Origin of the sequence: Bartonella sp. AP9QHHD, from assembly GCF_042195625.1 — a bacterium.
Taxonomy (GTDB): domain Bacteria; phylum Pseudomonadota; class Alphaproteobacteria; order Rhizobiales; family Rhizobiaceae; genus Bartonella.
In genome coordinates this window covers 57,672-115,223 of sequence record NZ_JBHIOP010000121.1, presented here as the reverse complement: position 1 = coordinate 115,223, position 57,552 = coordinate 57,672, and the positions used below count along the sequence as shown (strand labels likewise).

51 protein-coding genes, 2 tRNA genes and 3 pseudogenes (1 of these 56 cut by a window edge) are annotated in these 57,552 nt (G+C 35.7%); 27 read left to right on the top strand and 29 right to left on the bottom strand.

Going from position 1 to position 57,552, the window contains the following annotated elements; genetic code table 11:
* Nucleotides 1-193 precede the first annotated feature (193 nt).
* The 4 genes from ACFIK4_RS10145 to ACFIK4_RS10130 all read right to left on the bottom strand — a co-directional run bounded on the left by ACFIK4_RS10145 (nt 194) and on the right by ACFIK4_RS10130 (nt 3,450).
* Nucleotides 194-269: transfer RNA gene (locus ACFIK4_RS10145), tRNA-Thr, on the bottom strand.
* Between the two features lie 195 nt (nt 270-464).
* Nucleotides 465-1,823 carry an acetyl-CoA carboxylase biotin carboxylase subunit gene (gene accC / locus ACFIK4_RS10140; protein WP_375613402.1) on the bottom strand — a complete coding sequence of 453 codons (1,359 nt, stop codon included), beginning with the start codon at nt 1,821-1,823 and terminating at the stop codon, nt 465-467.
* Nucleotides 1,824-1,837: 14 nt separating this feature from the next.
* Nucleotides 1,838-2,335 carry an acetyl-CoA carboxylase biotin carboxyl carrier protein gene (gene accB / locus ACFIK4_RS10135; protein ID WP_375613403.1) on the bottom strand — a complete coding sequence of 166 codons (498 nt, stop codon included), beginning with the start codon at nt 2,333-2,335 and terminating at the stop codon, nt 1,838-1,840.
* Between the two features lie 242 nt (nt 2,336-2,577).
* Nucleotides 2,578-3,450 (bottom strand): DsbA family protein, encoded by an 873-nt coding sequence (locus ACFIK4_RS10130; RefSeq protein ID WP_375621287.1) that lies wholly within the window; start codon nt 3,448-3,450, stop codon nt 2,578-2,580.
* 345 nt (nt 3,451-3,795) lie between these two features.
* On the opposite strand from ACFIK4_RS10130, the gene glpD reads away from it, so the two are divergent.
* The 3 genes from glpD to cobT all read left to right on the top strand — a co-directional run bounded on the left by glpD (nt 3,796) and on the right by cobT (nt 8,406).
* Nucleotides 3,796-5,325: a glycerol-3-phosphate dehydrogenase gene (gene glpD, locus ACFIK4_RS10125; protein ID WP_375628154.1), complete on the top strand. Its 1,530-nt coding sequence runs from the start codon at nt 3,796-3,798 to the stop codon at nt 5,323-5,325.
* A gap of 699 nt (nt 5,326-6,024) precedes the next feature.
* Nucleotides 6,025-7,005, top strand: a complete 981-nt coding sequence (dusA, locus tag ACFIK4_RS10120; RefSeq protein WP_375613406.1) for a tRNA dihydrouridine(20/20a) synthase DusA — start codon at nt 6,025-6,027, stop codon at nt 7,003-7,005.
* 393 nt (nt 7,006-7,398) lie between these two features.
* Nucleotides 7,399-8,406, top strand: coding sequence for a nicotinate-nucleotide--dimethylbenzimidazole phosphoribosyltransferase (gene cobT, locus ACFIK4_RS10115; protein WP_375628152.1), 1,008 nt, complete (start codon nt 7,399-7,401; stop codon nt 8,404-8,406).
* A 26-nt stretch (nt 8,407-8,432) separates the two neighbouring features.
* On the opposite strand, the gene ACFIK4_RS10110 is transcribed toward cobT, so the two are convergent.
* The 7 genes from ACFIK4_RS10110 to topA all read right to left on the bottom strand — a co-directional run bounded on the left by ACFIK4_RS10110 (nt 8,433) and on the right by topA (nt 17,059).
* The gene (locus tag ACFIK4_RS10110; RefSeq protein ID WP_015856433.1) at nt 8,433-8,924 is read right to left on the bottom strand and encodes an Lrp/AsnC family transcriptional regulator; all 492 of its coding nucleotides are present in this window, start codon (nt 8,922-8,924) and stop codon (nt 8,433-8,435) included.
* Between the two features lie 21 nt (nt 8,925-8,945).
* Complete coding sequence (locus ACFIK4_RS10105; RefSeq protein WP_375613408.1) at nt 8,946-9,575, bottom strand: uracil-DNA glycosylase family protein; 630 nt, start codon at nt 9,573-9,575, stop codon at nt 8,946-8,948.
* Nucleotides 9,576-9,602: 27 nt separating this feature from the next.
* Nucleotides 9,603-10,166, bottom strand: coding sequence for a thermonuclease family protein (locus ACFIK4_RS10100; protein WP_375628149.1), 564 nt, complete (start codon nt 10,164-10,166; stop codon nt 9,603-9,605).
* Nucleotides 10,167-10,497: 331 nt separating this feature from the next.
* Nucleotides 10,498-10,665, bottom strand: coding sequence for a 50S ribosomal protein L33 (rpmG, locus tag ACFIK4_RS10095; RefSeq protein ID WP_004864083.1), 168 nt, complete (start codon nt 10,663-10,665; stop codon nt 10,498-10,500).
* A 102-nt stretch (nt 10,666-10,767) separates the two neighbouring features.
* Nucleotides 10,768-11,940 (bottom strand): MFS transporter, encoded by a 1,173-nt coding sequence (locus ACFIK4_RS10090; protein ID WP_375628148.1) that lies wholly within the window; start codon nt 11,938-11,940, stop codon nt 10,768-10,770.
* A 265-nt stretch (nt 11,941-12,205) separates the two neighbouring features.
* Nucleotides 12,206-14,482, bottom strand: a complete 2,277-nt coding sequence (gene rnr / locus ACFIK4_RS10085) for a ribonuclease R (protein ID WP_375638418.1) — start codon at nt 14,480-14,482, stop codon at nt 12,206-12,208.
* 3 nt (nt 14,483-14,485) lie between these two features.
* Nucleotides 14,486-17,059 (bottom strand): type I DNA topoisomerase, encoded by a 2,574-nt coding sequence (topA, locus tag ACFIK4_RS10080; protein ID WP_375611939.1) that lies wholly within the window; start codon nt 17,057-17,059, stop codon nt 14,486-14,488.
* Between the two features lie 264 nt (nt 17,060-17,323).
* Here topA and ACFIK4_RS10075 point away from each other — a divergent pair, with 264 nt between their 5' ends.
* Nucleotides 17,324-17,530, top strand: a complete 207-nt coding sequence (locus ACFIK4_RS10075; RefSeq protein ID WP_005773510.1) for a hypothetical protein — start codon at nt 17,324-17,326, stop codon at nt 17,528-17,530.
* Here ACFIK4_RS10075 and dprA read toward each other — a convergent pair.
* From dprA to ACFIK4_RS10055, 4 genes are read right to left on the bottom strand one after another with little or no spacing between them, the layout of a single operon-like run.
* Nucleotides 17,460-18,692: a DNA-processing protein DprA gene (dprA, locus tag ACFIK4_RS10070; protein ID WP_375613411.1), complete on the bottom strand. Its 1,233-nt coding sequence runs from the start codon at nt 18,690-18,692 to the stop codon at nt 17,460-17,462. The two genes, ACFIK4_RS10075 and dprA, sit on opposite strands and share 71 nt — an antisense overlap.
* Complete coding sequence (gene plsY / locus ACFIK4_RS10065; RefSeq protein WP_375613412.1) at nt 18,649-19,281, bottom strand: glycerol-3-phosphate 1-O-acyltransferase PlsY; 633 nt, start codon at nt 19,279-19,281, stop codon at nt 18,649-18,651. Before plsY ends, dprA begins: the two co-directional genes overlap by 44 nt.
* Before the next feature lie 11 nt (nt 19,282-19,292).
* On the bottom strand, nt 19,293-20,594 hold the full coding sequence (locus tag ACFIK4_RS10060; RefSeq protein ID WP_375675855.1) for a dihydroorotase: 1,302 nt from the start codon (nt 20,592-20,594) through the stop codon (nt 19,293-19,295).
* Entirely contained in the window at nt 20,591-21,556 is a 966-nt protein-coding gene (locus ACFIK4_RS10055) for an aspartate carbamoyltransferase catalytic subunit (protein ID WP_375638414.1), read from the bottom strand. The genes ACFIK4_RS10060 and ACFIK4_RS10055 overlap by 4 nt, the downstream gene beginning before the upstream one ends.
* 125 nt (nt 21,557-21,681) lie before the next feature.
* Between ACFIK4_RS10055 and ACFIK4_RS10050 the strand changes: the two genes are divergently transcribed.
* Entirely contained in the window at nt 21,682-23,301 is a 1,620-nt protein-coding gene (locus ACFIK4_RS10050) for an acyl-CoA dehydrogenase family protein (protein ID WP_375613414.1), read from the top strand.
* Here the strand turns inward: ACFIK4_RS10050 and ruvX are convergent.
* Nucleotides 23,286-23,765: a Holliday junction resolvase RuvX gene (gene ruvX, locus ACFIK4_RS10045; protein ID WP_375611932.1), complete on the bottom strand. Its 480-nt coding sequence runs from the start codon at nt 23,763-23,765 to the stop codon at nt 23,286-23,288. The genes ACFIK4_RS10050 and ruvX overlap by 16 nt on opposite strands.
* Nucleotides 23,766-23,913: 148 nt before the next feature.
* Here ruvX and gatC point away from each other — a divergent pair, with 148 nt between their 5' ends.
* Nucleotides 23,914-24,201 (top strand): Asp-tRNA(Asn)/Glu-tRNA(Gln) amidotransferase subunit GatC, encoded by a 288-nt coding sequence (gene gatC / locus ACFIK4_RS10040; RefSeq protein ID WP_375606898.1) that lies wholly within the window; start codon nt 23,914-23,916, stop codon nt 24,199-24,201.
* A 31-nt stretch (nt 24,202-24,232) separates the two neighbouring features.
* Complete coding sequence (gene gatA, locus ACFIK4_RS10035) at nt 24,233-25,717, top strand: Asp-tRNA(Asn)/Glu-tRNA(Gln) amidotransferase subunit GatA (protein ID WP_375675854.1); 1,485 nt, start codon at nt 24,233-24,235, stop codon at nt 25,715-25,717.
* Nucleotides 25,718-25,812: 95 nt separating this feature from the next.
* Here gatA and ACFIK4_RS10030 read toward each other — a convergent pair whose 3' ends face one another.
* The 5 genes from ACFIK4_RS10030 to ACFIK4_RS10010 all read right to left on the bottom strand — a co-directional run bounded on the left by ACFIK4_RS10030 (nt 25,813) and on the right by ACFIK4_RS10010 (nt 30,671).
* The gene (locus ACFIK4_RS10030; protein WP_375675853.1) at nt 25,813-26,523 is read right to left on the bottom strand and encodes an ABC transporter ATP-binding protein; all 711 of its coding nucleotides are present in this window, start codon (nt 26,521-26,523) and stop codon (nt 25,813-25,815) included.
* Nucleotides 26,510-27,292, bottom strand: coding sequence for an ABC transporter ATP-binding protein (locus tag ACFIK4_RS10025; RefSeq protein ID WP_375611930.1), 783 nt, complete (start codon nt 27,290-27,292; stop codon nt 26,510-26,512). Before ACFIK4_RS10025 ends, ACFIK4_RS10030 begins: the two co-directional genes overlap by 14 nt.
* A complete protein-coding gene (locus ACFIK4_RS10020; RefSeq protein WP_375611929.1) occupies nt 27,289-28,347 on the bottom strand; it encodes a branched-chain amino acid ABC transporter permease in 1,059 nt (352 codons plus the stop codon). The genes ACFIK4_RS10025 and ACFIK4_RS10020 overlap by 4 nt, the downstream gene beginning before the upstream one ends.
* Nucleotides 28,347-29,423, bottom strand: coding sequence for a branched-chain amino acid ABC transporter permease (locus ACFIK4_RS10015; RefSeq protein WP_375611928.1), 1,077 nt, complete (start codon nt 29,421-29,423; stop codon nt 28,347-28,349). The genes ACFIK4_RS10020 and ACFIK4_RS10015 overlap by 1 nt, the downstream gene beginning before the upstream one ends.
* Before the next feature lie 114 nt (nt 29,424-29,537).
* Nucleotides 29,538-30,671 carry an ABC transporter substrate-binding protein gene (locus ACFIK4_RS10010; RefSeq protein ID WP_273791030.1) on the bottom strand — a complete coding sequence of 378 codons (1,134 nt, stop codon included), beginning with the start codon at nt 30,669-30,671 and terminating at the stop codon, nt 29,538-29,540.
* A 323-nt stretch (nt 30,672-30,994) separates the two neighbouring features.
* Here ACFIK4_RS10010 and ACFIK4_RS10005 point away from each other — a divergent pair, with 323 nt between their 5' ends.
* The 4 genes from ACFIK4_RS10005 to ACFIK4_RS09990 all read left to right on the top strand — a co-directional run bounded on the left by ACFIK4_RS10005 (nt 30,995) and on the right by ACFIK4_RS09990 (nt 33,937).
* Nucleotides 30,995-31,570 (top strand): cold-shock protein, encoded by a 576-nt coding sequence (locus tag ACFIK4_RS10005; RefSeq protein ID WP_273791031.1) that lies wholly within the window; start codon nt 30,995-30,997, stop codon nt 31,568-31,570.
* A 251-nt stretch (nt 31,571-31,821) separates the two neighbouring features.
* Entirely contained in the window at nt 31,822-32,334 is a 513-nt protein-coding gene (locus tag ACFIK4_RS10000; protein ID WP_375628133.1) for a DUF192 domain-containing protein, read from the top strand.
* The gene (locus tag ACFIK4_RS09995) at nt 32,331-33,104 is read left to right on the top strand and encodes an alpha/beta fold hydrolase (protein WP_375613418.1); all 774 of its coding nucleotides are present in this window, start codon (nt 32,331-32,333) and stop codon (nt 33,102-33,104) included. Before ACFIK4_RS10000 ends, ACFIK4_RS09995 begins: the two co-directional genes overlap by 4 nt.
* A gap of 620 nt (nt 33,105-33,724) precedes the next feature.
* Entirely contained in the window at nt 33,725-33,937 is a 213-nt protein-coding gene (locus ACFIK4_RS09990) for a DUF3126 family protein (RefSeq protein WP_375611925.1), read from the top strand.
* Between the two features lie 44 nt (nt 33,938-33,981).
* Here the strand turns inward: ACFIK4_RS09990 and radC are convergent, their stop codons facing one another.
* Genes radC through sfsA form a run of 3 tightly spaced genes read right to left on the bottom strand, consistent with a single transcriptional unit; the run spans nt 33,982 to nt 36,333 of the window.
* Nucleotides 33,982-34,776, bottom strand: a complete 795-nt coding sequence (radC, locus tag ACFIK4_RS09985; protein ID WP_375611924.1) for a DNA repair protein RadC — start codon at nt 34,774-34,776, stop codon at nt 33,982-33,984.
* 17 nt (nt 34,777-34,793) lie between these two features.
* The gene (map, locus tag ACFIK4_RS09980) at nt 34,794-35,624 is read right to left on the bottom strand and encodes a type I methionyl aminopeptidase (RefSeq protein WP_375611923.1); all 831 of its coding nucleotides are present in this window, start codon (nt 35,622-35,624) and stop codon (nt 34,794-34,796) included.
* The gene (sfsA, locus tag ACFIK4_RS09975) at nt 35,617-36,333 is read right to left on the bottom strand and encodes a DNA/RNA nuclease SfsA (protein WP_375611922.1); all 717 of its coding nucleotides are present in this window, start codon (nt 36,331-36,333) and stop codon (nt 35,617-35,619) included. The genes map and sfsA overlap by 8 nt, the downstream gene beginning before the upstream one ends.
* 302 nt (nt 36,334-36,635) lie before the next feature.
* Between sfsA and ACFIK4_RS09970 the strand changes: the two are divergent.
* The 4 genes and pseudogenes from ACFIK4_RS09970 (at nt 36,636) to ttcA (ending at nt 40,224) form a co-directional block, all read left to right on the top strand.
* Nucleotides 36,636-37,473: pseudogene (locus tag ACFIK4_RS09970) on the top strand (RNA methyltransferase).
* On the top strand, nt 37,466-38,293 hold the full coding sequence (gene murI / locus ACFIK4_RS09965; protein ID WP_375628129.1) for a glutamate racemase: 828 nt from the start codon (nt 37,466-37,468) through the stop codon (nt 38,291-38,293). The pseudogene ACFIK4_RS09970 and the gene murI overlap by 8 nt, the downstream one beginning before the upstream one ends.
* 170 nt (nt 38,294-38,463) lie before the next feature.
* A complete protein-coding gene (gene rpsD, locus ACFIK4_RS09960; protein WP_273722651.1) occupies nt 38,464-39,081 on the top strand; it encodes a 30S ribosomal protein S4 in 618 nt (205 codons plus the stop codon).
* Nucleotides 39,082-39,348: 267 nt separating this feature from the next.
* A complete protein-coding gene (gene ttcA, locus ACFIK4_RS09955) occupies nt 39,349-40,224 on the top strand; it encodes a tRNA 2-thiocytidine(32) synthetase TtcA (RefSeq protein ID WP_375628128.1) in 876 nt (291 codons plus the stop codon).
* Between the two features lie 525 nt (nt 40,225-40,749).
* On the opposite strand, the gene rimO is transcribed toward ttcA, so the two are convergent.
* Entirely contained in the window at nt 40,750-42,063 is a 1,314-nt protein-coding gene (gene rimO, locus ACFIK4_RS09950; RefSeq protein WP_375611919.1) for a 30S ribosomal protein S12 methylthiotransferase RimO, read from the bottom strand.
* A 461-nt stretch (nt 42,064-42,524) separates the two neighbouring features.
* Nucleotides 42,525-43,231, bottom strand: a pseudogene (gene lexA, locus ACFIK4_RS09945) (transcriptional repressor LexA).
* A gap of 1,204 nt (nt 43,232-44,435) precedes the next feature.
* On the opposite strand from lexA, the gene ACFIK4_RS09940 reads away from it, so the two are divergent.
* The 11 genes and pseudogenes from ACFIK4_RS09940 (at nt 44,436) to ACFIK4_RS09890 (ending at nt 54,276) form a co-directional block, all read left to right on the top strand.
* Nucleotides 44,436-44,511: transfer RNA gene (locus ACFIK4_RS09940), tRNA-Lys, on the top strand.
* 539 nt (nt 44,512-45,050) lie between these two features.
* Nucleotides 45,051-45,950, top strand: coding sequence for a septal ring lytic transglycosylase RlpA family protein (locus ACFIK4_RS09935; RefSeq protein WP_375610370.1), 900 nt, complete (start codon nt 45,051-45,053; stop codon nt 45,948-45,950).
* Nucleotides 45,951-47,039: 1,089 nt separating this feature from the next.
* Entirely contained in the window at nt 47,040-48,203 is a 1,164-nt protein-coding gene (locus ACFIK4_RS09930; protein ID WP_375628125.1) for a D-alanyl-D-alanine carboxypeptidase family protein, read from the top strand.
* 28 nt (nt 48,204-48,231) lie between these two features.
* Nucleotides 48,232-48,876: a dTMP kinase gene (gene tmk, locus ACFIK4_RS09925; protein WP_375613423.1), complete on the top strand. Its 645-nt coding sequence runs from the start codon at nt 48,232-48,234 to the stop codon at nt 48,874-48,876.
* Complete coding sequence (locus ACFIK4_RS09920; RefSeq protein WP_375632226.1) at nt 48,873-49,916, top strand: DNA polymerase III subunit delta'; 1,044 nt, start codon at nt 48,873-48,875, stop codon at nt 49,914-49,916. The genes tmk and ACFIK4_RS09920 overlap by 4 nt, the downstream gene beginning before the upstream one ends.
* A gap of 76 nt (nt 49,917-49,992) precedes the next feature.
* Nucleotides 49,993-51,552 carry a methionine--tRNA ligase gene (gene metG / locus ACFIK4_RS09915; RefSeq protein WP_375638404.1) on the top strand — a complete coding sequence of 520 codons (1,560 nt, stop codon included), beginning with the start codon at nt 49,993-49,995 and terminating at the stop codon, nt 51,550-51,552.
* Nucleotides 51,542-52,315, top strand: a complete 774-nt coding sequence (locus ACFIK4_RS09910) for a TatD family hydrolase (protein ID WP_375638403.1) — start codon at nt 51,542-51,544, stop codon at nt 52,313-52,315. The genes metG and ACFIK4_RS09910 overlap by 11 nt, the downstream gene beginning before the upstream one ends.
* A gap of 10 nt (nt 52,316-52,325) precedes the next feature.
* Nucleotides 52,326-53,135, top strand: coding sequence for an MBL fold metallo-hydrolase (locus tag ACFIK4_RS09905; protein ID WP_375675852.1), 810 nt, complete (start codon nt 52,326-52,328; stop codon nt 53,133-53,135).
* A 109-nt stretch (nt 53,136-53,244) separates the two neighbouring features.
* The gene (locus ACFIK4_RS09900) at nt 53,245-53,604 is read left to right on the top strand and encodes a hypothetical protein (protein ID WP_375606871.1); all 360 of its coding nucleotides are present in this window, start codon (nt 53,245-53,247) and stop codon (nt 53,602-53,604) included.
* Between the two features lie 44 nt (nt 53,605-53,648).
* Nucleotides 53,649-53,790 (top strand): annotated as a pseudogene (locus ACFIK4_RS09895) (MBL fold metallo-hydrolase); the annotation flags it as partial.
* 123 nt (nt 53,791-53,913) lie between these two features.
* Nucleotides 53,914-54,276: a hypothetical protein gene (locus ACFIK4_RS09890; protein WP_375618144.1), complete on the top strand. Its 363-nt coding sequence runs from the start codon at nt 53,914-53,916 to the stop codon at nt 54,274-54,276.
* Between the two features lie 323 nt (nt 54,277-54,599).
* Here the strand turns inward: ACFIK4_RS09890 and ACFIK4_RS09885 are convergent, their stop codons facing one another.
* From ACFIK4_RS09885 to pcsA, 3 genes are read right to left on the bottom strand one after another with little or no spacing between them, the layout of a single operon-like run.
* Nucleotides 54,600-55,013 carry a DUF6163 family protein gene (locus tag ACFIK4_RS09885; protein ID WP_375613429.1) on the bottom strand — a complete coding sequence of 138 codons (414 nt, stop codon included), beginning with the start codon at nt 55,011-55,013 and terminating at the stop codon, nt 54,600-54,602.
* Complete coding sequence (locus ACFIK4_RS09880) at nt 55,010-56,062, bottom strand: enoyl-CoA hydratase/isomerase family protein (protein WP_375675851.1); 1,053 nt, start codon at nt 56,060-56,062, stop codon at nt 55,010-55,012. The genes ACFIK4_RS09885 and ACFIK4_RS09880 overlap by 4 nt, the downstream gene beginning before the upstream one ends.
* A gap of 21 nt (nt 56,063-56,083) precedes the next feature.
* Nucleotides 56,084-56,902: a phosphatidylcholine synthase gene (gene pcsA / locus ACFIK4_RS09875; protein WP_375611909.1), complete on the bottom strand. Its 819-nt coding sequence runs from the start codon at nt 56,900-56,902 to the stop codon at nt 56,084-56,086.
* Nucleotides 56,903-57,087: 185 nt separating this feature from the next.
* Here pcsA and ACFIK4_RS09870 point away from each other — a divergent pair, with 185 nt between their 5' ends.
* Nucleotides 57,088-57,552, top strand: partial view of a UbiH/UbiF family hydroxylase gene (locus tag ACFIK4_RS09870; protein ID WP_375675850.1) — the beginning only. The gene runs 762 nt beyond the window's last position; the window shows 465 of its 1,227 coding nt (coding positions 1-465); the start codon lies at nt 57,088-57,090; the stop codon falls past the right edge of the window.

Below are 57,552 nucleotides of genomic sequence, written 5' to 3'. Positions count from 1 at the left end.
GGATTTTGACTTTTTAGAATTAGAGACCCTTTGGACCTCTGGTTTTGCTAAAAAACCACCCCGAAAAGAACTCTTGATTCGCAATAATTAGAGAGACGTGTTGAAAAATCCTATTCCCTAACTTTTATTTACGCGTCCCTCACTGTAAAAAATATATGGAAAATCAATAAATTATTTTGGATAAAAAAGAGCATGGTGCCCCCAGAGAGACTCGAACTCCCGACCCCCTGATTACAAATCAGGTGCTCTACCAACTGAGCTATAAGGGCGTAACCATGTAGGAGTTAGCACAAACTAACAAAAAGGAAAACAGAAAATTATTAAATTTTATGTATATTAAAAGAAAACTATATAAAAAATAACCAATTTATTTCCTTTTTCCACTTTTTACAGCAAGGTTGGAACTATCCTTATGTTGATATCTTATAGAATCTTTTATAAGAATGCACCGTTTTGCTATCGAATTACGAATCTGAAGACTTTGATTGATGAGCAAGGTAATTTTCTAGCCAGTGAATATTATAATTACCATCAGCAACATCTTGATTATTAATAAGATCGCGAAAAAGAGGCAGTGTAGTTTTTATCCCATCGACGACAAATTCATCTAAAGCACGCCGTAAACGCATCATACATTCTAAACGGGTACGTCCATGAACAATCAGCTTTCCAATCATGCTATCATAGTAAGGAGGAATGCGATAACCTGAATAAGCGCCTGAATCAACACGAATCCCTAAACCTCCAGGTGTATGAAAATGTGTAATGGTTCCAGGTGATGGCGTAAAGTTAATAGGATCTTCTGCATTAATACGGCATTCAATGGCATGACCAGAAAAACAGACTTCATCTTGTGTCACTGAAAGTTTACAGCCTGATGCAATATGGATTTGTTCGTGGACTAAATCTATACCTGTAATTGCTTCAGTTACAGGATGCTCGACTTGTAAACGTGTATTCATTTCAATAAAATAAAATTCGCCATTTTCATAAAGAAATTCAATAGTACCAGCTCCACGATATCCAAGTTGGGCACAAGCATTTGCAACAATATTTCCAATTTTTTTCCGTTCAGTTTCATTAAGTGCAGGTGACGTAGCTTCTTCCCATACTTTTTGATGCCGTCGTTGAAGTGAACAATCGCGTTCTCCTAAATGAATAGCATTTCCCGCACCATCACCTATGACTTGAATTTCAATATGACGGGGTTTTTCTAAATATTTTTCTATGTAAACAGCGTCATCACCAAAAGCAGCTTTCGCTTCTGAACGCGTTGTTTTGAGAGCTATAGAAAATTCTTGTTCAGAATGAACGACTTTCATACCACGTCCGCCACCACCGGCAGAAGCTTTTATAATAACTGGATAACCAATTTCACGAGCAGTGCGTAAAGCATCTGATTCTTCAGTGACTGCTCCATCTGAACCTGGAACTACAGGAATACCAAGTTTTTTGGCGGTTTTCTTTGCTTCGATTTTATCGCCCATGATGCGGATATGAGTAGCTGTTGGACCGATGAATGTAATATCATGGGCTTCTAGAACATCTGCAAATTTTGCATTTTCAGAAAGAAAGCCATAACCTGGATGAACAGCATCCGCTCCTGTAATTTCACAAGCAGCAATAATTTGCTGAATACTCAAATAAGAATCACGAGCGGGAGGAGGGCCAATACAAACACTTTCGTCAGCAAGACGAACATGCATTGCATCTGCATCAGCGGTAGAGTGAACAGCCACGGTTTTTATGCCAAGTTCTTTACATGCACGTAAAACGCGAAGAGCAATTTCTCCTCGATTAGCAATGAGGATTTTTCGAATCATGGTTGCCCCTCGCTTTATTCAACAATAATAAGTGGTTCACCAAATTCAACAGGTTGACCATCTTTGACAAGAACAGTGGTTACCGTACCGGAGCGCGGTGATGAAATTTGATTCATTGTTTTCATGGCTTCAATAATAAGTAATGTCTCCCCTTCAGAAACATTTTGTCCTACTTCTACAAAAGGTTGTGCGCCTGGTGAGGGTGCAAGATAAGCTGTTCCAACCATTGGAGAGGTTATTGTGTTTTTTGATTTATCTTCTTGGATAGATTGTATAGGAGATTCAGCTGTTGGAACTGGAGAAGATGTTACAGAAAAAGTAGGAGTAGAAACAGGGGCATAGATTGCTTGCTCAGAAGAAGTTAAGGTATTTTGGCGTGAGACACAAATACGAAGCTCCCCTTGTTCAACTTCAATGTTCGTTAAATTTGTATCATTCAAAATTTCAGCAAGATCACGAATAATTTTCGTATCAATTGCGGTTTTTGCCGAATCCATTTTTTTTGTTGCCATTTTATTTCTAACTCCTTGATCAATGAAGATCGTCATTATCTCATTTTATGACCGAATATCTCTAGATTAGGGATGACATCTTTTGAGGCTTTAAAGATTTTTATTTCCTTTAAATCATTATACTTTGCAATTTAAAACTTGTATCTGCTTTACGTAAAATTGCACTTATAAGCCTGTTATCAAAAAAGAGAAAGCATAAAATTACCTCATTTACAGTATTCTTCCTAAAACGGATCAGGTATTCACTGTGTATTATCTATCGCTTGTTTTAGAATATCTTGTCTGGCTGCGCCGATGAATATTTTATCACCAATGATGTAAGAAGGTGTTCCCGTAATATGAAGTGCAGAGGCAATTTGAATGTTTTCTTTAAAAGCGTTTTGCAGAGTGGGATCTTTTATTGCATTATGTAGTTTTTTTTCATCTGCTCCTAATGAAACAGCTACTTTAATAGCTTTAGCTTCATTTGCACGACCCTGATACATTAAAAGCGTTTTGTGAAACTGAGGATATTTCTCTGGAAATTGTTTTCGAAATGCGTAGGCAACAGTATGGGCTGCCATAGAATCAGAGCTTAAAATTGGTAAGTCCTTGATAATAACCTTTAAATCTGGATATTCTTTTATCAAGTCTTCTATATTTGAATAGGAAATTTTACAATAACCACAGTTGTAATCAAAAAAATTGACAAGCACTCTTTTACCATTTGGGTTTCCCAAAACAGCGTCATGAGGAGAATGAAAAATCTCTTTTTCTAATGAATGAATGACAGAAGTTTGTTTTTGGTTTTCGTATTCATTCTGTTTTTCCAGCTTATCTTGAAGAATAAGCTGCATTTCAATCATAATTTCTGGATGAGTAAGAAGATACTCTCTGACGATTTGTTGAATATGATGAGAATCAGTATGTGGTATCATTTTTTCTTTAAGCTTAGATAAAAAGCTAGAATCTTCCAAAAGTTGTGATTTAAGCTTTTCTAAGCTTAAATCATTTGCTGTTTTTGAGTGTGATGTTGCGTTTGATAAAGAAGGTAAAAAGATTAAAATACTCGACATAACTATGACTAAAATTTTTGAAAAAAGTGTTATTTTCGAGTTTTGAGAGTGATAATTCATTTGTATACCTTCACATTTTTTAGGGTGTCATTGAGTGAACTATATGAAAAGCGCTATCTATGTGCAATGAAGCATTTAGTTATAGTGTATCTTTAAGAATGAGAAAAAACATCAATTTTTCTCTAAAAAGATTTCATATGATAAACCTTGGCTTGGTAAGGATTATGTTTTGTAAAAGATAAAAAAAATCTCTTTAATTTGTCAAATGTTGTTTTGATGTATAAGGGTATCAAAAGCTTTTTGTGCGTGTTTATTTTAGGAAAAAGTACGTTGATAATACAATGAAGAACATTTGTATTATTTTTTCCTGTTGCTTTATTGAGTACTGAGAAACAAAATTAAATAATGAAAAGTGAAATTATGAAAACCACAACACATTATGATCTGTTTATCATTGGAGGAGGGATAAACGGCTGTGGATTGGCAAGAGATGCAGCAGGACGCGGATTTAAAGTGGGATTGGCTGAAATGAACGATCTTGCATCTGGGACCTCAAGTGCGTCAACAAAGCTTATTCATGGTGGGCTTCGTTATCTTGAACACTATGAGTTCAAACTTGTTCGTGAAGCATTGAAAGAACGCGAGATTATTTTACGTATGGCTCCACATATTGTGCGTCCTTTGCGTTTTCTCCTTCCTTATCATAAAGAATTGCGCCCTGCTTGGATGTTGCGTTTTGGACTTTTTATTTATGATTATTTAGGGAATTGGAATCAGAAATTGTGGCGCAGTAAAACGATTAATTTTTCACAAAAATTTTGCTCTACACTGAAGAAAGAATATCAGAGAGGTTTTGAATATTCTGATGCAAGAGTAGATGATGCGCGTTTAGTTATTGGCAATGCTCGTGATGCAGAAAAGTGGGGAGCTGATATAAAAGTACGAACAGAAGTTCTCTCTTTAAAAAAAGAAGACAATAAATGGCGTATCTTTCTTCAAGACAAGTTAAGTAGCAAAGAATATAGTGTCACAGCTTCTTATGTCGCGAATATGACAGGTCCTTGGATTGATCATGTTTTAGCAAGCATATTAGATTGTAAAGAACATTCACCAGTACGGCTTGTTAGAGGTTCTCATATTTTGGTTCCCAAGCTTTATACTCATGATCGTGCTTATATTTTTCAAAATGGTGATGGGCGTATTATATTTGCTATTCCGTATCAAGAAGAGTTTACCTTACTTGGAACAACAGATTGTAATTATCAAGGAGATCCGGCTGACGTTCATATTACTGATACAGAAATTGATTATATTTGTGCAGCAGCCAGTGAATATTTCATACAACCAGTGTTGCCTGAAACGATTGTCTGGTCTTACTCGGGAGTTCGTCCACTCTATGATGATGGAGCTTCAAAAGCACAAGAAATTACGCGCGATTATGTTTTAAAAGAAATGGGAACAGGAACGACACCAAAGATACTTAATCTTTATGGTGGAAAGATTACAACTTATCGTAAGTTGGCTGAAGATGCGATGAAATTTGTTGAAAAAGAGCTTGGTAAAAAGAGAGCATCATGGACGGCTAAGGCAGTACTTCCAGGGGGTGATTTTCCCTATAACAAATTAGATACAATCGAAAATAGGATTGCTCTTTTGATGCCAGATTTAGATGCTTTTACACATCGCAGGCTTGCACGCTCCTACGGTACGGAAGCATTGGTGATCTTTGCACATGGTAAGGCAAATAAAGGAAAAAATTTTGGACATGGGCTTTATGAAGTAGAAGTAAAATGGTTGATGGAAAAAGAATGGGCTAAAGTATGTGAAGATGTGTTATGGCGTCGTTCAAAACTGGGTCTCCTATTTAATGAACAAGAGGTTGATACTCTTTCTTCCTATATGCAAAGCCAACAAGAGATTGAACAACTTTTATGATCATTTTATTTTACAGATTTTATCTGCAATATTGTAAAATATTTTCCTTAAAGAGATACTGATATCAGTCATAGATATTAAAAAGGCAATGGCTGTCTATACCCTGATTTTAGTTTTTTTTGCAAGAATCATAAAATGGCAAAATTAGATAGAATATTTAGGATGAAATTTGTCTATCTTATAAAGTGAAATTCAAGAATGTTACCAAGAATAACTCATTGAAAAAAATGATTTATAATTAGATTCATGTGAAATAAGGATTTTTATTCTTTCTTTAGGAGAAGATAAAGATACTTTCTGTAGCATTTATTTGCACAATAAGTTAAAAAAATCTAAAGAAAATTAAATCTATTATAAAAAATTGTATAATGTGTTAGTTTAGCATTTATTATCTTAAATGCTGTGCTAAATCATGTAAGGATGGAGGCTTGATGAGCGTAAGAAGAACTTGTAAATGAGTTTTTTATATTATGGTGAAAATCTTCTTTTTTCATGTTTATATACCTAAACACTAATCTATGAGAAATGCGATATTGTGTTTTATCATGATTGATTGTAGTAAACCTTGATATCAATTGAAAATAATGAACTGTTATTATACTCATGATAGTATAAGAGAATAAAATTTTCCGTAAACTAAAAGTAAGTATTTTTCTATGTATAAAGAGAGAGCTATAGGGACGTGAGAGTAATACCCTCATGATATTTTACAACCTTCCATCGCCTATAAAATTTGCAGTAGCACCAATGTTGGACTGGACAGACCGACATTGCAGGTTTTTTTATCGTCTTTTAACGAAAAAAGCTCTCCTTTATACGGAAATGATGGTAGCAGATGCTGTCATTCATGGTGTTCGCGAACAATTGTTGGCTTTTAGCGATAAAGAACGTCCAGTTGCATTACAACTAGGGGGGGCTGATCCGAGAAAGTTAGCAGAAGCTGCACGAATTGCTGAGGATTTTGGCTACAACGAAATAAATCTTAATGTCGGGTGCCCATCAAATCGTGTTCAAGCAGGTGTCTTTGGGGCTTGTTTGATGCTACATCCAGACATTGTGGCAAATGCCGTGGAAGCGATGAAACGAGAGGTTACTATACCTGTAACTGTCAAATGTCGGATTGGAGTGGACGAACAAGATGAAGAGTTAGCGTTAGATCTTTTGGCTAATCAGGTTTGGAATGCTGGATGTGATGCGCTCTGGATACATGCACGCAAGGCATGGCTGCAAGGATTGAGTCCGAAAGAAAACCGTAATATTCCGCCCCTTAATTATGAAAGAGTTTACAAATTAAAACGTAAATATCCTCATAAATTCATTGGGATAAATGGTGGAATTAAATCGATTGATGAGATCAAAGAACACTTAACTTTCTGTGATGCTGTCATGGTTGGTCGCCAAGTTTATCATAATCCAGCTTTGTTAAAACATATTGATTTTGAACTCTATGGTGAGACGCAAAATAATCTGAGTGAGAGTGATCTTATTGAGGTTATGTGTGATTATACAGCTCGACATATTGCATCGGGGGGGCGGCTTTCTCATGTGACACGTCACATGATTGGTTTATTTCATGGGCGGGGTGGGGCACGTCGATGGAGGCAAATATTATCAAATGATGCGACAAAACCAAATGCAGATATATGTATTTTAAAAGAAGCTTTTTATGCTCTCATTTAATAATAGCCTAATAATTAACATATATTAAAGTTGAGATCCTTTGCGTTTGGATGTCTTTGCGATAATTTTGATCTCTTCAATTTTATAAGTTTTTGAAAGTTTATAACTTTTATTATGCATAAGAATTGTTGGAATGTATATATTAAACGGCATGCTGATTATGCCTATTAAATAAAAAATAGGTTAAGGGTATCACTGTAAAGGTAATCATAAGATATTAATAACATTTTGAATCTTGCACGTTTGTTATTAGGGTTGAAAATAGAATGTAGAAATTATTGCTTTCATAGTATTTAACATTTTTAAAGCACTGTTAAAAAAACAATAAATTATTCATATCCTGTATATATGACGGGATTTTCATAAACATTGTAGATTTTAAAAGGTATCCTTATGACCGCTAGTCCATTTGATGATTTTCGTGCTTTGCTTACAAATTTACCTGTTGCTGATGAGTTTTCTATAATTTTGGCAAAAAAACGGCAAAAAGACTTAACAAAAGAGCAAGGAACATTAGGAAAACTAGGAGATATTGCTGTTTGGTATGCGGGGTGGAGGGGTACAGAAAAACCTATCGTAACGAGACCTTTGGTCGCTATTTTTTCTGGAAATCATGGTATTGTAGAGGAGAATATTACACCATTTCCACAATCTATGACACAAAAAATGGTAGAAAATTTTGCCTCTGGTGGAGCTGCTATCAATCAAATTTGTATTGCTTATGATCTTGGATTAAAAATATTTGATTTAGCATTAGAATATCCAACAATGAATATTACGAAGGATGCCGCAATGGATGAGCGGAGTGCGGCTGCTACAATGGCATTTGGAATGGAATCCATTGCGGGTGGAACAGATCTTTTATGTATTGGAGAAATGGGAATTGGAAACACAGCAATAGCTTCAGCTTTATGCTTAGCATTGTTTGGAGGGGAAGTGGAAGAATGGACAGGAAATGCTATGGAATCAGAAGGTGATTTTTATCAGCGTAAAATTGCAGCGGTTAAGACAGCTATTTCTTTGCACAAGGATTATTTCAATGATCCTTTTGAGATAATGCGTCGCTTAGGAGGACGTGAGATTGCTGCTATGGTTGGTGCTATTTTAGCAGCAAGAATAGAAAAAATACCCGTTATTTTAGATGGTTTTGTGGCAACAGTAGCTGCAGCGGTTCTTTATAAAATGCATCCAAAAGCTCTTGATCATACCCTTGTTGGACATGTTTCTTCTGAGACAGCTCATCGTAAACTTTTAAAAAAAATTGGCAAAGAACCACTTCTAGATTTGGGGATGCGTCTTGGTGAAGGGACAGGAGCAGCTATGGCAGCTGGTATCGTTAAAGCCGCTGTTTTAACACATGCACAAATGGCAGTTTTGGAACAAGAAAGTTTGAATGCCTAAAAGATCATGAGACGGATATAAAAATCTTAAGAGTTTTGTTCATGCGTCTTGTCGTGTAATTTAATATAATTAAGTGGAAGTTCCGTTGTATATTTAATCTGTTCCATTGCGAAAGAAGATGAGACATCACGGATATCAATTTTAGAAATTAATTTTTTATAAAAAAGATCATAAGCTTCAATGTTGGGCACAACAACACGCAATAAATAGTCAATATCTCCACTCATTCGATAAAATTCAATGACTTCACGGAATTCTTGCACAATTTTTGAAAAACGCTTAAACCATTCATGACTATGTGTATTTGTGCGAATAGACACAAAAACAGTGACGTGTGCGTTTACTTTTTCTGGAGAAAGAACAGCAACACGACGCTGAATGACGCCATCTTCTTCAAGTTTTTGAATTCTACGCCAGCAAGGAGTGGTCGAAAGTCCCACTTTTTTAGCAATATCAGCAACAGAAAGTGTCGCATTTTCTTGCAAAAGATGTAAAATTTTTCGGTCAAGACGATCCATATTTTTTCTCAATATTTTAATTTATAAAAATTTACGCACTAAACAACGCAGATATACAATAAGCTCATCGTTAAACCATGGGTTTTTCTGTAACCAAGAAGTATTTCGCCATGACGGATGAGGCAAAGGCATAACATTATAGCCTCGAGGTTGAGGAATGGAAAGAATATTTCTCCAATCACCAACAGTTGCAGAAACGGTTTTATGTTTTAATTCTGTAATGTGCCACTTTTGCGCATAACTGCCAATAGCAAGAACAAGCTTTATTTGAGGCATTGCCTGAAATATCTTTTCATGCCATATTTCTCGACATTCACGTCTTGGTGGTAAATCAGCTTTATTTTTGTCATAACCTGGAAAACAAAATCCCATAGGAACAATAGCAAAGAGAGATTTATTATAAAATTCTTCTTTCGTGACACCCAGCCAATTACGCAATTTTTCACCAGAGCGATCATTAAAAGGGATAGACGTTTCATGGACACGCAACCCTGGTGCTTGGCCTGCAATTGCAATCGAAGCAGTATCGGATAAATAAACGACAGGGTTTGGTTCATGAGGAAGAGGAGGAAAATAATGGGGTTGTTGGACGCAAACACGACAGGAATAGATCTCTTTTTCAAGTTTGATAATTGGGCTACATTGTTTCATTAGTAAATAAAATTAAAAAATATTTTTTTATTCTGTGCGAGGATTTGCTTTGCGCCATTCTTTTGGTCGTTGAAAACTTGATGCCCATATTCCTTTCTTTTTCTTTCTAGCTTCTTGCTCTTCTTTGGGGTATTCATAATAATTTACAGCCCAACCATTATGTACAAGTGTTGCGTTGATATTGCTAACTTGTTTTGTTTTACATGTTGCAAGAATACGGCGATATTTATCTGTTTTTTTCCAGTGACATGTAACAGTTTGATTTTTTAATAGTTGTTCTAAATATTTTTTTGCCTCAAGCCCACAAGGGTAGCGCGCTTCCTTTTTTCCACAAAATTGGTGGAGTTCAGGAGCATCAATTCCAGCTAGTCGAATCTTAATTGAAGAAATCATAATGGTATCGCCATCAATGATTAATGCATTTCCTTCAACAGAGTTTTGAGAAGAAAATTTTTCTTTTTGAGGCAACCGCTGAGTTTTCTTAAAATAAGTTGACATAATGATAAGAATGCTAGCAGCGACAAAAATACTGAAACCGATTACTTTTAGATTAAAGCTTCTTAGATTAAAATGAGAAAAAGATTTTTTCATGAAATAAAGAAACTGCTAACATTATTATAACTCTATTTTAGTATTGTTTATAATTGACCCGAGAAACTTTATTCATATGACGAAACAGTGTTTCGTTTTAATGACAAAATTTTCATTAGATATCACAATAATCAAATACTCATACAGAATATATGTAAGCAACTTAAATAATAAATCAACTTATCCAAATCCGTACAAAACATACAAAGTTTAAAGTAAACTTTTTAAACTTAAGGAAATAAAAAAACATCCCTCAAAAAATAACTTTGAAGAGCAATACTCCCACATTTCTTTTGGAGTATAAAATCTATCAATTTAATAATAATTTTATTTATTTAATTTTTGTTTCCTTAAATTCAACGTGCTTTTTTACAACTGGATCATATTTACGCTTGCTCATTTTATCTGTCATTGTACGGCTGTTTTTCTTTGTTACATAGAAAAAACCAGTATCTGCAGTTGATAAAAGCTTGATCTTAATGGTTGCTGCTTTAGCCATAATGTAAATACCCTATTTATACTGAAAAAATATTATTGCTGTCAAAACTTATTTCCGACATCATCAGATTTTCCGGCAACACTACGGATGTTCTCAAAAAAGTCAAGAGCTGATTAATTTTCTCATAAGTTGGACAAACACCAAAATGACATATAAACCGAAAAAAACAGCCATGGCTATTGAAAAACCAAAGGGTTTAAAGATATCCATGGATTTTCCGATAAAGGTCGGTCCGATGAGCATACCAATTCCATAACAAAAAATAAAAGCAGAATTAGCAGCAGCAAGTTCTTGCCCCTTGAGACGGGCTCCTAAATGTGCAAGACTAATTGTATAAAGGCTCGCTGATACACCACCCAGAAAAAACAAATCAAGCATCAGAATCCATGGATATTGAAGAATCCATGGTACTATAAAAGTTCCTATAAAACCTAAAATAGCGCAACTCATCAGCGGGTAGCGTCGATCTTTGGCGTAGTCGCTTATAATGCTGATAGGAATTAAGAGGAAAATATTCCCAAGTGCAAGGGTTGCCATAAAATGTGCTGCTTCATTCTCATTATAACCAATGGATAAACTAAAGGGTATTATAAGAGTTAATACGCCCATTTGAATGGCCCCGTAAACAAGGACCGCCATCATTGCACTTGGAACGTGAAAAAGATAACGAAAAAATGGCATATATTGATTTTTTTGAAATTCTGGACTTAATTTCCAAGCGGTAAGAATTGGTATAGTAGCAAGTATAATAAGGCTATATCCAACAGCAAAAGGAATAAATCCTTGTGTTCCCACTTTTGCTAGCAGCGTTAGACCTATTATAAACCCTAATCCTAAGACAATAGCATAAATAGAAAGGATCAAACCGCGTTTTTTTGGGGGAGCATAACTGTTGATCCAAAACTCTGACAGGATAAACATAACTGTCATGCTGAAATGTAATATAAACTTTAAAATAAACCAAACCCATATGGGATCAAAAAAATAGAATCCTAAAAAACTTAAAGATCCTATCGCCATCATAAGCAATATTGTTTGAGCGATTCCTAAGTATAAGGCAATTCGAGACGTAAAAATAGCTGCAATAATTGTGGCGATTCCACCAACTGTTCCACTATAGCCGATTGTACTGTTGGAAAGTCCTTTCTCTGCCATAAGAAGAGAGACAAGTTGTGTTCCCATTGCCAATGCTGTTCCAACAGTGCCAATGGTTGCAATAGCGGCAATAATTGCACGCAAAGAATTATTTTGAGAGTCAAAAGGTTTTTTTTTCATGAGAATGGCTTAAGGTACTCTTGTTTATTTAAACAATGAAAAGATGAGCTGAAATGAAAGGGAGCCAAAACTATCCTTTGCAGTTTCTCTCATTTTCTAAGTATAAAAAACTGCAAGATTTTTATATGGTTATTATAGACTTAACAATAAAATTTATCCTCTTGTATACTAAAGAAATAAGATTGTATATATAAATATTATATAATATAAGTCATTTCTTAAATTGAATTTATTATTCATATATATTCAATGGAGGGCAAGAAGATTAATTTTTTCTTTTCCCATAAAAAGTATACTTTTGTTTTTTTAATTTGTTTTTATGGTAGGATGTCGGTGAAAATTTTATTGGACGAGGTTTTGTTAACAGTTCAAAGCATAAAGCGCCAGCAAAAGGTTGTACCGTTATAAGTTTTACTTCTACAACATCACTGAGCTGATAGCCTTTATGGCTACGCTGTCCTACAAGAACATGTTGTGCTTCATCAAAATGATAATAATCATTTTTAAGTGTAGAAATATGGATAAAACCATCTGTATTGAGTTTATCAAGTGAGATAAAAAGACCTGCTTTTGTAACTCCGGAAATGCGGCCTGTAAAAATACGACCGATTTTATTCGTTAAATAGTGAGCAACAAGCCGATCAATCGTTTCTCTTTCAGCCATCATTGCACGGCGTTCGTATAAAGAAACTTGCGTAGCAATTTCTGCAAGATTTTGTTCTTGTGTATCTGTTAATTGATCATTTCCTAATTTGAGAGCTTTAATGAGTGCTCGATGAATAATGAGATCAGCATAACGACGGATTGGTGATGTAAAATGTGTATAGTTCTGCAAATTTAAACCAAAATGGCCACTATTTTTAGGGTTGTACTCTGCTTGTGATTGTGAACGCAAAATAACTTGATTGACTAGTTCTTGTTGTTGAGTATGAGCGACCTTTTCTAAAATTCTATTAAGGCGCGCTGAGGTAAGTTCGCTTCCGCGGGAGAGTGGTATCCCCAAACTTTGAAGAAAGCTCCGAAGTATTTCTTGCTTAGCAAGAGAAGGTTTTTCATGAATACGATAAATGAGCGGCTGGTGATGTTGTTTTAATGTTTCAGAAGCTGCAATATTAGCTTGTATCATAAACTCTTCAATTAAACGATGCGCTTCTAATTGTGTTTCACTCACAACATCTTTTATGCATCCATTTTGATCAAGAATAATCTTTTTTTCTGCAATTTCTAATTCTAGTGGTTGGCGACGATTTCGCGCAGCTTTAAGGCATGCATAGGCTTCCCATAAGGGGTGCAAAATGCTCTCAAAAAGAGGGGTTATTTTTTCATTTATATTACCTTCAATTGCCAATTGTACTTCTTGATAAGAAAGTTTGGCTCTTACACGAATCATAGTACGATGAAAACTATGTTTTCGTTTATTACCGTTTGCATCAAAAATCATACGAACGGCTAAAGCTGGTCTTTCTTTTCCTTCACGCAGAGAACATAAATCATGAGAAAGGCGTTCAGGTAACATTGGCACAACGGTATCAGGAAAATAAACAGAATTTCCACGTTTCAATGCTTCTTTATCTAAAGCGCTTCCTGTTTTGATATAATAAGAAACATCTGCAATGGCTACAATAATAATCCAACCATCATTATTTGCTGGATCCGTATCCTTGGTTGCATAAACTGCATCATCATGGTCTTTTGCATCTGGTGGATCAATTGTAATAAAGGGTAATTGTCGCCAATCTTCACGATTATCCATATTGGCAGCTTTGATATGTTTGGCTTGCTCAAGAACACTTTCAGGAAAAATATAAGGAATTCCTTTCGAAAGAAGCGCTATCATTGAGAGTGTTTTCTCACTCTTAATGTGCCCTAAAACATTCTTTATTTTTGCGCTCTTTAATCCGTAACCAGTATTTTTTTTTATTTCGACTTCAACGAGATCACCAATTTGAATCTTCATTTCTGGAGACATTTCAACAATGAGTTCATTGGTTTTGCGGTCTATAGGATCAAGGCGCCATTGATTATTTTCCAATTTTCGCACAATAGCAAATGCGCTTTTGGGAGATACATCAATTTTACGAATAATTCGTCCCGTATAAGGATGGCTTGAGCTTTCAGAATTTTTATTTCGAAAAACTTTTACAAGAATATGATCTCCAACACCAATATTACTTCCTTTTATGTGATGAAAAGAGTGTATTTCAATATTGGGCTTTGGAGAATCTTCCCATTCAAGAGGTTGTGCAATAAAACTTCCATCTTTATCACGTCCGCTAATTTTTACTAAAGAAACAGGGGGTAATTTTCCTTTGTTTATTGCTCTTTTGTGGTGTTTAGATATGAGATTTTGATCCTTTAACTCACGTAACATATCTCTAAGCCAGATACGAGAATCGCCTTTTAAGTTAAAAGCTTTAGCGATTTCTCGTTTACTTGAGTGGTTAGGATTCTCAATTATAAAGGAAAGGATTGCTTCCTTATTGGGAAAAGTTTTCCCCTTGAATGAAGAGAGATATTTTATGTTTTTTTCACCTTTAGCCAAAATTTATGTCTCTTTTATTTTTGCTTTTGTTTTAGAAGAAGCTCTTTTTGAAGTTGTTTTTTTACTCGATGCTTTAGCCGATATAAGTTCTAGTGCCTCTGGAAGTGTTACACTAATGGGATCTTTATCTTTTGGCAATGTTGCATTAATTTTACCCCAATTGACATAAGGACCATAACGCCCGTTGCGCACGGTAATGGTTCCTCCTTCGGGATGCTCTCCTAATGTTGCCAATGCTTCAGGTGTTGTTCTGCTTTGCCTGGTTTTGTTTTCTTGTTGTTCTGCTAATACTGTAACAGCGCGATTGATACCAATATCAAAAACTTCATCTGCATGAAGAAGGCGCGCAGATTTTCCATTATGGCTAAGATAGGGACCATATCGTCCAATCGTAGCCGTGATTGTTTTTCCGGTTTCAGGATGAATGCCAATTTCACGGGGAAGGGATAGTAAAGCCAAGGCTTTATCAAGGGTTACATTTTCTGCCTGCCATTCTTTTGGTAATCCTGCACGCTTAACTTCTTTGCTTTCACCAAGTTGAATATAGGGACCAAACCGGCCATTACGAAGAGAGATCTCTTTTCCTGTTTCAGGGTCAATACCAAGTATAACAGGTTCATCATTGCGTACAGCTTCATTCTCTTCTCCAGTATCTGTACCAAGTTGGTGTGTGTATTTACATTCGGGATAATTGGAACAGCCAACAAAAGCACCATAACGCCCAAGTTTTAATGATAATTGACCATTTTTACAAAGAGGACAGGAACGCACATCACTTCCATCTTCGCGTTCAGGAAAAGCGAGAGGTGCTAATGTTACATTTAAAGCATCAAGAACATTGGTTATACGGAGTTCTTGGATATTGCTAATAGATGCATTAAATCCATCCCAAAAATCTCGCAATACGTCTTTCCAAGAAAGTTTGCCATCAGAGATAAGATCCAGCTTTTCTTCAAGATCTGCTGTGAAACCATATTCTACATAGCGATTAAAAAAATTTTCAAGAAAGGCTGTAACAATACGTCCCTTGGCATCGGGAATAAGCTTTCGTTTATCAATGACAATATATCCACGGTCACACAATGTCGCTAATGTGGATGCATAAGTTGAAGGACGACCAATTCCTAACTCCTCAAGCTTTTTAATTAATGAAGCTTCAGAATAACGAGAAGGGGGCTCTGTGGTATGTTGTACAGATTCAACTTTTTCTTTTGTAAGTGCTTCACCAGTGTTTATTTGTGGTAAACGTGTTGTTTCATTTTCTTCATTATTTTCTTCGTCTCGTTGATCCGTGTAGACGGAAATAAAGCCATCAAAACGAACAACAGATCCTGTTGCCCGTAGATTTGCACGCTCTTCTCCTTGCTGTGCTTCAATTTCAACGGTTGTACGTTCAATGTCAGCAGAGCGCATTTGGCTGGCAATGGCACGCTTCCATATCAGATCATAGAGCTTTGCTTGATCGCTATCGAGAAAATTACGGACTTGACTAGGATTGCGTTGAAAATCTGTTGGGCGGATCGCTTCATGTGCTTCCTGTGCATTTTTTGCCTTTGTTGAATAAAAACGTGGCTTTTCAGGAATATAGTCTTTTCCGAAAGTTTCATGAATAACTTTTCTTGCTGAATCAATAGCCTCAGGTGCTATCTGCACACCATCGGTACGCATATAAGTAATAAGCCCTGCCGTTTCACCATTAATTTCAATGCCTTCATAAAGCTTTTGGGCAATTTGCATAGTGCGAGAAGCTGAAAAACCTAATTTTGAAGAAGCTGCTTGTTGTAGTGTAGAGGTTGTAAATGGAGGAAAAGGATTTCTCTTTGTAGGTTTTGCTTCAACACTGAGTGTATGATATTGAGCTTTCTCCAGCATAAAGCGAATTTGGTCTGCTTGTTCTTGAGATTGAATATCAAGCTTGCCTATTTTTCTTTGATTAAACATTGTCAATCTTGCTTGGAAACTATCATTTCGGATGGTTTTTAACTGTGTTGTAATGGACCAATAATCTTCTTTGATAAAATGTTCTATTTCTGATTCACGATCACAAATAATACGCAAAGCAACCGATTGAACGCGTCCTGCTGAACGCGCACCAGGGAGTTTACGCCATAAAACAGGTGAAAGTGTAAAACCAACGAGATAATCGAGAGCACGACGTGCAAGATAAGCATCGACAAGGGATGTATCAATATCACGTGGATTATTCATAGCATCAAGCACAGACTTTTTGGTGATGGCATTGAAGACAACTCTTTTAATAGGTTTATCTTTTAAAACTTTTTTTTGACGAAGAACATCCAGAATATGCCATGAAATAGCTTCCCCTTCACGATCAGGGTCTGTTGCTAATATAAGGCTATCAGCTTCTTTAACGGCTTTTGCTATTTCATTTAAACGTTTAGCGGCAGCAGAATCTATATCCCATTTCATAGAAAAATCTTGATCCGGTAAAACAGAACCATCTTTTGCAGGCAAATCACGAACATGTCCAAATGATGCGACAACTTTGTATTGAGATCCAAGATATTTATTAATTGTTTTTGCTTTTGCTGGAGATTCAACGATAACGATATTCATAATTTTACCCAAATATTGAAATAAAAATTTTTTTATAAACGCCTTTTACGCGAATAGCTAATGCCAATTGCTTAAGAGCACATAAAAAAATATTAGCCATATAAAAAACATGAATATTGTACAACTTATGATTGTCATTATTAGAGTACACCCTATATAGAATTACACGATTTATTTTCCACTGTTATTACAAAAACATACGGCGAAATACTAAGATAACGTCTATTGAGAGGTAGGAGGGGAAATGCTCAAGGATAGAGGATTATGTTTATAAATCATTTAAAAGTTATCCAATATATTACAGACATGTCAAAGCAAATGAATCAGATGGCGCGTCAGGCGCACAGTCCGCTTTTAGCATTGCTTTTGGATATGGTTGCCAAAGAAGGGCAAAGCATTATTAATAGTGCTGAGGCTCTTGGGGAAGATCAAGATTCGACAATGACACACAACCACCAGAGTGTCGAATAAGCTTTCCAGCAAGCTCGAGTTCTACCAACAAGAGGTAGAGAGTTGGGAGTGAAATACCTGAGTGGATACTGAGTGTGTCTAAGTCGATTGGCGTTGTTGAAAGAGCGGAGAGAACTGCTGCACGTGCTGCATCATCATCTGCTAAAGAGAGATCGCTGTTTTTTTCATCTGCTAAATTAAAATTCTCCTTTTCAAGTTGTAAGGAGGATGGTTCCTCAAAAAAATTGAGTTGCGAATTTGGAAGCGGTGAAATTAATGGCGTAAGTGTTTCTATAATGTCAGAAGGATGTGTGGTGAGTAGAGCACCGTCTTTGATAAGATTGTTTGTACCAACAGATCTTGGATCAAGTGGAGAACCGGGAATGGCAAAAATTAGCCGTCCCATTTCAGCTGCTTGACGTGCGGTAATTAAGGACCCTGAGCGCAGGGCTGCCTCTACAACCAAGAGACCAAGTGATAGAGCTGCAATAATACGGTTTCTTCTTGGAAAATCGATAGCACGCGGCTTCCAAGAAATGGGCATTTCGCTGATGATGGCTCCACCGTTGGCAATAATATCTTCATGCAACTTTTTATTTTCAGGAGGATAGATATGATCAATTCCTCCCGCCATGACTGCAACAGTTCCTGTTTTTAAACTTGCTTGATGCGCAACGCTATCAATTCCACGAGCGAGCCCAGAAATTGTTACAAAGTCTGCTTCTCCGAGAAAACGCGCAAATTGAGCTGTAAGCTTTTTTCCCGCAGCTGAAGCATTTCGAGAACCTATAATTCCAATAGAAGTTTTTTGAAAAATTGAAACATTACCTTTGATAGCAATAAGCGGCGGGGGGGCTTCTGTAACCTTAAGAAAAGCTGGATAATCTGGTTCTCCCATACCAATAAACCGGACACCTAATCTTTCAGCCTCTTGCATTTCTTTTTCTGCATCTTCTAAGCTTGCTATTTTAATAGATACAGAACCACCCCCTTTTCTATTAAGCTCTGGCAGCGCTGCCAGAGCATTTTCTGCTGTTTTATAATGATCAATGAGATTGCGAAAACTAACAGCTCCAATATTTTCACTGCGCAATAACCGTAACCAGCTTAGACGTTGACGATCAGTAAGCAGGATTCCTTTATTTATCTCCGTGTTGCGTACCAATCTTACTTTCTTCCCCAATTAATAATCTACCGATATTTGCAGAATGTTTTATAAACACAAATACGCTCATCACAATCAGCATACAATAGAAATAAGAAGCGGAAAAATAAAAAACAAATATCGGTGTGATCGTAACAGCAATAAGCGCAGATAATGAAGAATAACGCATGAGGAGAAAAATCGCACTCCATACAATAATAAAAATAATTGCTGCAGGCCAATAGATTCCTAAGCAGACTCCTAGATAGGTAGCAACACCTTTGCCACCTTTAAATTTAAGCCATACGGGGAAAAGATGTCCTAAGAAAACAAAAAAGCCTGCTAGAGAAACAAGGATACTATTGTCTAGCGGATCACTAAAAAACTTTATAACGAAAACAACGATAGTTCCTTTCAACATATCACAAAGAAGTGTTAGAGCAGCAAGCTTTTTATTTCCTGTTCGTAAAACATTTGTTGCTCCAATATTGCCGGAACCGATTGTTCTTATATCACCAATTTTGAACAATTTCGTAAAAAGAAGCCCAAATGGAATCGAGCCAATGAGATAAGATATGAGGAAAATAAACCATGGAGTGGATTGAAAAAATATTTCTGCTTCATTCATTAAGAATCTCATTAAATTTGTTGATCAAGTTTAAAAACGTTTTTCCCTTTCACAAAGGTCTGGAGCACGCGTCCTTGAAAACGTGCATTCTCAAAAGGGGTATTTTTTGAACGTGAATAGAGCTTCTCTTTCGAAACAACCCATGGTTCTTCAAGATCAACCACAATAAGGTCTGCATGAGCCCCTTTTTTGAGTGTTCCTGCATTGAGTCCAAAGAGCTTTGCAGGCGCCGTTGACAAAAGTTCCGTTATCCGTAGAAGAGATAGGCTCTCATTATGATAAAGACGTAAGGCTGCGCTCAATAAGGTCTCCATACCAATAGCGCCAATTGCCGCGTCATTAAATGGTAAATGTTTTGTGTCGATACTCTGAGGATCATGAGAAGAGACAATAACATCTATAATCCCATCCTTTATTGCTTCAATCATTGCTACACGGTCTTCTTCTGTACGCAATGGGGGCATTAAGCGAAAAGAAGTGCGATATTGTCCAATGTCATTTTCATTGAAAGATAAATGATTAATAGATACACCCGCTGAAATTTTCTCACTGCGTTTTTTACCTAAACGAAGTGCATCAGCAGAGAGTGCTGTCGATATTTGAGCGGCATGATAGCGTGTTTGCGTTAATGCTGCTAAACGTAGATCTCTTTCAAGTGGGATAACTTCTGCTTCGCGAGGGATGCCAGAAAGACCAAGCCAACTGGCAAGCAGTCCTTCATTCATCACACCTTGCCCTGTAAGATCTTTATCTTGCGTTTCATGCATCAATGGAACATCAAAATCGCGTGCATAAGTCATTGCACGCCGCATAACAGATGAATTTTGAAGTGTTTTTTTTCCTTCACTAAAAGCAACGGCTCCAGCATCTTTGAGCAAACCAAATTCGGTTATTTCTTGTCCGTTGAAACCTTGTGTGATTGAAGCAACGGGATAAATATTGACCAATGAGATTTCCTGTGCTGTATGCGTAATAAATTTAACGAGTGCTACATTATCAATAACTGGATGCGTGTTTGGCATCATAAGAAAGGAAGTAATACCACCTGCTGCGGCCGCGTAACTTGCTGATGTAATTGTTTCACAATGTTCATTCCCTAATTCTCCAACAAAAACGCGCGCATCAACAAGTCCAGGGAGAATTGCTTTGTTTTGTGCGTTAATAACTTCTGCTTCTTCAGGAAACCCCTGATTCAGAGCTTCTTTTCCAGCGGCTATAATTCGTCCATTTTCAACAATAACTGTACCAATTTCATCGATTGCGCGCGAAGGATCAATAATACGAGCATTTTGAAAAACAACTGGTTTTATCATTTTTTTTCTCCACTGATCTTTGCGCGTGAATCTAATAGAGCCTCCATGACAGCCATACGCACTGCAATTCCCATTTCTACTTGCGTATGAATCATACTTTGTGGTCCATCTGCTATATCGGATGCAATCTCTACACCACGGTTTATTGGGCCAGGGTGCAGAATAATAGAATCATTTTTGGCATAGGCTAAATTTTCTTTATGTAAGCCAAAATAATGGAAATATTCACGCGTAGAAGGAATAAAAGAGCCTGTCATCCGTTCATGCTGTAAGCGCAACATCATGATAACGTCAGCATTTTTAAGACCTTCTTTCATCGTGTTAAAAACCTCAACACTCATATGAGCGATTTCTGCGGGTAAGAGTGTTGAGGGAGCAACAGCACGAACACGAGCACCCAAAGCATTGAGACACAGGATATTGGAACGGGCAACACGTGAGTGTAAGATATCTCCGCAAATCGCAACAGTTAATCCTTCAATACGACCTTTTGCCCTTTTAATGGTTAGAGCATCTAATAAAGCTTGGGTTGGATGTTCATGAGCACCATCACCTGCATTAATAACACAACAATCAACTTTTTGCGCTAATAAAGCTGCCGCTCCTGCACTGTTATGGCGAAAAACCAGTATATCTGGCTTCATCGCATTGAGAGTTGTTGCAGTATCAAGTAATGTTTCTCCCTTTTTTACAGATGAGTTGCCGATCGCAAGACTCATCACGTGTGCACCTAGCCTTTTACCCGCTAATTCAAAAGAAGATTGTGTTCGCGTAGAGGCTTCAAAAAAGAGATTAATTTGAGTCCGTCCATGCAAAGTAGATTTTATTTTATCAATTTTGTTAGAAAGGATAATATTTGCTTCTGCACGATCAAGCAATGTATTAAGATCTTGTACACTCAGATCTTTAATAGCTAAAAGATGTTGATGAGGGAAAAGTGGGAAAAAATTATCTTGCATCATAGCATTCTTCTTTATCTCTCTCTAAACAGGTTAAACAAGCATTTGTTTGAATATGATAAATGTTTCTTAACTCTAAAAAGACAAATAGTCTATGATATGAATGATTTGAATGTAGGAATATACCTATGAGTGCTGTATCTGCGCAAAATACTCGTCGAAAAAATACATTTCTTAGCGATACGCTTATGTTTCGTATTGCTTCTACTTTGCCTAAGTTTTTGTTAGCAAGTTTTGAAGAAATAGGGGATTTTGCCGCGAGTCGAGAAGCATGGAAACTTTCTTGCTTAGCGAATCATTATAAGCCTTTACTATGCTATAATGATGAATGGGGGCAACCAACAGAAAGATTAGAGATCCATTCTTCCTATCAAGCTCTTCAACAATATTCTAGACAAGCAGGTTTGGTTACCTCGCTTTGGGAAAATACGAGCTCAGAAAATGGAGTACGCTATCAAGCGCGTGCGATTCGTTTAGCTTTATCTGCTGGTTTAGAAACAGGACATTTGAATGAAGTTATCATAACGAGTGCAGCTATTGCTGTTTTAATTAGTGATATTGAGCTCTTCAAAAAATGGCAAAATGTACTTTTATCACGCCAATATGATTCCTCATCAAAGCCTATTCATCATAAAAAGGCTGCTTCTCTAACTTGTGCATTTGACGATATTGAAAAATACGCTTTCAATTTTCCAAGTGTTAAGAAAATTTCTTTCGATGAAAGTATGGAACGTGATCTATATCGTTTAAATGTTGTAAAAACCAACGTTATTAATCCTACCGCTGACGGATATCTTGTTAGTGCAGATTTAGATGGTCATTTAAGTTGTTTTTTTATTCCACGCATACAAGAAAATGGCGCATTAAATGGATCTATATCGATTCGTCATTTAATTCAGCGATCTGGAGAACTTTTAACACCAGAGGGGGTTGTCGACTTCCAAGGCAGTTATGGCTGGCTTTTGGGAAATGCTGGAGAAGGGCTTAAAGTTATTAAAGATATCGAGACGATGATGCGTTTCGATCAATCTGTCATATCGGCAGGTGTTTTACGAGCGGCTCTTCAATTTGGTATGGATTTTTTCCGGAAAAAAATACCCAATCAGCCGTTACCTCCACTGACAGAACGTATTTTTGCAGATATTGCATTAGATATAGCTGCCTCACAAGCATTGGTTTTGCGTTTAGCGAGAGCATTTGACAATGCAGCAAATGACCGTTCTGAAGCAGCTTTTGCCCGCATTATGACACCTATTATTGCTTATCATGTAAGTCAATTGGTTGTGCCTATTATTGGTGAAATTATTGCACAACTTGGTATTGAAAGTTTTATAGAGAATAATCCATTATCACAAATGTTGCATAATGGGCCTGCGCGAATTGTGAGAAATAGTTCTGCTAATCAATTGGTAAAGGATGCAATTCTTATTGCTGAAAAAGCACCGGGATTGTTTCAGAAATTGTTGGAAAAAATTGCTCTTGATATTGGACCAGCGGGACCCCGAGCAATTGAAATTATTAAGTCAGCAGGTGATATGGCATCAGCAAATGAAGGTGCAGGAAGATTTTTTGTTGAACAAGTAGCTTATGCAGCAGCAGCAGCAGCATTACGTTCTACAGACATAGAACATGTTGCGAATGCCTATATGGAAAGCCGCCTTGGGGGACAATGGAGATCTTCTTACGGGATGCTCATTGCACGATATAATGCAGGGCATTTGCTCAATGTCCTCTATCCTTCCATATGATGAAAGTTTTGAATTCTATTGAGAGCACCTTGCAATATAAAAGCGGCGGCTGCCGAATCAATACGGCTTGCTCTTTTAGCGCGCGATACATTCATTTCTAAAAGAGACCGTTCCGCAGCAATTGTTGATAAACGTTCGTCCCAAAAAACAAATGGAATTTTTGTATAAGCTTTCATATTGCTCACAAAAGCTCTGGTTGCTTGAACACGAGAGCCACTGCTTCCATTCATGTTAAGAGGTAAGCCAATGATAATAACGCCTACATTTTCACGGTCAAAAATTTTAATAAGTGTGTAAGCATCTTCTGTAAATTTTTTTCGCTGTAGTACAGGACGCGGATTTGAGACAGTCAGCCCCATATCAGAAATCGCAATTCCGATAGTTTTTGTCCCTAAATCTAAGCCTGCTATTGTTTGTCTAGGCAAAAGATGTTTTATAACTTCATCTATATTAATAACAGTCATAAAGGTATAATACGTTTTTTAATGTTTCAGATCTATAGTTATATTCTTTATTCATGTTATCTAATATTCTTGCACTTACAAGTGCACCCTTGTATAGCCAGAATAAAGATCAAATAAATAAACAAAAAAGCAGAAAGGCGTAAAGAGTATGTCTGTTGATCAAGAGACAGTCAAGCGGATAGCACATTTAGCAAGGATTGCCCTCCACGATGATGAGATAGAACCTGTGACAAAAAAATTCAATGCTATTTTAGGTTTTGTAGAGCAATTGAATGAAGTTGATGTCAGTGGGGTTGAGCCATTAACATCTGTGATGCCGATGACTCTACGAATGCGTGAAGATAGTGTTACAGATGGCGATAAAGCAGCAGATATTGTAGCCAATGCCCCTGTTACAGAAGAAAATTTTTTTCTTGTCTCAAAAATTGTTGAGTAACTTTTTATATTTTTGAAATTTGAGAACCAATATGACTGATTTAACAACTCTCACAATTGCGCAAGCTCGTGATGCTCTAACAAAGAAAAATCTCAAAGCAACAGAATTAACGGAAGCTTATTTACAAGCAATAGAGTTGGCGAATCCAACTTTGAATGCTTATGTAACAATAACAGCAGAACAGGCAATGAAAATGGCTGCTGAATCAGACAGTCGCTTAGCGAAAGGGCAGGGAGGGCTTTTGGAAGGAATTCCCTTGGGGATTAAAGATCTTTTTGCAACCTATGGTGTTCATACTCAAGCCTGTTCAAATATCCTTGATGGTTTTAAACCGCACTATGAATCAACTGTCACGGCTAATTTATGGCAAGATGGTGCTGTGATGTTAGGAAAACTTAATATGGATGAGTTTGCTATGGGCTCATCCAACGAAACATCATATTATGGTCCCGTTATTAGTCCATGGAGAAAAAAAGGCTCAAATGAAAAACTCGTACCCGGTGGTTCTTCGGGAGGATCCGCAGCCGCTGTTGCTGCACAAATTTGTGCTGGTGCAACTGCAACCGATACAGGTGGCTCAATACGTCAACCAGCAGCTTTTACTGGAACTGTGGGAATAAAGCCAACTTATGGACGTTGTTCGCGATGGGGCGTTGTCGCGTTTGCTTCATCTCTTGATCAAGCTGGACCTGTTGCTAGAGATGTTCGTGATTGTGCTATCTTACTCAGATCAATGGCCTCTTTTGATGAAAAAGATTCTACTTCCGTCAATTTACCAGTTCCTGATTATGAAAGTTATCTTGGTCAATCAATCAAAGGAATGAAAATCGGTATTCCAAAAGAATATCATGTGGATGGAATGTCTCCAGAAATTATTGAGCTTTGGCAAAAAGGAATAAATTGGTTAAAAGAAGCAGGTGCTGAGATTAAAGATATTTCTTTGCCCCATACAAAATATGCTCTACCTTCTTATTACATTATAGCTCCTGCAGAAGCCTCTTCTAATTTAGCGCGTTATGATGGTGTGCGTTTTGGTTTGCGCATGCCTGGGAAAGACATCATTGAGATGTATGAAAATACGCGTTCTGTTGGTTTTGGTGATGAAGTCAAACGGCGCATTCTGGTTGGGACTTATGTTCTTTCATCAGGTTATTATGATGCCTGTTATTTAAGAGCTCAAAAAGTAAGAACACTCGTAAAACGTGATTTTGATCAATGTTTTGTTTCAGGCATTGATGCTATTTTGACACCAGCAACACCAACATCTGCTTTTGGTATTGCTGATGAAAAAATAAAAAATGATGCTGTAGCAATGTATCTTAATGATATTTTTACTGTACCAGTTAATATGGCTGGATTACCAGGAATTTCTGTTCCTGCTGGTCTGTCATCAAATGGTTTACCTCTAGGATTGCAATTGATTGGTAAACCTTTTTCTGAAGAAGTCATTTTTCAGATAGCGCACATTATTGAACAAGAAGCAGGAATATTCAGTGCAGAAAAATGGTGGATGTAATAGTCAAAATTCACAAAGGAGCATTTCTCATCCTTAATGAGAAATGCTCTTTTAAATGGTGGAGGGAATGAGCTCTATTTCCTTAATTCGTAGTCTTACCCACCAAGATAGGCTTCTTTAACACGCGAATCAGAGAGCATAGTTTTTCCTTCACCGTGAAATAAAATATGTCCTACCTCTAAAATATAAGCATAGTCAGCTATGGAAAGTGCAGCAAATGCATTTTGTTCAATAAGAAGAACAGTTTTCCCCATATCATTAATTTTTCGAATAATCGAAAAAATTTCTCGAACGAGAAGTGGTGCTAACCCCAACGAGGGTTCATCTAATATGACCATATCAGGATTGCTCATGAGTGCACGGCCCACAGCAACCATCTGTTGTTCACCACCTGACATTGTTCCTCCCAACTGTTTTGCTCTTTCACGTAGGCGCGGAAAAAGGTTAAATATCCATTCAATATCACGGGAAATTCCCTGCTTATCGTGACGAATATAAGCGCCTAGATGAAGATTCTCTAAAACAGTGAGATGGGGCATGATACGTCGTCCTTCAGGGCTTAAAGCAATCCCTAATCGCAAAATCTCTTCTGGTGATTTTTTAATAATAGATTTGCCATTATAGGTAATTTCTCCATAAACAGAGCGATTAAGCCCTGTAATAGAACGTACAATACTGCTTTTTCCTGCACCATTGGCTCCAATTAAAGTGACAATACTGCCCCGCTTTATGGACATAGAAAGATTTTGGACAGCTTTAATGGCGCCATAATGAACGTAAAGATTTTTTATTTTAAGAATATCCATAAACATCTCCGCCAAGATAAGCTTCAATAACTTTAGGGTTATTACGAATTTCATCTGGTGTACCACTGGCAATGCAACAGCCATATTCCATAACCAAAATATGTTGGCAAAGCCCCATAACCACTTTCATATCGTGCTCAATAAGAAGAATTGTAAGATCAAAGTCTTTTTGCACTTTTGCTATGAATTTTCTAAGATCTTCACTTTCTTGTGGATTCATGCCAGCAACAGGTTCATCAAGAAGAAGCAATTTGGGCTTTGTGGCTAACGCACGTGCAATTTCTAGACGTCGTTGCACACCATAAGGTAAAGCTGTTGCCGATTGATTGGCAAGATGATCAAGTTGTAGCTGTTCAAGGAGCTCCAAGGAATTTTTATAAACTTCCTTCTTTTCTTTTATTGCTTTTGAAAAAAAGAGAGCTGAAGAAAACCAAGGATATTTTTGTCGAACATGCGCTCCTACCATAACATTCTGCAAAACCGTTAACCCTGAGAAAAGACGAATATTTTGAAATGTTCTGGCAATATGGCTTCTACAGATAATATAAGGAGACGCTCCAGAAATTTTTTTCTCATCAAAAAGAATGATGCCGCTTGTAGGAGCATAAAATCCAGAAATCATATTGAAAACTGTTGTTTTTCCAGCACCATTGGGACCAATTAATCCAGTAATACTTCCTCGTTTAATTGCCATATTAACATTATTTACAGCAACTAATCCGCCAAAACGCATTACAATATTATTGAGTGAAAGGATATTGTCGTTCATAGCTTTCCCTCAGTATTAGAAAGCTTTTTGCGTGTCAAAAAGCTATAAATTCCATTCCATGAAAATTCTCGTTGTCCCATTAACCCTTTTCTCCAAAACAAGATAATTACCAGCAATAAAAGAGAAAAAACAACCATACGAAGCCCTGGGGTTTCTGGAATATGTATAAAACCTAAGTCAAATGGACTTTCAATGATACGAAGCCATTCAAGCATGACTGTAATAATAATGCTGCCAATAATGCTCCCTGTAATTGAACCGAGACCACCAGCAACAACAATCATTAAAATATTAAAAGTCAGAAGAAAATTAAACATTTTTGGATCAATGGTTGAAATAAGAGCCGCCATTAATGCGCCACCTATACCTGCAAAAAATGCTCCAACAGTAAAGGAAAAACTACGGTAGAAAAAAGCATTAATTCCCATAGTTTTCGCAGCTATTTCATCATCACGGATAGCACGTAATACGTTACCAGTATTGCTTTGCAGTAAGAGGACAATAAAGAGAACTGTAAATGCTAGCCAACCATAGTTCCACCATAATGTTGCATTTTGAGGTATTCCTTTGATTCCCAAAGAGCCATTTGTGAGCGATGTTGCGTTCGTAATGACAATGCGAATAATTTCCGCAAAACCTAATGTTGCAATTCCAAGATAATCGCCACCAAGACGCAATATTGGTAAAGCAATTAATAAACCTACAACAGCAGCACACAAACCACTTACGACAACAGCGATAAAAAAAGGTAACTGCAAATGATATAATGGTTCAGCAATAGGATCAAGAATCCACATCATTTCTTTTTGTTCAGGGGAAAGAAGTAAAATTGCGCAAACATAAGCACCAATAGCCATAAATCCAGCATGTCCAAGAGAAAACATACCTGTGAAACCGTAAATCAAATTAAGCGAAATTGCCAATATCGCATTAATAGCAATCAGATTGATGATACGAAGCGTATAGTCATTAAAATGGCTATCAGCATAAAATAAAAAACCTATGAGAACTAAAACACTTATACACGATAAAACAGTTGTCGCTGACTTTGCCATTAGATTTTCTCCTGATTTCTTTTACCCATTAATCCTGTGGGCAATATCAATAGAATCAGAATCAATAAAATGAAAGCGAAGGCATCTCGATATCCAGATAGCGCGGGGAAAAATGCGATAATCATAATTTCAATAAACCCTAATAACAATCCTCCCAACATTGCTCCTGGTATCGAACCAATACCTCCGATAACAGCAGCAATAAATGCTTTGAGACCAGGAAGAACACCCATATAAGGCTGAATTTGAGGATAACGTAAAGACCACATAATGCCTGCTATGGCGGCAAGAGCTGAGCCTATTCCAAATGTAAACGCAATAACTTTATTGACAGACACACCCATCAAACGTGTTGTTTCAATATCATGGGAGATTGCGCGCATAGCAAGACCCGGTTTTGTTTTATGGATAATCCATAATAGTAATAAAATAAGAATTAATGACACAAAGGGAACGATCAGAGACATGGGAGCAATTCTGATGATACCATCTGCTCCTGATCCTAGATGCCATAAAAATGGTGTTACAAGAAAGTCTGGCTGTTGTACACCTTTCGGAACACCACTAAAGAGTACAGTAGCAAGATTTTCAATAAAAAAAGAAACACCAATTGCACCGATAAGTGCCGAAATACGCGGAGCATGGCGTAGAGGTTTATAAGCAAATTGATCAACAGCAACACCCACAGCACTTGTAATAAAAATGGAAAAACAAAGAGCTAAAACCCAAATCGGTGTAAAGTCTTGCGGGGAAATTTTAAAATAATAAACAAATCCTAGCGCAAGAATTAAAAAAGCAGCAATCCAATAAATTGGAGGACGCCTTTTAAAGCCTATAAAGACCGAATAATAAACAAGAGCAGCAAGGAACAAAAGAAGAAAAGCTGCCCAAGCAGGCATAAAGCCAATTGTGGAAAAGAAAACAAAATATGCTCCCAGCATAAAGATATCACCGTGAGCAAAATTAATGAGTCTCAGTATACCGTAGACCATGGTGTAGCCAATAGCAATAAGCCCATAAAGAGATCCCAATGCCAGTGCATTAAAAAAGTACTGGATGAACATTTCAGTGCTCATCTCTCATCCTTCCACATTTGTTAATTTACATAGGACAATAAGAAATTTCTAAGTTTTTGGTTGAGAAAAAGATCCTCAACCAATTCTTGCATTTTAATAAGCACAACTTTTTAATTAAAAAGCAGGTTTAACTTCTTCTAAATAAACACGTTTTCCATCCTGTATTTTAATGATACCAATAGGAATTTTAGGATTATGATTTTCATCCATTGACATATCCCCAAAGGGGGTAGGAAAATCTTTTAATTGGCTAAGTGCGATAGTAATTTTTTCACGATCAGTGCTACCAGCATTTTCAATAGCCTTCATGAACATCATATAACTCGTGTATCCCAAAACAGAATTGATATTTGGCTCTTTGTCTGGGTAAGCTTTTTTCCATTCTTTTGTGAATTCTTGCGCAGCTACTGACATATTTGGCATATCCTCACTATAGGGAAGTGTCGTATGTAAGAAACCTTCTGCAGCTTTTCCTGCAATCGTAATGGTTTCTGGATTATCCATAGCATCTCCACCCATAATTTGAAATTTAGCCCCTAATTCTCGTGCTTGTTTCATGATGATAGCACCTTCAGAAAAGTAAGATGGAATGAATAAGATATCAGGTTTCTGGGCGATAATTTGCGTGAGAACAGCTGAAAAGTCCTGATCTCCAGAATTATAATTTAAATTTGAGATAACTTCACCACCTAATTTTTTGAAAGCACGCGTAAAATAACTTGCAAGACCAATAGCATAATCGCTTGAAATATCTTTAAGGATAGCAGCCTTTTTTGCGTGTAAAGTTTGGCTTACATAAGTTGCGATTCCTACTCCTTGATAGGAATCAATAAAGCAAGCACGAAAGTAATATTTTTTACCCTGTGTAACAAGGGGACTTGTTGAGGACGTTGCAATGGTTGGAGTCTTTGCCTTTTCAGATATTTCACCACCTGCTAACGAGAGCGAAGAACCATAGCTACCAATGATTCCACTCACTTTTTCACTTGCTGTTAAACGCATAACAGCATTAGCCGCTTCTACTTTATCAGACTTATTATCAATAATAACAAGTTCTACTTTACGTCCTAAAATTTCTGGAACTTTTTTATGGGCTAATTCTATACCTCTAATTTCAAGCTGACCTCCAAATGCATTTTGACCACTTAATGGAAGATAAACACCAATCTTAATAGGTTCACTCGCATAAACATTTGCTGTAAATGCCATAAATGCTGCGATTATCGTAAGGATTTTCTTCAATTGCATTGCGCATTTTCCTTAATTGAATTGTCGTTTTTTCACCTTATATTGAACTTCTTCATCATGCAAGTTACACATTAATCAAAATATCATTATGTAAAAAAACTTTTATATGATCTCTTTTGTAGGGCACTTCTTGTAAGGTATGTAAAGTGTACAATCAAATAGTTTTATAAATATTCACGTTGATATTCTCTGACATTAACATAGAAGATACGACAATGTGGGGAAATCTTATCTTGGGGCTTGCGTGTTGATACAAGAGCAATGTTTACTTAAACCTAGAGAATCAATATCGTACAATTTATAAGCTACAGGATCACGTTATTATGACGAGTAAGGATGCATTAAAGGATTGTTCCCCATCTGAGGATAGTATAGGTGCTTGTGGGGAGATTATCGAAATCAGTGGTGTCATTAAGTGGTTTGATGGTAGTAAGGGGTATGGATTTATTGTACCTGATTTACCTCATTTCCCCGATATATTATTGCATGTTACAGTAATGCGAAGGGATGGTTTTCAAACAGCTTTGGAGGGAGCTAAAGTCATTTGTGCTGTGGAAAAAACTGAACGAGGATTAAAGTGCGTTCAGGTGAAATCCATAGATTGTTCTTCAGCAATCCATCCATCAGAAGTTCCAGCCCGTACCCATGTTGTTGTTACTCCAGAAAGTGGACTAGAACGAGCAATTGTTAAATGGTTTAATCGTGACAAAGGATACGGTTTTCTTAGCCGTGGGCAAGGAACGGAAGATATTTTTATTCATATGGAAACATTGCGCCGTTTTGGTTTAGCAGAGCTTCGTTCGGGTCAAGTTGTTCTTGTACGTTTTGGTAAAGGAGAAAAAGGTTTAATGACAGCAGAGATTTATCCGGATATAGGCATTCCTTTAGCTACGCATTAAATTTCACGAGTGAAATCAGTGTGTTTTCTATATTTTTAAAGGTGATTGTTTCATAAATTGCTATAGAAGTAGATTTTTAAAGAAAATATAGCTCTCGTGAATCCATAAACCAAATGAAGAAAATTGTGCATATTACGTTGAAAGAAACTAGAAAATAACAAGGAAGCAATTCTCTTGTTTTTTGACTTTTAAACTCTGGTACTTTTTATTTTATAAACAAAATTTAAAATTTTTCTCTGGTGGAGACAAGAATGTTAAAGCCTTTTAAAAAGGAGTATATTGTTTTATTGGTGATGCTTTTTATGTTAGATATGCGTGTTGTTGTAGCAAAGGAGCCCATAGAGATTCCTGTGCATCCGATTCCTTTAGAAATACATACAAAGCAAGGTCCGGTTTTTTATAAGGTAGAGATTGCTTTTACGCCATCTCAAGCAGCAGCTGGTTTAATGTATCGAACTGATTTTCCACGCGATCGTGCAATGCTCTTTAAGCAGCTAAAAAGTTATCCATCGGGAGATGAGCAGAAAATTTTTATGTGGATGGCAAATACGCCTTTACCTTTAGATATGATTTTCTTAAACTCTGAGGGAATTATTGTATCGATTATTGAAAATACTTCTCCATTTTCAACAAATACCATTTCATCAGAAGTTCCTGCAGCTTTTGCACTTGAAATTAATGCTGGTGAAGTTTCTGAAAAACAGATACAAAAAGGACAACGTGTTATTCATCCTGTACTTTGTGGAAAGTGCAATAAAAAATGACCGCTGAAGATATTCGTTTTTTTGAATATAATGGTTTGCGATTTGCTTATCGAGAAGAAGGACAAGGCGCTCCTGTTTTGTTGATCCATGGTTTTGGATCTTCTGCACGGGTGAATTGGTATGCAACAGGTTGGTTTCGTATTCTCACGGAAGCAGGATATCGTGTTATTGCTCTTGATAATCGCGGTCACGGAGATTCAGTTAAAAGTTATGATCCTATCTTTTATACACCTCAAGCTATGGCTGGCGACGCAGTAAAGTTACTGCAGCATTTAGAGTTATCTAAAGCCCATGTTATGGGATATTCTATGGGGGCTCGTATTAGTGCTTTCATGGCTCTTTTGCATCCAACATATGTACACAGTGTTATTTTTGGTGGTTTAGGTATTGGTATGGTGACGGGAGCAGGAAATTGGGAGCCCGTTGCTGAGGCCCTTTTAGCAGAAGATATTTCCACTATTACCAATACGCGCGGTTTAATGTTCCGTAAATTTGCAGATCAAACGAAAAGCGATAGGCGTGCTCTTGCTGCTTGTATCATTACATCAAAACAGGAGTTAACGGCGTCTGAAGTTTACAAAATCAAACAACCAGCACTTGTTGCCGTTGGTTCATTAGATGAAATTGGCGGTGATGCAGAGCCATTGGCAGCCTTGTTGCCTTGTGGTGAAGCTTTATCAATTCCTGATCGAGATCATATGCTTGCTGTAGGCGATAAAGTTTATAAAAAAGGCGTTATCGATTTTCTTTCTCGTTATCCTATAAAATAAGAACTCTTCATAGCTTTTAGAATTTACAGAAATACCCAATATTTTTATTTCGTATAAATTGAAAAAAGCTTATTAAAAAATCTTTCTGTTATGACGTAAGTTTTTATAAAAAATGAAAAGAAAAATAAACTCTTATTAGCTTATTTTGTATATTTTCCAGAGAGGTAATTCTTCTAAGATTAGATAATTATACTTTAAAGGTTATTAAAAAGAATTATTTTCGAATGATGTAATAAATATTTTTTGCTAAAAAATGTAGTTTTAAATAAAAAAATATTTTTATTTGTATTTTTTATAAAATAAACAAAATTATAAATTATTGATCAATTTATTCTTACGAATATGCATTTTAAATACAGATGCTAAAATTGGAGATAAAGTAAAATTATTAAAAATATACAGTTTTTTTTTGCCATTTTTTAATCTATACGGGTATATTTAATAATGATAGACTCCTTTTGTAAACGTTCTTTATGAATGTATAAAGAACGTTGTGAATATATGTAATATTAAGTAAATATTCAGATTATGCTTTTTTACTGACTTTACAGAATCATAAGAGTGTCTTATTTGCACGACACGCAATTATTTTAATCGTTTCAAAAAAACAGGAGAGCATAGTGAATGCTGATGAAATAAAAAAACTTGATAATTATTTTAGAAATATATTCCAAAACTCAGCATTGCAAGTCAGAGCACGTCCTAAAAAGAGTGATTCTTGTGAGGTTTATATGGGAGATGAGTTTTTAGGCATTATCTATCGAGATGAAGATGAAGATGAGCTCTCCTATAATTTCTCAATGGCTATATTAGATATTGATTTAGAAAATTGATTCGTTATTCATAGTTGAATGAAGTCTTTTTTATCCCATAAGATTTATATAAGTTTTAACGCTTTAAAACTCGTATGGTTATTTCGTGCAATAATAAGATGGTCATGGATAATAATGCCTAATGCATTTGCTGCATCTTTTAATCTATATGTCATTGTTATATCTGCATTAGAGGGGGTGGAATCGCCAGAAGGGTGATTGTGGACTAAGATAAGTCCTGATGCGGATAACTCTAAAGCTCGAGAAATAACTTCACGAGGATAAACAGGGGTATGATCAATGGTTCCAGTTTGTTGCACCTCATCAGCAAGTAAGCCGTTTTTCTTATCAAGAAACAAAATACGAAACTGTTCACGTGTTTCGTGAGCCATAACAGCTTTACAATACGCTAACACTTTATCCCATGATGAAAAAATATCGCGCTTAAACAATTGCGCACGAGCAAGACGTCCAGCAACATCTGAAATAATTTTTAAATCAACTGCAGTGGCGGGACCACATCCTGGAATTTCTTGAAGTCGGTGAATATCCGCTCCCAACACATCAGCTAATGAACCAAAACGCGCTATCAAATTTTTAGCTATGGGTTTTGTGTTTGCACGGGGTATTGTGCGAAAAAGCAATAATTCAAGATATTCATAATCTTCAATTGCATTTCCTTTTGACTTTAAATAGCGCTTCCGAAGACGTTCACGATGGCCTTGATAATGTTTATGAAGCTGTGCGTTTTTCTGAGGCTCTTCACTTTTTCTTTCTGATACTGGGGTGAGTGGAGAACTCGATGTTAATGCAAAGTGATTACTTTGAGTATCTTCCTTTTGTTTTAATTTTTTAGCCATAACATCTCTACATTGCGTTAGGTATGGGAATTTGGAATATAAAAAATATTTTTAGGAGATTGTGTAAATATTTCATACCCTTCATTTGTAACACCAATTGTATGTTCATATTGTGCTGTCAGAGAGCGGTCACGGGTAACAGCAGTCCAACCGTCAGATAAAATCTTAACTTGTGGTTTACCAAGGTTAATCATAGGCTCAATTGTAAACATCATACCTTGTTTTAATTCAACTCCTTCTCCAGGATTTCCATAATGGAGAATATTGGGAGCATCATGAAAAAGCTGGCCGATACCATGTCCGCAAAAATCTCTCACAATTGAACAGCGTTCAGATTCTGCATACTGTTGAATGGCTGCCCCAATATCACCTGTCGTTGCTCCAGGCTTAACGACAGCGATTCCTTGCATAAGACTTTCATAGGTTATTTTTAGCAAGCGTTCTGCGGCACGCCTAATTTTTCCAACAGGATACATTCGGCTTGAATCCCCATGCCAACCATCAAGGATAAAGGTTACATCAACATTTACAATATCACCTTCTTGCAAAGGTCTTTTATTGGGAATGCCATGGCAGACAACGTGATTGATAGATGTACAGCATGAATGGCTGTATCCATGATAATTTAGATCAGCAGGAAGTGCTCCTCGCTTAGCTCCAAAAATAAATACAAAATCATCTATTTCTTGCGTAGTAACGCCCGGCTTAATAATATCTGTAAGCGCATCAAGGCATTCTGCAGCAATACGACCAACTTCACGCATTTTAGCAAAAGCATAATCATCGAAAATGCGGATTTTTCCATTAAATTTTAAAGGGATTTTATTATATTCGATATACTCAGTCATTGTTTCTTCTATTTTCTATTTTTACTCTCTGAATCGGAAAAATGCCTTCTACACTTACATGACACTTTACAGCATAACATTCTACTCCTGATTTTAATGCTAAATCAAACTTACGTCCATAGAGTGGATCAAGATCATGACAAATTGTAAAAGCTGAGCAATCTTCTCGTTGAATAATATAAAGCATAGCAGCTCGTTTTCCTTGTTGTACAACTCCTATGAGCTCATCAAGGTGACGTGCACCACGTTTTGTTTCGCTATCAGGAAATTCTGCTAATCCTTTCTGACGAATAAAATGAACATTTTTGACTTCTAGGTAACAATCAGGAAGAATGTCATCACGTAAAAGAAAGTCAATTCGTGATTGTGTCCCATAGCGTTGTTCTTTTAAAATTGTTTTATATCCATTTAATTCTGGTAGTAATCCGTTTTGAATTGCTTCTAACGCAAGTTTATTGGGTAAAGAAGTATTAATACCAACCAAAGTATTATCGGCTTCAATAATTTCTAATTGATAGGCATATTTTCGTTTGATGTTGTTATGATAAGAAAGCCAAATATTGGTGTTGAAAGCTGTTAATCCAAGCATTGATCCTGTATTAGGTACAGACACGGTGAGGACATGCTGATCATCTTGTTGAACATCCGCAAGGAAACGTTTATAACGACGGATAAGCTTTGCAGGAAAAAGTTTGGGAATAAAGTGCATATCCCTTTTTTAGGATTTATGATTTCATAATTCAACTGAGATTATGATTTATAGGGGCTGTTCCCTATTAAAAAAGATAAAATTGATGTAAAAAACGCTACGATATCTTATATAAATTGTTATAAATTCCATCGTTCACTTTAATGGCTTTTAAAATTTATTATTAGGTTTAGAAACTATTATCTTTGAATGAAAAGATAGATTATCTATAAGTTATTATTAAACAGCATTAGAGTATTGTGAAAAAGGTTTCGTAAAAATAGTGGAGAGGGAGATAGTTTAAGTGAAACTAGGTAAAATTGATGGCAGGAACGAATAGGAATCGTGAAAATTTAACAAATGGTCCCATTATTATTTTAGTTGAACCGCAGCTTCCTGAAAACATTGGTATGGTCGCAAGGGCAATGGCAAATTTTGGGCTTTCTAAGCTTCGATTAGTCAATCCTCGAGAGATGTTTCCAAATGAAAAAGCTAGAGCTGCTGCGAGTAAAGCTGATCATGTCATTAACAATGCTGTGATTTTTAACACATTGCGTGATTCAATTGCAGATTTACACTATGTTTTTGCCACAACAGCACGTGAAAGATGTGGATTTAAAACTGTAAAAAGTGCTGTCGAAGCAGCAAGCGTATTACGTCAGCGTGAAAGTATCGGACATAAGACTGGGATTGTCTTTGGAAGAGAGAGATGGGGACTAGAAAATGATGAAATCAGCCTTGTTGATGAAATTATTACTTTTCCAGTTAATCCTGCTTTTGCGTCACTTAATATTGCGCAAGCGGTTCTTTTAATGTCTTACGAATGGATGAAAGCTGGTTTAGAGAATGTCAGCGATACGGCATTTCGTGCAGCAGAGATGGAACCTGCAAATAAAACAATATTCCATGGTTTTTTATCTCAGTTAGAAGAGGCTTTGAATATCCGTGGGTATTTTAGACCACCAGAACGTAAAGAAGTAATGCTTGCAAATTTGCGCTCTGTTTTTACGCGCGCTAACTTTAGTGAACCTGAGGTTCGTTTATTGCGAGGCATTATATCTTCTTTGGATCATTTTTCGCCACAATATCCACGGGGGAGTAGAGCACCAGAAGAGCGTGATCGTAAAAAAATTAAAAATAAGTGTGAAAACTAATGGATGAACGACCTGTTCTTTTTTTTGATAGCGGTATTGGTGGTTTAACAGTGTTCAGGGAAGCGCGTATTCTTATCCCCGACATGCAATTTATCTATGTTGCTGATGATGCAGGATTTCCTTATGGAAATTGGAAAGAAAATATTTTGAAAGAGCGTATTTTGAAGATTTTTACAAATCTTTTAACACGTTACAATCCAGCTTTATGTGTGATTGCTTGCAACACTGTTTCTACACTGATGATAGCAGATTTACGACAGAATTTTCCTCATGTCCCTTTTGTAGGAACGGTTCCTGCAATTAAATCAGCTGCTGAACAAACAAAATCTGGTTTTATTTCCGTATTAGCGACTCCTGGAACAGTTAAACGTGCTTATACAAATGAATTAATTAACTCTTTTGCTGGACAGTGTCATGTTCAGCTTGTGGGAAGTAAAAAGCTGGCTGGACTTGCTGAAGATTATTTACGGGGAAAATCTATCGATTCAGAAGAGTTAAGAAAAGAAATCTTGCCATGTTTTGTGGAAAAAAATGGACAATATACGGATGTTATTGTTTTAGCCTGCACACATTATCCTTTTTTGATTAATTTCTTTCGTGAACATGCTTTATGGTCCGTTGAGTGGATTGATCCGGCGAAAGCGATCGCCAAACATACCAGATCTTTATTACCATTGTCGGGAAAGATACACCATCAATATATAAAGAAATATCAAGATTTTGCGTTGTTGACATCAAAAAATATCACTTCTTTAACGGAGAATTTGTTTAAAGGATTTGGCTTAAAACTCATGAAAGGAGTTGACTTTGGGTTACGAGACCAATAATGATGATCTAGCTATTTTTTCAAGAAAATAGCATTAATTGACGTGTCCCGTGGATAACTTTGCATATTGATATGTTAAGGTATTCTGTCAGTCTTTAGTATTTAAAGGCAGAGGAGGGCGCGTTTCCTTGGGGTCTTAAGATCTCGTGTTTTATTTTATAAGGAAATGCGATGAGTAAACGCGAAACAACAAAGTATAAAATTGACCGTCGTATGGGAGAAAATATTTGGGGGCGTCCAAAATCTCCTGTCAATCGTCGTGATTATGGTCCAGGTCAGCATGGACAGCGTCGTAAAGGAAAACTTTCTGACTATGGGGTGCAGTTGCGCGCTAAACAGAAATTGAAAGGGTTTTATGGAGATATTTCAGAAAAACAATTTCATAAAACCTATGAAGAAGCTGCTCGTCGACGGGGAGATACTGGTGAAAATCTTATCGGTCTGTTAGAATCACGTTTGGATGCTGTTGTTTATCGTGCAAAATTCGTACCTACGATTTTTGCTTCTCGCCAATTTATCAATCACGGTCATGTTAATGTCAATGGGCGGCGCACAAACATTCAATCTTATCGTTGTAAACCCGGTGATGTTATTGAGGTTCGGGAAAAATCGAAACAACTTGTTTTAGTGTTAGAATCAGTGCAATTGGCAGAACGTGATGTCCCTGATTATATTGAAGCAGATCATAAACAGATGAAAGCAACCTTTACACGTATTCCTGCTTTTGCAGATGTTCCTTATGCTGTGCAAATGGAACCTAATCTGGTTGTTGAATTTTATTCTCGATAATTTTTCTGTAAGAGAAATTGTTTCTCTCTTCTATTATGATAACTTCAAAATATTATGTTATTCTTACAATATTTGAAGTTAATAAGTTCTTTTTGTAAATGGTTCTATATTAAGTTTATTGCTATGTTTTATAGTCATAAATTTGTATAGTTCCATTTCTTTTTTGTGTATCTAATTTATAAATTCAAAAAACATAAATGTAAGCTTGCTTTAATATTTGTTTTTATCTTTGCAAAACGAGCCGTTTATTGTGCAGGATATGGTATTATGAATGATGTTTCAGTTGAATATCAGGCAATAGAAGAAAACAAAGGGAGAGATGATCCTTTAATAAGCGAAGCAGATAATTGTCATCCAATGTTTCGTGTTGCTCCTTCAAGCGTAGAATTTAATAAATTGCGCAAACGACTTTTACGTCATATGCGACAAGCTTTGGATGATTTTTCTATGCTCTCTACAGGGAAAAAATGGCTTGTTGCTTTATCGGGTGGAAAAGACTCTTATGGTTTATTAGCGCTTCTTTTAGACTTAAAGTGGCGAGGTCTTTTATCCGTTGAAATTCTAGCCTGTAATCTTGATCAAGGGCACCCAGGATTTCCTAAGCATATTCTTCCAGACTTTTTAAGTTCTTATAAAATTCCATATCGTATTGAATATCAGGATACTTATTCCATTGTTACAGATAAATTGGCAGAGTCGCAGACATATTGTTCACTTTGTTCTCGATTACGACGTGGTAATCTCTATCGTATTGCACGTGAAGAGGGATGTTCTGCATTAGTTTTAGGTCATCATCGTGATGATGTTTTAGAAACATTTTTTATGAATTTGTTTCACGGTGGCCGATTAGCTGCCATGCCTGGAAAACTTAAAAATGATGAAGGAGATCTTTTTGTATTACGTCCTCTTGTTTATGCTGCTGAGGAAGATATGGAAAAATTTTCTCAAGAAATGCAATTTCCAATTATTCCTTGTAATCTTTGCGGTAGTCAAGATGGATTACAACGTAATGCAATGAAAGAAATGCTGAAAAATATAGAAAGACAAATGCCAGGACGTAAAGATACGATGATTCGCGCTTTAACAAATGTACGCCCAAGTCATTTGCTTGATAAGAAATTCTTTGATTTTAAAACGTGTTAATAAAAATTAGATATTTTAAAAATAAGTTTAAAGAGTTTAAGATAAGATACTTATTTATAATGATAATTTATTTTTTTCATTTAAATATCGTCAGATTGTTTTGTTTCAAATTCTCTTATATTGCTTCCATAAAAAATATCCGTTTGCATATCACAAAGGAAATTCTTGTGTGCATAAAACACTCTTGAAAAAAGTTTCCTTTCACTAACCAATGACTGTCGCAATATCAAAAATAGGAAAATAGTACGATTGTCGATTTGCTCTTTTGTTAATTAAAAATGGTGTACCTTGTGGATTTTATTTTATTCTGTTGCGCCGCCGTCACCGTCATTTAAGGCATTAAATTAAGAGAATATATAACTGCTTGGTATTTTGGGAGTGTATAGCAAACACTCAGAGTAAGGATTGCTCGTAAATTCTCATGAAGTGAGTTACATGATCGGTTCTTGTTATGAAAAATCGCTTTTTTATAAACCAATGCTGATAGAAATCTTCATCATTGAGGACAGGGAAGGAGTTAAATTTTTAAACTGCTATACCATAAAGGTCATAGGCATCCGATTGTTCGATTTTAACGGTGACAAATTCACCAACACGCAGTGGGCGTCGTGATGATATATGGACAACACCATCTATTTCTGGAGCATCGTACTGACTACGTCCTTTGGCAACTTTTCCTTGACTTTCATCGATAAGCACTCGGAGTCTTTTTCCAATTTTTTTCTTTAAAAGATGTGTAGAAATTTGTTGTTGTTTTGCCATAAAACGATGCCAGCGGTTTTCTTTCACCTCTTCAGGAATATTTTCTAATCCCAAATCATTTGCGGCAGCTCCTTTTACTTCTTCATATTTAAAGCACCCCGCGCGTTCAATTTTTGCTTCTTCTAGCCATTCTAGAAGTATATTAAAATCTTCATTCGTTTCACCAGGAAAACCAACGATAAATGTTGATCGCAAAGTAAGATCTGGACATATTTTCCGCCATTTTTCAATTTTACGGTTTGTTTTTTCCATAAGTGCGGGACGCTTCATGTGACGCAAAACAGTTGGTGATGCATGCTGAAAAGGTATATCCAGATAAGGAAGAATTTTTTTTGCAGCCATAAGTTCGATAACTTCATCAACATGGGGATAAGGATAAACGTAATGCATACGTACCCAAATACCCATATCGCCTAGTTCGCGACAAAGATCAAAGAATTTAGTTTTGATTGTACGATCTTTCCAAGAATTTTCGAGATATTTAAGATCAACACCATAAGCACTCGTATCCTGTGAAATAACCAAAAGTTCTTTTACACCCGCTTGCACGAGTTTTTCAGCTTCACGAAGAACATCGCTGATGGGACGTGAAGTGAGATCACCACGCAAAGTAGGGATGATACAAAAACTACACCGATTAGAGCATCCTTCAGAAATCTTTAAGTAGGCGTAATGGCGAGGTGTTAAACGAATACCTTGGGGAGGAACTAAATCAAGAAAAGGATCATGAACAGGAGGAATTGCTGTATGAACAGCTTCTATAACGCTTTCATAAGCTTGCGGTTTTGTAATAGCCAATACATTAGGATATGTTTGGCGAATAGCATCAGGATCAGCACCAAGACACCCTGTTACAATAACTTTTCCATTTTTTTTAAGAGCTTCATCAATATTGGCTAATGATTCTCTCCTTGCCGAGTCAAGAAAACCACAGGTATTCACAATAACGACATCAGCTCCTTGATGTTGACGTGAAATCTCATACCCTTCAGAGCGAAGGCGTGTAATAATTCGCTCAGAATCTACGAGTGCTTTTGGGCATCCGAGGGAGACAAAACTAATACGAGGTGCTACCATGATGATCCTACAATTACTATGAATGATTGAGTTACGCTTTTATTAATTTAAAAATAATGTTCTTTATTTTTATACCTATGCAATACAATCTGTTACAAAGTTATTTGATTTTTTTCTACAAAATTTTATGTGTTTTTATGCATGCATACAATTTTGTCTTATTATATCGTAAAATTCCGTTATTGAGGATGATGATATAAGACAGCTTCCTTCAAAGCATTTAAGTTCTTTTCAAAGTACGTGGTGAATATTTTAAAACTTACTTGTCAAGCCTTGCATTAAGTGAAGAACATGGAGGGAAGGGAAAGTGAAACCTGCTCGATAAGGATCTGGATTGTTTATAAACCGAATTGGGGGCATCCTTTGGCTGTGGAGAAGAAGTCAATTGCGTGTGGCACAATAAAAAAAATACTCAACAGCTTCTTATTGCGATATCTATCGCGTACTATAAGGTTTATTTTTTAATATTTGCGAATAAGTCCGGTAAGTTTTCCTTGTATTTCTATACGCTCGGATTCGTATGTCCGTACTTCATAATGAGGATTTGCGGCTTCTAATGCAATAGAAGCTCCTTTGCGTCGATAACGTTTTAATGTGGCTTCTTTTTTATCAATAAACGCAACAATAATTTCACCTGTTATTGCTGTATTTTGACGTTTTACAATGATCGTATCTTTATCAAAGATACCAGCCTCCATCATAGAATCATCTTTAACTTCTAATGCGTAGTGCTCACCTGTATTAACCATATCGAGTGGAAGAGAAAGGCTGTTTATTTGTTGCAGTATAGCAGAGGCGGGTACGCTTGCAGAAATACGTCCCATAATAGGAATGGTGATATTTTTTTTTTTTCTTCTTCATCAAAGGGACTCAAGCTTTTTGATATTTCCCTTTTATTTCTTTCTATTATACTGGGAGAAATTTTACGTGCTAAAGAAAGGTTAAATGTTATTTTCTCAGGAAGTCGAATCACCTCCACAGCACGAGCACGATTGGGCAAACGACGTATAAAACCTCTTTGTTCTAAGGCTATAATGAGCTTATGAATACCAGACTTTGAAGAAAGCTCTAATGCATTTTTCATTTCTTCAAAAGAAGGAGGAACACCAGTTTCTTTTATATGGTTATGAATAAACAAGAGTAGCTCATACTGTTTACATGTTAGCATTCAATATTCCAATCAAAATAATAAAAATTAGTAAAGTAAAAATACATGTATATATAACACTTTTACAATTTTTATCGCCAAATCAAAATTATTTTCTTTGTTTTTGATCTTATCGTTTAATAAAGCAATATTTTTATTTATAGATATATTTAAATTATTATTTATATAGCTATATAGCTACATTAATATTAAATAATGTATAAAATACTTTATAGTTCTGACTGAATTATATAACACCAAATTTTATGACCAGTATTATCCTTTTCTTCTAAAAATATATCTACATGTTTTGTAATTTCTGATATAAAAAAGTTAAATAGAAGGCATTCTATATATTTAGAACTCTCTATGGGTATTTAAAATCATTTTACATACTGCATATTATTTCTGCTTTTTTATTCTTAGTAAAATTATCTACAGCTCTAATAGTGAGCACAATTTATAGTCATTCGGGATATTTTCAATGAGACTAAATTTTGCTTCATATCTACTTTATTCTATAGGATAAATTGGCTTTCATTATATATTCATTATGCATAAATAAAATTATACTCTCAAAATGCCATTGTTGCTCATTGTTCCATTTTCAGGTCTAACGTGTCAACTGCTATATACTATTTTCATGAACCCTAATGTTACGATAAATTTTGATTATTGAAAGGAGGCATAAAAGGTATTTTCATTTCTTTTTTATAGTTTTATTCTCTCACTTATATTGGTCAAGAAAATGCTTTTTATTGTTTCAATATAAAAAAGATTTGAAATGAGATAAGCTTACAGTATTTGAGACTTCTCACTCAAGTGAAAAATAATAAATTATTATAAATCAATATATTATCTTATAAAGCTGTATTCATATTTGAAAATTAAACACTAAAATATAAAGATATAAAAATAGTATTATAATAAAAGGTATTTTTTCTTCTCTACCCATTATGCTCAACAACCCATGTGAGGGGAAGGGGGTATTGCTCATAATTTTAACGCTTCGAATCTATGCAATATTTTGCAGTGAAATTTTTCCTTTATTGAAACTTCAAAAAGAAGATTAAAGAGTACTTATACAATGATGAAGTAAAGGGGCGAAAACGGAAAATTATTGATAACTGAAGAAAATAATAATATTTTTTCCAAAAGGTGTTGACCAAATGGAAAGTCAACCGTATGTTCCCTTCACTTTCTGCAAACTAGATAGCTTGTGTGAGAGCGCGTAGCTCAGCTGGTAGAGCAACTGACTTTTAATCAGTAGGTCCAGGGTTCGAATCCCTGCGCGCTCACCAAATTTAAGTAATATCAATAGGCTATAAAAAATTTAAGAATCTTTTTTGTTTTGATTCTTTTTGAAGTTTTTATCGATTCTATAGTCTGTCATTTTCTATCAGCTGTTTTTGGAATAGAGCGGTGCTATGCTGTCTCCATTTTCAACAAACTTACGGATAGGGTTGTACCTGCGTTGGCAGCACATGCGGTTTCTAATTTTCTCAATCCATAGGTGGTTTTTAATACCCACTGCATTACATGATTCGCAAAACAGTTGCTAAAATCACCACTTATTCACACTTATATTATGAAATGAATTTTCTATAAGATGTTGATTTGTTTAAATTTTAATCTTTTTAACATCTACTATAGTACATTTATTTTGTATGAAAACCATAAAAAGGTTAACAACACGTTAATTTCTTGATAGAAGGGGCCAATTCAAGAGTGGTATATGCGCGAGGGGAATCATTTAAAAACGTAAATTCTTCCGTTGCGTACAAAAAGCGTGACGTGGTTTTTACAAGTAGTACTTAACAGAAATAAGTGGACTGAATAGATGCCTTCAAATAGAAAAAAGAAAATTACTTTTATGATTAAACCAACACTTCAATTGTTTTCTATGATCGTCATTTCTCAGTCACTGGTATCTTGTTGCGCAAGCCAAACTATGAATTTTTCAATAAAAGATTCCTATCATAATAAACCAATTAACGTAAACACTTCTGTACTACCTCAACAAGTATCTAATAAGAAGAATCAATCGGAAGAAAAAAAGCGTGGACGAGCGATTGTTGGTAAACCTTATCAAATAAAAGGAAAGTGGTATTATCCTCAAAGTGATCCAACTTATAAACGTGTTGGCGAAGCATCATGGTATGGTTCAGATTTTCATGGACGTTTAACTGCCAACGGTGAAATTTATGACATGAATCTTTTGACTGCTGCTCATCCTACAATGCCTTTACCTAGCTATGCTCGTGTTACTAATTTGAAAAATGGGTCTTCAATCGTTGTTAGAGTGAATGATCGCGGACCTTTTATGAAAGACAGAATCATTGATTTATCAAGGCAAGCTGCGGCAATATTGGGGTATGTAGATAGGGGGGTCGCAGATGTTAAAGTAGAATATATTGCTGAAGCACCTGTTGGCTATTATGATGCTGCATATTTAATGTCCTCTTATACTCCTGGAAATGCTGCCCCATATTCATTAGCGTCGGAAAATGTTGCGAAAAAAAGAGAAACTGTTTTGTTAAAAGAGCAGCGCAATACAAGGAACAAAAAAGAATTAGCTAAAGCAGCTGCTGTTGAACAAGAACAACGTAATAAAACTGTTGCAGTTAAATTGCCAGAAATTGGTCCTATCATGGTTGATAAGCCGATACCATTCGATCAAGTTGCTTCTATAAATAAGCTAAACAAAAAAACAAAGGTTAATTGGCTACAACTGTTTTAAGAAAAAATGCATTGATTTTTTATCTATATAATTTTCTAGTAAAAAAGGTAAGAAATTACGGATTTAGTGTAGGATTTTTATCTTAAAGCGCTTTGTCCTTTTCAAAAAGCGTGGTTGGGTTCTATTATTATAAATTCAGTACGGCCTTTCCACTCCATTGCTGGTCTATTCGTCGTTTTATGATATTGCTTGCTTAATAAAGCGTGTACTTTTCTTGCTGTAATAGCTTTTGCTAGACGAAGGTAAATTATTGTGTCAGTCTGTTTGTGTAATCTCTAAAACAACTTGTACTCTCGATTTGAGAGGAATAAAAAGCTTAACAAGTAAAAAAATATTTTCTTTTGATTCGGCCTTGCATCTTTCTAAAGTATCTACGGTAATATCTTATGAAAAGATTATGCATTATCTCATGCTTTTGTTTATCATGTTCTTTAATGGAGTAAGTTCCCTCACGAAAAACAGAGCGTCTCAAACAAAATACACTTACATTGCCAATTCATGGACTTATTTAAAAGAGACATACTTTAACACGCTACAAGCCTATTTTGCGACAGCGCCTGTGAATGGTATAACTGTTAACGCCTTTAGACATCAGCATCTTTACTCTTATGAAGATATAAATCGACACCATCATACACTTTGCAAGCCCCCAATGTTTTGTGCGATAATTCTTAACACTTGAGAGGTTTATAAGAAGTATTTTTACTCTCTTTTTTAATAATTTTTATCCATATACGAACCCTACTTATGACCCGTAAGTAAGCGATTTTTAATGAATTCAATATGAGAAGAGGGGATGAGAGAATCTTACAGTATTTTGAGTTAGCTTCAATTTTAAAATGATAATTTATCATAACAAATCAAAATACTATCAATAAAAATAGGAAAAAATCTTTTGTCTCTCATACATTTAAAATGTTAAATTGAACCTACATGGAAGATAAAAAACGTGTCATATTATTTTTTCTAAAGCTAAATGAAAATAAAATCTTTTTATGAGTTGTAAATAATTCCTCAATTTTCAGAAATCAAAAAGTTTTTTCCTATATAAGATTCTTTATGTTGATCTTTGGGATGGGAGGAGCAGCTATGTATACAGCATTAAGGATCTTATTGATATTATGGGGAGTATTGGCATTTGATACGTGGGGGAGAGCACAAGATTTTCAAACTCCCGCATCACAACTGTTATTACTCGATGATGATACAGAGACAATACTTTATGAAAAACAAAGTGATATTCCTTTTTTTCCTGCTTCATTAGTAAAATTGATGACAGCAGAAGTTGTATTTCATCAATTAAAAAAAGGATTATTAAAAAGTACGCAGAAATTCAAGGTCAGTGAAAATGCTTGGCGCAAAGGTGGAGCACCTTCCGGTACAACCACTATGTTTGCAAAGATAAAGACAGAAATCAGTGTTTCTGATCTTTTACGTGGTTTAATTATTGTGAATGGAAATGATGCTGCTATTATTCTTGCTGAAGGAATATCAGGACATGAAGATCATTTTGTAAAACTGATGAATCAGCGCGCAAAAATAATCGGATTATCTCAGAGTCATTTTGTTAATGCTACAGGGCTACCCGAAGAGGGACAATTTGTAACTGTGCGTGATATGATTATATTAGCACGTCATATTGTTCAGGAATATCCGGATTATTATGCACTTTATTGTGAGCCTCATTTTACATGGAATAATATTTTTCAACGTAATAAAAACCCTCTTATTTCTAAGGAAATTGGTGTAGAAGGATTTGGTTTTGGCTACAGTGAAAAAGAAGGTTTTTCAATGGTTGCCACCATTTCTAAAAATCATCGACGTCTTTTTTTAGCAATCAATGGTTTGCAAGATGGTAAAAAATATACAAAAGAAATAGAACGCATTCTTCAATGGGGGATGACGGCATTTGATCTCAAAACAATTTTCACAAAAGAAGAAACGGTTGGTCGTGCTTCTGTTTACGGTGGTAAGAAAAATTTTGTTCCACTCATTGTTAAAACACCAATAAGTTTTATGCTTTCGAATGAAAAAAAAGTAAATGTTAAAGCAAAAATTAAATATCATGGTCCATTGAAAGCCCCCATCGTTTCTGGGCAATCAGTTGGTGTTATTCAAATTTTAGAAGATAAAAAGATTCTTCTGGAAAAACCAGTTTTTGCCGGAATGAATATTCAGGAAGGAAGTTTCTTTGCAAAAGTAAAAAATGCATTCTATGAAATAACAATTGGATGGTTACGGAAATATTTGTAGTTACGCGCTAATAAGGTTAAGGTCATACGTGTCAGGTTATTTTATTACATTCGAAGGAGGGGAGGGGGTAGGAAAAACGGTGCAGATTTCTTTACTTGCTGAGTCTCTCTCTCACCAAGGTTATGATGTTGTTACAACACGAGAACCAGGAGGAACGCCAGGAGCAGAAGCAATCCGGCATATTTTGTTGTCGGGGCAGACGCAACAGTATGGACCGTTGATTGAAGCTGTTTTGTTTACAGCTGCACGCGCTGACCATTTTCATGAAGTTATTGCACCTTCTTTGCAAAAAGGTAAAATCGTTTTATGTGACCGCTTTATTGATTCTACACGCGTTTATCAAGGACTCAATAATAGAGTCAGTTCTTCTCTTCTTTCTGTTTTAGAGTGTATTGCGCTCAATGGTATTTTGCCTCATTTAACATTTTTATTAGATATGCCAGCAATGTGTGGTATGAAGCGTGCAAATTTACGAAGAAAAAAAACAGAAGAAATTGATTATTTTGAAAAAGATCAGTTGGAAATTCAAGAACAAAGACGTCAGGCTTTTCTTCAATTGGCCAAACAAGAACCCCATAGATTTCGAGTCATTGATGCCACTGGCTCAGTGGAAGCTATTGCTCATCAAATAAAAAATATTTGTCATCAGGTATTGTTGGATCAGCTTTCATGAGTAATTTAAATACCTTACGCCAATATGATGATATTGATACAATTTTATCACCATCCCAGAACAATGTTATCTTTGGTCATGAGGATGTGCGTCATTTTTTGACACAAATGCTTAAAGAAGAGCGTTTGCATCATGCATTATTATTTGAAGGAGAATACGGGATTGGAAAGGCTACATTAGCCTTTCATCTTGCTTGGAACATTTTAAGTTTTCAACAGAGTTCTTTCTTGAAACCCGATCCTTATTCTACCCCATGGCGCCAAATTACACAAGGAAGTCACCCTGGTCTTTTGTATATTTCACGTCGATTTGATGTGAAAACACAAAAGTTTAAAACAGGAATACTCGTTGATGATATCCGTGATATTATGCATTTTTTAAGTCGAACATCGCAAGATAATGGATGGCGTATTGTTATTATTGATTCTGCAGATGATATGAATAGAAATGCAGCAAATGCAATTCTCAAAATACTTGAAGAACCACCTACAAAAACGTTATTTGTTATTATCGCACATTCTTCAGGAAAATTGCTTCCAACAATCCATTCACGGTGTCAAAAAATTTCTTTTCGTCCGTTGAATAACGATGAAATGAAAAAAGTTATTATACATATTTTCGCCGATCAGGATTTACCTGATGAAAAAACAATTGAAATGATTATTAAAAAATCTAAAGGAAGTCCTCGAAAAGCCGCTTTACTTATTTGCCATGGCGGTCTTGAAGTTATTAAAACAATTGATGCTCTCCTAGAGAAACCTGTTTGTAATGCAACGATTGTACATACTCTTGCACAAACATTTTCATCTGCTTCTTCTACATTCCAATTTCAACAATTTTGTGATGAAATTCTTAATAAAATTCAAAAAAAAGCTATCATGCTCGTTGAAAAGGGAGACTTATTTCTCTCAAAAAAATATGCGGAAAAATGGCAGGAGATTCATCAAGAAATAGAGGAAATACAACTGTTTAATCTCGATAAAAAGCAGTTTGTTATTAACTTACTTTTTAAAGTTCATAAGATCATTCATGAGAATTAGTTTTTCCGTGACAATGCGATGAACAAGCGTTATGTCATTATATCTTCTATTTATAGCGTTTTACAACGAGTATGACATGCGTGACACATATTACATAACAACTCCCATTTTTTATCCTAATGCTGCTCCACATATTGGACATGCTTATAGTGCCATTACAAGCGATGTTTTAGCCCGCTTTCAACGGTTAAACGGAAAAAATGTATTTTTTCTTTCTGGTACAGATGAGCATGGTCTCAAGATGCAACAAACCGCAGCTGCATTAGGCATGACACCTCAGCAACTTGCAGATCGTAATAGTGCGGTGTTTCAAAAAATGCTTGCAGTATTAAATTGTTCTAATGATGATTTTATCCGTACGACAGAAGAACGCCATTATCAAGCTTGTCAAGAAATTTGGAAAAAGATGGAAGCAAATGGCGATATTTATCTCGGTCGTTATACGGGGTGGTATTCGGTTCGCCAAGAAGCGTATTATGAAGAGAAAGATACAGAAGTTGGAGCAGACAACATCCGTCGCGAGAAGGAATTAGGCTCTCCAGTTGAATGGAATGAAGAAGAAAGTTATTTTTTTAGACTTTCTGGTTATGAAAAGGCTCTTCTTGAATATTATGAAAAATATCCTGATTTTATTTTGCCACTTGAGCGGCGTAATGAAATTATAAGTTTTATCAAATCGGGATTAAAAGATATCTCTATTTCACGCACAAGTTTTAACTGGGGAATTGCTGTTCCTGAGAATCCAAAGCACGTGATGTATGTCTGGGTTGATGCGCTTACAAATTATCTATCAGCAATAGGTTTTTTCAATGAAAATTCAAAAAAACGTGATTTTTGGCCTGCAAATACGCATATTATTGGTAAGGATATTATTCGTTTTCATGCAGTCTATTGGCCGGCATTTTTAATGTCTGCTGGAATTGAATTGCCTAAAAATATTTTTGCACATGGTTTTTTACTTAATCGTGGTGCAAAAATGTCAAAATCTATTGGAAATGTCGTTGATCCTTTTGAAATGGTTGATCATTATGGTCTTGATCAGGTCCGTTATTTCCTTCTCCGTGAAGTGCCATTCGGACAAGATGGTAGTTATAGTCATGAAAGCCTTGTGAACCGTATTAATGCTGATCTTGCTAACGATCTTGGTAATTTAGCACAGCGCTGTTTGTCTATGATTGCCAAAAATTGTAATGCACAAGTCCCGAAACCAGCTTTATTTTTAGCTCAAGATAAACAGCTTTTAGAACAATCTCTTCAAGTACTTGAAACTGTACACCAAGCTATGTCTTCTTATAGTATGCATTTAGCACTTTCAGCTATTTTTTCAATTGTAGCAGATGCCAATCGCTATTTTGCCAACGAACAACCTTGGAGTTTACGTAAAAACGATCGAGAACGATTTTCTACAGTTCTTTATATAACTGTAGAAATCTTGCGGAGAATAGGAATTATGCTTTTGCCTTTCATACCCCAATCAGCAACGAAACTTCTTGATAGCCTTGCGGTTGCTGAAGATGATCGGTTATTGTATCATATAAGTCATTCAAAAATTCAAGAAGGGCTTGATCTTCCACCACCAGAACCAATTTTTCCTCGTTATATCTTGAAGAAAGAAGACACTCATCATGTTGATTGATACACATTGTCATCTTGATTTTGAAGACTTTTCACAAGATTTGGATAATGTTATCCAACGGGCTTTAGATGCTGACGTTAAACGTATGATAACAATTTCAACCCATGTTCATAAGTTAGATAAACTGTTAGCCATTGCGCAAAGCTATGATCAAGTCTTTTGTTCCGTTGGAACACACCCCAATCACGCGCATGAAGAACAAAATATTACAGCGGAAGAGCTTATACAGCTCTCGAATCATCCTAAAATTGTTGCGTTTGGGGAAGGGGGCCTTGATTATCATTATGATTACTCTACACCAGAAGAGCAAAAGAAAGTTTTTCAAGAACATATCATTGCTTCTCGAGAAACACAGATTCCTCTTGTTATACATTCACGCAATGCCGATATCGATATGGAGAAAATATTACGTGAACAGATAAAAGAAGGAGCTTTTCCCTTTATCCTTCATTGTTATTCGTCTGGAATGCAACTTGCTCGTGCTGGAATTGAACTTGGTGGTTATATTTCTTTTTCGGGTATTCTTACTTTTAAAAACGCACTTGAAATCCGTGAAATAGCAAAAATTGTGCCCCATGAGCATTTGTTAGTGGAAACAGATGCTCCATTTTTAGCACCTAGTCCCCATCGGGGCAAAACAAATGAACCATCTTTTGTATGTTATACAGCAGCTGTTTTGGCTGAAACAATTGGCTTAAGCATTGAAGAAACAGCTCAAATAACAACGCGTAATGCTTTTCGTTTATTTAGCAAAATGAAATAAGGCAAAAGATATGTGTGATCAATACCGATTTACAATATTAGGTTGTGGTCCTTCTCCAGGAGTGCCAAGACCTAATGGTGATTGGGGAACATGTGATCCGAATAACCCTAAAAATAAACGCTACAGAAGTTCTTTATTAGTTGAACGTATTAAACCTTCAGGAGGCAAAACAACGATCGTTATTGATACAGGTCCAGATTTTCGCTCACAAATGATCGATGCGCGTGTAAGCCATCTTGATGCTGCTCTTTACACGCATTCTCATGCAGACCATATCCACGGTATTGATGATTTACGCAGCTATGCACTTGCACAAAAATGTTTAATAGATATCTATGCCGACAGATTTACACTAGAGCATCTCAAAAGTGCTTTCGGATATTGTTTTCAAACTCCAAAAGATTCATCTTATTCTCCCATTTTAAAAGAGCATCTTATCAATGAAGATAGCCAATTTATTATTCAGGGGCAGGGCGGAAAAATAAGCGTCAATACACATTTACAACACCACGGAAACATTCATTCCTTAGGTTTTCGGATTGGGAACGTTGCCTATTGTACGGATGTTAGTGAATTTCCTGAAAAAACATTATCCAAATTAATGGGTTTGGATGTTCTCATCATCGAAGCCCTTCAATTTAAATCTCACCCAAGTCATTTTTCTGTTGATCAAGCATTACAATGGATAAAATATTTAAAGCCAAAACAAGCAATACTCACACATATGGATAGATCGCTGGATTATAATGCAGTCGTAAATTACGTTCCATCCTATGTAAAACCTGCGTATCAGGGCCTTACTTTCGAAACAACTGCATAAGCTTATTCATACAATATTTTACGTTAAATAAAGTTTTTTGAAGATTATCCTTTATTTTGTTTTATTTTTGACATAAATATCACTTTTTTATGTTTAAAATGAGGTTTTTATGTATAAGAATTTTAAGCGGGGTGTATGTATTGCCGTTTTAGCAGTTTCCTTGACAGCATGTGGGGGGCGTTTAGAAAAAAATATTGCAACGACAACATTACATGATGGATCAATGAGTTGCACCGATATTCAACGGGAGTTTTTTGCTAATAAACGACAGATTAATGATACAATTAGAGAGCGTTCTACAGCAAGAAATAAAAATGTAGCTTTAGCAGCGGCAGGTGTTGTATTTTTACCTGCTCTGTTTTTTATGGATCCTAAATCCAGTGAAAGCAATGAAATTTCGGCTTTAAATAATCGTAATGCTGTTTTGAGTGATCTTGCACGTATGAAACGTTGTAAAATAGTACAGTAATTTTTCTTATTTATCATATGTAATTTCATTTTTTGGTCTTTAAGGAATATACCTTAAAGACCAAATCGAAATTAATGGATTTGGATGTTCTCATCATTGAAGCTCTACTCACACATAATTACAATGTGGTCGTAAATTACGTCCCATCCTATGTAAAACCTTGCATATCAAGGTCTTACTTTTTAAACAGATGCGTGAACTTATTAACGAAATATATTTTTGTTGATAGTATATTTGTTAAAATTTTAATCTTACTTTTGCTCTATTTAAATCTCATTAAAAACATTTTGTGTTAAAAGTGAGGTTTTTATGTATAAAGAAAATTTTAAATGGGGTGTATGTATTGTCGTTTTAGCGTTTTTTTTGACAGCATGTGGGGGGCGTTTAGAAAAAAATATTCCAGTTACCACATTACATGATGGAACAATGAGTTGTTCTGATATTCAACGGGAATTTTTTGCTAATAAGCGCCAAATCGATGCTACAATTAGAGAGCGTTATAAAGCAAGAAATAAAAATGCGGCTTTAGCAGCAACAAGTCTTGTATTTCTTCCTGCTTTGTTTTTTATAGATCCTAAATCCAGTGAAAGTAATGAAATTTCAGCTTTAAATAACCGTAATGCTGTTTTGAGTGATCTTGCACGTACGAAACGTTGTCAAATAGCACAATAATTTTTCTTAGTTTTATTATACGTAATTTCATTATCACTATCACTATTTTTGGTCTTTAAGGAATGTACTTTAAAGACCAAATTTTATTTTAAAAGTAAATTGTATGATATAAATATGATGATGTTTTAAAGGAGGGTTTTCTTTTTGGATAAAGGATTTATCTTCTGCATCATATTATCGCATAATATATATTATGGAACTTTATGGAGAAATATAGCTAGCATCAGTGTTTTGAGGAACGAAGCTTTAAAATGAGCTACTTGAGCTAGTTAAGTTAGCTAAGATCGAAAATTGAGCCTGTTATTCTGGCTCGAAAATTTTAATCACAATGTTTTTTTATTTTTTACTCTTTTAAAAAAAATAATTACAATTTGTAGTACTATAAAAGCTAAAAACAATATTCCATGAAATAATGGTACAAATGGCTGATAAATAAAATCGGAATAATATATTGTTATTGCTTCAATCAACGCTGCAATACACCACACAATGATACCCCATAGTGAATACATCCAAAGTCCAACTAAGGCAATAGGATAGAGAATAGCCAATATAGCTGATGCAAATTGCCACTGCCAAGGCATAAGATCAAAACGCCATAGAATACCTGGAAAAACCCCAACAAGGCGTATCCAATAACAAATACCTAGAACTAAGCAAATAAATGCCAAAAACCGTAAGTAACAGTTATAGATTAAATTGATTTTTGAAATCTGTTTGTGAGAATTATTTTTCACAATAATAACTCTTGTTCAACAGGTTGGAAGTAAGAATCTGAATCTACCATTTCATCTGTCACATTTGAAAGTTTATCTGGTTGCCATTGAGGTCTTTTATCCTTATCGATTAACATAGCACGTATACCTTCATAAAAATCATGTGAATGAATCATATGATACGCTATGCGGTTTTCAATTTTCATACAATCTTCCAACGTTTGAGATGAATTTTGTTTCATTTGTTTCCAGATAACTTTTAAACTTGTCGGAGAACGTGACTGCAAAATATCATAACATTCTTTAGCAAATAAAACATCTTCATTGCTTTTTTTATGTAGCAACTCAAGACATTCTTCTAAGGTATGTGCACTAAAACAAGTGTTAATAATACAACGTATTTCATGACTTGTTTCATAGTCTTTTGTAATTGCTCGCTCGTTTAAAGCTAAAGTAGGATCTCCTTGCTCAATAACAGCTTTTCTAATCATATCGAATTCAGTTTCAGCAACGGCGTGTGTTGCTAATCCTAAATTTAAGCAATCTCCCCACTTTATACGTGCGCCCGTTAATGCAAGATAGATACCAAAATGATTGGGAAGAGATGGTAAGAAAAAACTTGCACCTACATCTGGGAAAAATCCAATCGCACCTTCTGGCATAGCAAAAACTGTATTTTCTGTAACAATTCGATGCGAGCCATAGAGAGAAATACCTACCCCTCCTCCCATCCAAATACCGTTTAAGAAAGAAATGTAGGGCTTTGAAAAATGTTTGATATAAGCATTTAAACTATATTCATTTCTAAAGTATTGACAAGCAGCAGCACTTTTCCCCATATGATAGATTTCTACAACATCTCCACCAGCACAAAAAGCACGCCCTTCCCCTTCAATTAAGACACAAGAAACATTATCATCTGTTTCCCATGTTCTGAGAGCTTTTTTTAAAGCTGAAACCATTCGTTGATTAAGAGCGTTTAATGCTGAAGGACGTGTGAGCTTTATAATACCAGCACGCCCTTCTTTCGTAAAAGAAATATCATCATCTGCTCCAAAATTAATTTGCATCTCACACCCTTCTTAAAACAATTATTTCATTGTTTTTTTTATACTTTTTGCCCCAAGTTTAGGAAATATTTGCATGATTGCGCCAATACAATATGTATAAATTCCTGTTACCGAAATTCCTATTTTAACCCAATAGGGAGCCTCTAGTTGATAAAAGAAGGCAGAAATACCAAAAAAACACCATAAGAGAAAAATGGGAAAATTAATTCTACGTAAACGAAGTACTCTTACTGGATGAATAAAATAAATTGGCAAAAAAGATATAATCGCCGATAAAACAATAATGATAAAAGTAATCCACTCTCCTGGTCTGACGACAAAAAGCGTAAAAATCATCATATTCCAAACAACAGGAAATCCTTTAAAAAAGTTTTCTTTGGTTTTCATACTAGTATCTGCATAATAAATAGCAGATGAAATAACAATAATTGCACTCAATGAAAATGATAACCCTACCCCCATGAAACCACTTTGATAGAGTGCAAAGGCAGGAATTAAGACATAAGTCACGTAATCAATAATATTATCTAACAGCTCTCCAGACCATGTTGGAAGAACGTACTTAACATCAAGTTTGCGTGCAATTGGTCCATCTATACCATCAACGAGAAGAGCAAGCCCAAGCCAACAGAACATAGCTGTCCATTCTTTTTGAGAGGCTGATATAAGAGAAAGAAACGCTAAAAATGATCCCGAAGCTGTTAGTAAATGAACGGAAAAGGCCTTTGCTTGTGGCATTGTTACTTTTTTATGGCGTAATAATTTAGCATTTGTTTTGATTTTCTTTGTTAATTTACGTTTCAAGGTTTTCTTATCCTCGTTTTTAAAGTCTTCAACCATCTATCAATACGCCATTTTTTAACGATGATATAACTCAGCATTTAAAAAAATCATAAAAAGGTTACTTTTTTATATCGCATTATTTATTACATACTATAATAATAGAAGAGCTTCATATAATAAAAAGAGAGAGATCATTTGGAAATGTTAAAATATTTTCTCAATGAATAAAGGTTCAAATCGTTGTGATATTTGAAAAGGAAGAGCATAAAGATATTGCTGTTATTGGTGCAGGTCCTGTCGGAATGTTAGCTGCGCTGAGTCTTGCACAGAAGGGGCTTTCTGTTTTTCTTGTTGGGCCCCCTGCTCATACAGATGAGTTACGGACAACGGCTCTTATGATGCCTGCAATACGCATGCTTCAAAAACTCAATATTTGGGATAATCTTCAAAAACATGCAGCTGCTTTATCGTCCATGAGAATTATAGATATAACTTCTAGAATTGTGCATGCTCCTACGGTGCATTTTTCTTCTACTGAAATTGGCGAAAAAGCTTTTGGCTATAATATACCTAATATAAAATTGAATAGTGCTTTAGTCGACGCTGTTACACATACGCCCAATATTACAAGATTTGTTTCTGTAGCCAAATCTGTTCATCACACAAAAAACCATGTATGCATTACTCTTGCTGATCATAGAATTATT

Coding starts and splice junctions, on each gene's coding strand:
- accC (WP_375613402.1), bottom strand. CDS start 1,823: ATGATTCGAAAAATCCTCATTGCTAATCGAGGAGAAATTGCTCTTCGC.
- accB (WP_375613403.1), bottom strand. CDS start 2,335: ATGGCAACAAAAAAAATGGATTCGGCAAAAACCGCAATTGATACGAAA.
- ACFIK4_RS10130 (WP_375621287.1), bottom strand. CDS start 3,450: ATGAATTATCACTCTCAAAACTCGAAAATAACACTTTTTTCAAAAATT.
- glpD (WP_375628154.1), top strand. CDS start 3,796: ATGAAAAGTGAAATTATGAAAACCACAACACATTATGATCTGTTTATC.
- dusA (WP_375613406.1), top strand. CDS start 6,025: ATGATATTTTACAACCTTCCATCGCCTATAAAATTTGCAGTAGCACCA.
- cobT (WP_375628152.1), top strand. CDS start 7,399: ATGACCGCTAGTCCATTTGATGATTTTCGTGCTTTGCTTACAAATTTA.
- ACFIK4_RS10110 (WP_015856433.1), bottom strand. CDS start 8,924: ATGGATCGTCTTGACCGAAAAATTTTACATCTTTTGCAAGAAAATGCG.
- ACFIK4_RS10105 (WP_375613408.1), bottom strand. CDS start 9,575: ATGAAACAATGTAGCCCAATTATCAAACTTGAAAAAGAGATCTATTCC.
- ACFIK4_RS10100 (WP_375628149.1), bottom strand. CDS start 10,166: ATGAAAAAATCTTTTTCTCATTTTAATCTAAGAAGCTTTAATCTAAAA.
- rpmG (WP_004864083.1), bottom strand. CDS start 10,665: ATGGCTAAAGCAGCAACCATTAAGATCAAGCTTTTATCAACTGCAGAT.
- ACFIK4_RS10090 (WP_375628148.1), bottom strand. CDS start 11,940: ATGAAAAAAAAACCTTTTGACTCTCAAAATAATTCTTTGCGTGCAATT.
- topA (WP_375611939.1), bottom strand. CDS start 17,059: ATGAATATCGTTATCGTTGAATCTCCAGCAAAAGCAAAAACAATTAAT.
- ACFIK4_RS10075 (WP_005773510.1), top strand. CDS start 17,324: ATGTTTATAAATCATTTAAAAGTTATCCAATATATTACAGACATGTCA.
- plsY (WP_375613412.1), bottom strand. CDS start 19,281: ATGAATGAAGCAGAAATATTTTTTCAATCCACTCCATGGTTTATTTTC.
- ACFIK4_RS10060 (WP_375675855.1), bottom strand. CDS start 20,594: ATGATAAAACCAGTTGTTTTTCAAAATGCTCGTATTATTGATCCTTCG.
- ACFIK4_RS10055 (WP_375638414.1), bottom strand. CDS start 21,556: ATGATGCAAGATAATTTTTTCCCACTTTTCCCTCATCAACATCTTTTA.
- ACFIK4_RS10050 (WP_375613414.1), top strand. CDS start 21,682: ATGAGTGCTGTATCTGCGCAAAATACTCGTCGAAAAAATACATTTCTT.
- ruvX (WP_375611932.1), bottom strand. CDS start 23,765: ATGACTGTTATTAATATAGATGAAGTTATAAAACATCTTTTGCCTAGA.
- gatC (WP_375606898.1), top strand. CDS start 23,914: ATGTCTGTTGATCAAGAGACAGTCAAGCGGATAGCACATTTAGCAAGG.
- gatA (WP_375675854.1), top strand. CDS start 24,233: ATGACTGATTTAACAACTCTCACAATTGCGCAAGCTCGTGATGCTCTA.
- ACFIK4_RS10030 (WP_375675853.1), bottom strand. CDS start 26,523: ATGGATATTCTTAAAATAAAAAATCTTTACGTTCATTATGGCGCCATT.
- ACFIK4_RS10025 (WP_375611930.1), bottom strand. CDS start 27,292: ATGAACGACAATATCCTTTCACTCAATAATATTGTAATGCGTTTTGGC.
- ACFIK4_RS10020 (WP_375611929.1), bottom strand. CDS start 28,347: ATGGCAAAGTCAGCGACAACTGTTTTATCGTGTATAAGTGTTTTAGTT.
- ACFIK4_RS10015 (WP_375611928.1), bottom strand. CDS start 29,423: ATGAGCACTGAAATGTTCATCCAGTACTTTTTTAATGCACTGGCATTG.
- ACFIK4_RS10010 (WP_273791030.1), bottom strand. CDS start 30,671: ATGCAATTGAAGAAAATCCTTACGATAATCGCAGCATTTATGGCATTT.
- ACFIK4_RS10005 (WP_273791031.1), top strand. CDS start 30,995: ATGACGAGTAAGGATGCATTAAAGGATTGTTCCCCATCTGAGGATAGT.
- ACFIK4_RS10000 (WP_375628133.1), top strand. CDS start 31,822: ATGTTAAAGCCTTTTAAAAAGGAGTATATTGTTTTATTGGTGATGCTT.
- ACFIK4_RS09995 (WP_375613418.1), top strand. CDS start 32,331: ATGACCGCTGAAGATATTCGTTTTTTTGAATATAATGGTTTGCGATTT.
- radC (WP_375611924.1), bottom strand. CDS start 34,776: ATGGCTAAAAAATTAAAACAAAAGGAAGATACTCAAAGTAATCACTTT.
- map (WP_375611923.1), bottom strand. CDS start 35,624: ATGACTGAGTATATCGAATATAATAAAATCCCTTTAAAATTTAATGGA.
- sfsA (WP_375611922.1), bottom strand. CDS start 36,333: ATGCACTTTATTCCCAAACTTTTTCCTGCAAAGCTTATCCGTCGTTAT.
- murI (WP_375628129.1), top strand. CDS start 37,466: ATGGATGAACGACCTGTTCTTTTTTTTGATAGCGGTATTGGTGGTTTA.
- rpsD (WP_273722651.1), top strand. CDS start 38,464: ATGAGTAAACGCGAAACAACAAAGTATAAAATTGACCGTCGTATGGGA.
- ttcA (WP_375628128.1), top strand. CDS start 39,349: ATGAATGATGTTTCAGTTGAATATCAGGCAATAGAAGAAAACAAAGGG.
- rimO (WP_375611919.1), bottom strand. CDS start 42,063: ATGGTAGCACCTCGTATTAGTTTTGTCTCCCTCGGATGCCCAAAAGCA.
- ACFIK4_RS09935 (WP_375610370.1), top strand. CDS start 45,051: ATGCCTTCAAATAGAAAAAAGAAAATTACTTTTATGATTAAACCAACA.
- ACFIK4_RS09930 (WP_375628125.1), top strand. CDS start 47,040: ATGTATACAGCATTAAGGATCTTATTGATATTATGGGGAGTATTGGCA.
- ACFIK4_RS09920 (WP_375632226.1), top strand. CDS start 48,873: ATGAGTAATTTAAATACCTTACGCCAATATGATGATATTGATACAATT.
- metG (WP_375638404.1), top strand. CDS start 49,993: ATGCGTGACACATATTACATAACAACTCCCATTTTTTATCCTAATGCT.
- ACFIK4_RS09910 (WP_375638403.1), top strand. CDS start 51,542: ATGTTGATTGATACACATTGTCATCTTGATTTTGAAGACTTTTCACAA.
- ACFIK4_RS09905 (WP_375675852.1), top strand. CDS start 52,326: ATGTGTGATCAATACCGATTTACAATATTAGGTTGTGGTCCTTCTCCA.
- ACFIK4_RS09900 (WP_375606871.1), top strand. CDS start 53,245: ATGTATAAGAATTTTAAGCGGGGTGTATGTATTGCCGTTTTAGCAGTT.
- ACFIK4_RS09890 (WP_375618144.1), top strand. CDS start 53,914: ATGTATAAAGAAAATTTTAAATGGGGTGTATGTATTGTCGTTTTAGCG.
- ACFIK4_RS09880 (WP_375675851.1), bottom strand. CDS start 56,062: ATGCAAATTAATTTTGGAGCAGATGATGATATTTCTTTTACGAAAGAA.
- pcsA (WP_375611909.1), bottom strand. CDS start 56,902: ATGGTTGAAGACTTTAAAAACGAGGATAAGAAAACCTTGAAACGTAAA.